We start from the raw sequence: 53,855 nt of genomic DNA on the forward strand, positions 1-53,855 counted from the left end.
AATCACAGTTACCCACGCATGGGAATCCCCCGCGATTCCCTCAAGGACGGAAATGCTCTAGGGTCGGGGGGTCGGTTCGGCCGTTGCGGTCCGGACCGGCGTCCGGCCAGCGGTCACGGCCGGGGCGAGACGGTCCGGACGGATGGACCGGGGAGCTTCCGGGCGATCGACCGGTTTCAGGTGGCCGGGCCTGTCAGAGCGCCCTCCCGGGCAGCCCCCGGGAAACCGCATCCGGAGAGACCACGATGCCGCGTGCCCTGCCGCCGCTGCTCCTGCGCCGCGAACCGCACCGGTCGCCGACGCGCGATCCGGCGGAGCGGGGCGACCTCCGCAGCGGCAGCGTCCCGCCGGGCTATGGCCGGCTCTGCGTCGCCACCTGGAACATCCATTCCTGCGTCGGCATGGACGCCCGCTTCGCGCCGGAGCGCACGGCCTGCGTCATCCGCGGGCTGGATGCCGATGTCGTCGGCTTGCAGGAGGTGGGCTGGCACCACCGCGGCGAAATGGGCGTGGACCAGTTCGCCTTCCTGGAGGCGGCGACCGGCTACCGGGCCCTGGCCGGCCCGACCAAGCACAACCGCGCCGCCCATTACGGCAATGCCCTGCTGACCCGCCGCCCCGTGGTGGAGGTCGTCCCCCTCGACCTCGCCATGCCGATGCGCGAGCCGCGCGGCGGGCTCTGCGCCGTGCTGGATGTGGACGGGGTGGAGGTGCAGGTGATCGTGGCCCATCTCGGGCTCGACCCGTGGGAACGCAACGCCCAGGTCACCCGCATCCTGTCCTTCCTGGATGCCCGGCCGCCGCGGCCGACCGTCTTCATGGGCGATCTGAACGAATGGCGCCCGAAGGCGCCGCGGCTGGCCCGGCTGTCGGAGCGGCTGCCCGACTGCGCCGCCCCGCGCAGCTTCCATGCCCGGCTGCCGACGCTGCGGCTGGACCGCATCTTCGTCTCCCCGACCCTGCACCTCGCCAGCTTCGAGGTGGTGCGCAGCGCCATGACCCGCCGCGCCTCCGACCATCTGCCGGTGCGGGCGCTGATCGGGGTGCCGCCGCGCGATGCCGGGTAGCCCGGCGGGCGGCGTCGCCCTGCGGTCGGGCCCTGCGAGTTCCGTTGACAGCGGGCGCGGCCAGCCTCACCTTCCGGCGTCATGATCCGCATCCATGCGACCTGCGTGAGCGTGTCCGGCGCGGGGGTCCTGATCCGCGGCCCCTCCGGCGCCGGCAAATCCGACCTCGCCCTGCGCCTGGTCGATGCCGGCGCGTTGCTCGTCGCCGACGACGTGGTGGAACTGGTGCGCGGCCCCGGCGGCGCCTGTTCCGGCCCTGACGGCGATGCCTCCGGCCGCCTGCTGGCCCGGGCGCCGGCCGCCCTGGCGGGGCTGCTGGAGGTGCGCGGTGTCGGCATCCTGCCCGTTCCCCATCTCGATGCGGTGACGCTGGCGCTGGTCGCGGATCTGCTGCCGCCGGGCCGGTCGGCGGAGCGTCTGCCGGAGCCGGCGACCGTGACCCTGGCGGGCGTCGCCCTGCCGCGCATCGCGCTGGCCCCGTTCGAGGTCTCGGCCGTGGCCAAGCTGCGCCTCGCCGCGGCCGCCGCCGCCGCCCGCGTGCCCGTCCTGCCGCCCGCCTTCGCCGCCCTGCCGGCGGACGGTGCGCCATGACCGACCGGCCCCTCTTGGCGGAGATGGATGCCGGCCCGGAAGCGGCGGCGCACCCCGCCGACGGCCGCCGCCCGGTGGTGGTGGTCACCGGCATGTCCGGCGGCGGCCTGTCCACGGCGCTGAAGGCGCTGGAGGATCTGGGCTACGAGGCGGTGGACAATCTCCGCCTGTCGCTGCTGACCGCCCTGGTGTTCCAGGCGCACGACCGGCCGCTGGCCATCGGCATCGACAGCCGCACCCGCGATTTCAGCGCCGACGCCCTGTTGCAGGAGCTGGACGCCCTGCGCGCCCATCCCGACCTCCGGGTCCGCCTGCTGTTCATGGAGGCGTCGGAGGAGGTGCTGCAACGGCGCTATACCGAGACGCGCCGGCCGCACCCTCTGGCCGTGGACCGGCCGGTGCCCGACGGCATCGCCCTGGAGCGCACGCTGCTGGTGCCGTTGCGTGAGGCGGCGGACGTGGTGATCGACACCTCGCAGCTCTCCATCCACGATGTGCGCCGCCTGCTGACCGGGCATTTCCGGCTGGACGGCGATCCCAGCCTGCATGTCTTCGTCACCAGCTTCGCCTACCGCCACGGCGTCCCGCGCGAGGCGGACCTGGTGTTCGACGTGCGCTTCCTGGACAACCCGCACTGGGACCCGGCCCTGCGGCCGCTGACCGGGCTGGACCGGCCGGTGGCCGAGCATGTCGGGCGCGACCCGGACTTCCCGGACTTCTTCCGGCACCTGACGACGCTGCTGGCGCCGCTGCTGCCCCGCTATGCCCGGGAGGGCAAGCACTACCTCACCATCGCCATCGGCTGCACCGGCGGCCGCCACCGTTCCGTCTTCACCGCCCACCGGCTGGCCGGCTGGCTGCGGGACCAGGGCTACAAGGTGGGCGAAGGCCACCGCGACCTGGACCGCCGCCACCCGGCGCCCGAACCCGCCCCGCCGTGGCGGGAGGTCGCCAGCAGGGAGACCCCCGAGGAGCACAGATGATCGGCTTGGTTCTCGTCACCCACGGCCGGCTGGCCGAGGAATTCATCGCGGCGCTGGAGCATGTCGTCGGCCCGCAGGAGAAGGTGCGCGCCGTCTGCATCGGGGCGGACGACGACATGGAGAAGCGGCGCGAGGAGATCCTCGCCAAGGTCGGGGAATGCGACAGCGGGCGCGGCGTCGTGGTGCTGACCGACATGTTCGGCGGCACCCCGTCCAACCTCGCCATCTCCATCCTGGACCGGGCCCGGGTCGAGGTCATCGCCGGCGTCAACCTGCCCATGCTCATCAAGCTGGCCAGCGTGCGCAAGACGGAGACCATGAAGAACACGGTGCAGGCGGCCCAGGATGCCGGGCGCAAGTACATCAATGTCGCCTCCTCCCTGCTGGCGGACGGCTGAGCCATGGATGTCGAACGCATCGGGGGCGGCGACGCCCTCACCGCCGTGCTGCTGATCCAGAACCGCCGCGGCCTGCACGCCCGCGCGGCGGCGAAGTTCGTCCGGCTGGCGGCCGAGTACGATGCCGAGGTCGAGGTGACCCGCGGCGACCAGACCGTGTCGGGCCAGTCGATCATGGGGCTGATGATGCTGGCCGCGGGGCTCGGCACCTCCGTCCACCTTGCCGCGCGCGGTCCCCAGGCCGCCGAGGCCCTGGCCGCGCTGGCCGATCTGGTCGGGCGCAAGTTCGATGAAGACTGACCGTCCGCCGCCCCCGCCGCAGGACCGTATCCTGCGCGGCCTCGGCGTGTCCGCGGGCATCGCCATCGGTCCGGCGCATCTCGTCGAGTCGGGCTCGCTCCAGGTGCCCGAATACCCCGTGCCGGCCGACGGCATCGAGGAGGAGGTGACGCGCTTCCAGGTGGCGGTGGAGAAGGCGCGCAAGCAGATCAGCAAGCTCAAGGCCAAGGCGTCGGTGCTGCCCGGTTCGGCGTCGGAGGATGTCGGCTTCCTGCTCGACGCGCATCTGGCGATGCTGACCGGCTCCCGCCTCATCCGCGGGGTGGAGCGGCGCATGCGCGACCTCTGCTGCAACGCCGAGGCGGCCGTGCAGGCGGAGATCGCCGCCATCGCCCAGACCTTCGCCGAAATGGACGACGCTTACCTGTCCGCCCGCGTCGCCGACGTGCGCGAGGTGGGCAAGCGGCTGCTGCGTATTCTGATGGACCGTAAGTACCAGGCCTTCGCCACCCTGCCGGAAGGCGCCGTCGTGCTGGCGGAGGAGCTGACCCCCGCCGACACCGCCCTGATGGACCCGCGCCGCATCGCCGGCTTCGCCACCCTGCTGGGCGGGGCCGAGGGGCACACGGCGATCATGGCCCGCTCGCTGGGCCTGCCGGCGGTACTGGGCGTGCCGGGCGTGCTGGCCGGGGTGCAGCCGGGCGACATGGTGGTGGTGGACGGCATCGCCGGCCGGGTCTGCCTGAACCCCTCGCCGGCCATGCTGGAGGAATACCGGCACCGGCGCGAGGCCCTGCTGGCCGAGCGGCGCCAGTTGAAGTCGCTGCGCCGGCTGCCGTCGGTCACCCGCGACGGCACCGACGTCACCCTGCTGGCGAACCTGGAACTGCCGCGCGAGGTGGAAACGGCGGTGGAGGCGGGGGCGGCCGGCGTGGGGCTGCTGCGCACCGAGTTCCTGTTCATGAACCGCGACGACCTGCCCGACGAGGAGGAGCAGACCGCCCTTCTGACCGACTTCCTGCGCCGCATGAACGGCCAGCCGGTCACCGCCCGTACCCTGGACGTGGGCGGGGAGAAGCTGGCGACGGCCCTGCGCCAGCCCCTGGGCGAGCCGGCCAACCCGGCGCTGGGGCTGCGCGCCATCCGCCTGGGCCTGCGCGAGCCGAAGCTGCTGGAGACGCAGCTCGCCGCCATGCTGCGGGCGGCGGCAGAGGGGCCGCTGCGCATCCTGCTGCCGATGATCTGTTCCCCGGCCGAGGTGCGGAAGGTGCGGGAGATCATGGCGACCGTGGCCCGCCGGCTGCGCCGGCGCGGCGTGCGGATCGCCAACCCCCTGCCCCGGCTGGGGGTGATGATCGAGGTGCCGGGGGCGGCGCTGTCGGCTGACGCGCTGGCCCCGCTCTGCGACTTCTTCGCCATCGGGACGAACGATCTGGTGCAGTACACGCTGGCCATCGACCGCGGCGACGAACAGGTGGCGCATCTCTACGACCCGCTGCATCCGGCCGTGCTGCGGCTGGTGCAGTTCACGGTGGAGGCCGCGACCCGCGCCGGCATCCCCGTCAGCGTCTGCGGCGAGATGGCGGGTGATCCGCGCTATACGGCGCTGCTGCTGGGGCTGGGGGTGCGCGAACTGTCCATGTCGCCGGGCAACCTGCCGCTGGTGAAGCGGCGGGTGCGCTCGCTCGATCTGGTGGAGGCGACCCGCCGCGCCCGGGTCATCATGGAACAGTCCGACAGCGGCCGTATCGCCGCCTTGCTGGACGATTTCAACGGGCTGGCCGCCTGAGAGCGGCCGGCCCGGGCCTTCAAGGACTGGCCTTCAAGGACTGCGCGTGTGGACAGGCTGCGCACGCGGACAGCGCAAGCGGACGCAGGCCCGCAACGGCTGCTCCTGCCGGTCTGTCCCGATGGTGATTCTGGAAGCAAATCCCCGCCGAAGGGGGAATGGTGGAGCCGAGGAGGATCGAACTCCCGACCTACGCATTGCGAACGCGTCGCTCTCCCAGCTGAGCTACGGCCCCACGCCGGGGCATCGCCTGGGGGTTCCCGCGGGCGGGAACTGCGATGCCCGTGAAGTGGGCGGGATAATGGTCATCCGCGGGGGCGCTGTCAAGTGTTCCCTGCGGCCCGTTGGCGGGCAGGCTGGACAGGGGCGCATGGCCGGATTAGGGTGCCGCCCGAACCGACCCGCCCTCCCCCCGACGACAACGGCCGGACGCCCCATGGAGCCTCTTCTCCTGACGATCTTCCAACTGCTGTTCGTGGTGCTGGGACTCTATGTCTGGGTCCTGATCATCTCGGCCGTGCTGAGCTGGCTGATCGCTTTCGACGTGATCAACACCCGCAACCGCTTCGTCTATACCCTGGCGGACATCTTCTACCGCCTGACGGAGCCGGTGCTGCGCCCGATCCGCAACGTGCTGCCCAACCTTGGCGGCATCGACATCTCCCCCATCGTCGTCATCCTGCTGATCTATTTCATCCGCAGTCTGATGGTGAATTACGGCCTGATCTACTGAGGCCGGCCGTGGCGGCGCCCTCCGCCGCGGCTCCCCGCGACGGCGCGGCCTTCGCCGAGGCCGCGCCCGGCGGGGTGCGTGTCGCCCTGCGGGTGACGCCGAAGGCGTCGCGCACGGCCGTCCAAGGCCCCATGGCGGGGCCGGAGGGCCGCACCCTGCTGAAGCTGGCGGTGACGGCCGTGCCGGAGGACGGCAAGGCGAACGCCGCCGTGATCGCGCTGCTGGCGAAGCACTGGCGGCTGCCGAAGAGCAGCATGTCCATCGTGTCGGGTGGCACGGACCGGACGAAAGTACTATTCATCGCGGGCGACGCGGCCGATCTGCTGGCCCGCATCGGCGGCCAGGGGGCCGGCGCGTCCTGACCGGCGCGTCCTGAGAGGAGCCGGGGCGGCTGTCGCCGTCCCGTAGCAGTTGGCCGGGACGGCTGGGCCGTCCCGCAGGCGGGGGAGACCAGCAATGACCGAAGCGCGCATCATCGACGGCAAGGCCTTCGCCGCGGACCTGCGGGGCCGCATCGGCGCCGCCGTGGAGCATCTGCGGACCGCCTATGCGCTGGTCCCCGGGCTGGCCGTGGTGCTGGTGGGCGAGAATCCGGCCAGCCAGCTCTACGTCAAGAACAAGGGCGAGCAGACCCGCGAGGCGGGGATGCACAGCGTCACCCACCGGCTGCCGGCGGACACGACGCAGGAGCAGCTCCTGCGGCTGATCGGCCAGCTCAACGCCGACCCCTCCATCCACGGCATCCTGGTGCAGCTTCCGCTGCCGCCGCAGATCGACCCCGCCGCCGTGCTGGCCGCGATCGACCCGGACAAGGACGTGGACGGTTTCCATGTCGTCAATGCCGGGCGTCTGGCGGTCGGGCTGCCGGGGCTGGTGCCCTGCACGCCGCTGGGCTGCCTGATGCTGCTGAAGGACGTGGTGGGCGATCTGCGCGGCCTGCACGCCGTGGTCGTCGGCCGCTCCAACATCGTCGGCAAGCCGATGGCCAATCTCCTGTTGCAGGCGAACGCCACCGTCACCGTCGCCCATTCCCACACCGTGGACCTGCCGGAGGTCTGCCGCGGGGCGGACATCCTGATCGCCGCCGTGGGCCGGCCGGAGATGATCCGCGGCTCCTGGATCAAGGAAGGGGCGATCGTCATCGACGTGGGCATCAACCGGGTGCCGGCGCGCGATCCGGCCGCGGCCGCCGCGGGCAAGACGCGCGTCGTCGGCGACGTGGCCTTCGAGGAGGCCAAGGGCATCGCCGGCGCCATCACCCCGGTGCCGGGCGGCGTCGGCCCCATGACCATCGCCTGCCTGCTGCTGAACACGCTGACGGCCGCCTGCCGGTCGAAGGGGATCTCCCCGCCGGACGATCTGACGCCCTGATCCGTTCCAACCGGGTCCCCGTGCGGGACCGCCCCCCTCCGGGACAGCCAGGGAGGCCGCGCGCGTGATCACCGCCTATGTCCGGGCCGACGACAGGCTGACGGCCGTCCCGCTGGAACCCGGCGCGCCGCTGCCGGCCGGCACCATCTGGCTGGACGTGCTGCGGCCGGCCGAGGTCGAGCGCGAGCAGATCTCCGCCCAGCTCGGCGTGGATCTGCCGACGCGGGAGGACATGAGCGAGATCGAGGCGTCCTCCCGGCTCTATCTGGAGGGCGAGGCCGCCTTCCTGACGACGCCCGTGATCTCCCGCGGGGACAGCGGCCATCCCGACCTGGGCCTGCTGACCTTCGTCCTGACCCGCGGCTGCATCATCACGGTGCGGCACACCGAACCGCTCTGGCTCGCCATCTTCGCCACCCGGGCGATGCGTCATCCGGGGCTGGTGACGGGGCCGATGGACGTGCTGCTGGGCCTGCTGGAGGCGGTGGTGGACCGCGCCGCCGACGTGCTGGAGCTGGTCGGCGGCCGGCTGGACGAGATCTCCCGCCAGATCTTCGCCGCCGCCAACCGGCAGCGGGCGGAGGAGGCGCCGGTCGCCCGCTCGGCACGCCGCCGGGCCGGGGCGCGGCGCGCCCGCAAGCGCGGCTCCGACGCGCTGAAATCCGCCATCACCGCCATCGGCTGGGCCGGCGACCTGACCCAGAAGGTGCGCGACAGCCTGGCCGGGCTGGAGCGGCTGGGCGTCTTCGTCGTCACCGTCGCCGGGACCCGGCTGGACAAGGACCAGAAGGTCCGGCTGAAGACCATCACCCGCGACATCCACTCGCTGGTGGAGCATGCGGCCTTCCAGGCGCACCAGACCGGCTTCCTGCTGGACGCCACGCTGGGCGTCATCAACATCGAGCAGACCAACATCATCAAGATCTTCTCGGTGGCCGCGGTGGCCTTCCTGCCGCCGACCCTGGTCGCCAGCATCTACGGCATGAACTTCGCCCACATGCCCGAGCTGGACCAGAGCTGGGGCTACCCGCTGGCCCTGGTCCTGATGGTGCTCAGCGCGATCCTGCCGCTTCTCTACTTCCGCCGCCGCGGCTGGCTGTGACCCGCATCCGGCCGACCTGACGGGCGCGCTTGACAGGCGGGCGGGGGCGCGCTTCCCCTCTGCCGGGCGGACCCGCGCCGTCCGTTCCGTCCCCCGAGGAGCCGCCATGAGCCTGGCCGTCGCCATCCAGATGGACCCCATCGAGTCCATCAACATCGACACCGACAGCACCTTCATGATGGCGCTGGAGGCGCAGCGCCGCGGGCACGCGCTCTGGCACTACCTGCCGCGCGATCTGGCGCTCCGGCACAACCGCCTGTTCGCCCGCGCCCGCCGGCTGGAGGTGCGGCGCGAGCGCGGCAACCACTTCACCCTGGGCGCGGCGGAGGATCTGGAGCTGGCCGGGATGGACGTGGTGCTGATGCGCCAGGACCCGCCCTTCGACATGGCCTACATCACGGCCACCCACCTGCTGGAGCACATCCATCCGAAGACGCTGGTGGTGAACGACCCGGCCGCCGTGCGCAACGCGCCGGAGAAGCTGTTCGTCACCCACTTCGCCGACCTGATGCCGCCGACGCTGATCACCTCCAGCAAGGAGGAGGTGCTGGCCTTCCGGCGCGAATACCGGGACATCATCGTGAAGCCGCTGTTCGGTAACGGCGGGGCGGGGGTCTTCCACCTGAAGCCCGGGGACGAGAATCTGGGCGCGCTGCTGGAGACCTTCACCCAGCTCTACCGCGAGCCGGTGATCGTGCAGAAGTACCTGCCGGAGATCCGCCAGGGCGACAAGCGCATCATCCTGGTGGACGGCGAGCCCGCCGGCGCCGTCAGCCGCATCCCCGCCGAGGGCGAGGCGCGGGCCAACTTCCATGCCGGCGGCAGCGCCGGCCGCACGGCGCTGACGGCGCGGGAGCGGGACATCTGCGCCGCCATCGGCCCGACGCTGCGCCGGCAGGGGCTGGTCTTCGTCGGCATCGACGTGATCGGCGACTGGCTGACGGAGATCAACGTCACCAGCCCCACCGGCATCCAGGAGATCAACCGGCTGGACGGCATCGCCATCGAGCGCGACCTCTGGGACGCGATCGAGCGGCGCTTCCACGACAGCCGCGTCACGCCGCCCACGGCCTGACCGCGGCGGCCCTGACCGCAGCGGGCCAGGCGGGTTCGGGTCGGGTTGGTGTAGGCAGGGCTGGTGCAGACGGTGCGGGGCGTTGTCGCGCCCGCCCGCGACGCCTATTGTTCTCCCCGGGGGCGCCCCGCCGGGCGGCCCCGCAGGAGAGTCCGCGCATGCAGCGCCCGTCAGACATCGTTCCTCCGGACCGCGGGGGGCCCGCCCGCCGCCCGCGGGTGGGGCTGCTGGTCACCTGCCTTGTCGATCTGTTCCGGCCCGCCGTCGGCTTCGCCGCCGTCACGCTGCTGGAGCGGGCCGGCTGCGAGGTGGTGGTGCCGCGGCAGACCTGCTGCGGCCAGCCGGCCTGGAGTTCGGGCGACCGTGCCGACGCCGCCGATCTGGCGCGCCGGTTGATCCCCCTGTTCGAGGACTGCGACCATGTCGTCGCCCCGTCCGGCTCCTGCGCCGGCATGGTCCGACGCGACTATCCCGAGCTGCTGGGCGACGATCCCGTCTGGGCGCCCCGCGCCCGCGCCCTGGCGGAGCGCACCTGGGAGCTGGTCTCCTTCCTGGTGGACGTGCTGGGTGTCGAGCGGGTGGAGGCGGAGGTGGCGGCGCGCGCCACCTACCACGACAGTTGCGCCGGCCTGCGCGAGCTGGGCATCCGCGAGCAGCCGCGCCGGCTGCTGGCGACGGTGGCCGGCCTGTCCCTGACCGAGCTTCCCGACGCCGAGGTCTGCTGCGGTTTCGGCGGCACCTTCGCCGTGAAGTACCCGGAGGTGTCGGGCAAGATGGTGTCGGACAAGGCGGCCGCCGCCACCGGCACCGGGGCCGACCTGCTGCTGGCGGGCGACATGGGGTGCCTGCTGAACATGGCCGGCCGGCTGAAGCGGCTGGGCAGCCCGGTGCAGGTCCGCCATGTCGCGGAGGTGCTGGCCGGCGACCTCTCCGCGCCCCCGATCGGTGAGGGACCAGCGGGCGAAGGCCCGCGCGAAAAGAGGCCCACGGGCGAAGGCCGGGGGCAGGATGATCCGCAGGCGGGGACGCGCCGATGAAATCGACCGCCCACGCCTTCCGGGAGAATTCGCGCCGGGCGCTGGCCGATCCGGGGCTGGCCCGTGCGCTGACCCGGTTCCGCGCCGGCTTTCCGCTGAAGCGGGCGCAGGCGGTGGCCGACCTGCCGGAGTTCGAGGCCCTGCGCGACGAGGGCAAGCGGATCAAGGACCACACGCTGGCGCATCTGGACCTCTATCTGGAGCGGTTCGAGGCGGCGGTGCAGGCGCGCGGCGGCCATGTCCACTGGGCCCGCACGCCGGAGGAGGCCCGCGCCGCCGTGCTGGGCATCTGCCAGGCCGCCGGCGCCCGTCTGGTCGCCAAGGGCAAGTCCATGGTCTCCGAGGAGATCGGGCTGAACGCCGCCCTGGAGGCCGAGGGGCTGGAGGTGGTGGAGACCGACCTGGGCGAGTACATCCTCCAGATCCGCAAGGAGGCGCCCAGCCACATCATCGCCCCCGCCCTGCATCTCTCCAAGGAACAGGTGGCGGAGGATTTCCGCCGCACCCACGCGCAGCTTCCGCCCGACCGTCCGCTGGACGCGCCGGCCGACATCCTGGCCGAGGCGCGCACCCTGCTGCGCGGCAAGTTCCTGGCCGCCGACGTGGGCATCACCGGCGCCAACTTCCTGGTGGCGGAGACGGGCAGCACCGTCATCGTCACCAACGAGGGCAACGGCGACCTGACCCAGACCCTGCCGCGGGTCCACATCGTGCTGACCGGCATCGAGAAGATGGTGCCGACGCTGGAGGACACGGCGACGCTGCTGCGGCTGCTGGCCCGCTCCGCCACCGGGCAGGAGTTCAGCACCTACACCACGTTCTCCACCGGCCCGCGCCGGGCGGAGGATGCGGACGGGCCGGAAGAATTCCATGTCGTGCTGGTGGACAACGGCCGCTCCGCCCTGCTGGGGACGGAGATGCAGGAGGTGCTGCGCTGCATCCGCTGCGGCGCCTGCATGAACCACTGCCCGGTCTATGCCGCCGTGGGCGGCCACGCCTATGGCTGGGTCTATCCCGGCCCGATCGGGGCGGTGCTCGACCCCGCGCTGCTGGGGCTGGAGGAGGCGGGGCACCTGCCCAACGCCTCCACCTTCTGCGGCCGTTGCGAGAGCGTCTGCCCGGTCCGCATCCCGCTGCCGCGGCTGATGCGGCTGTGGCGGGAGAAGGAATGGGAGCGGAAGCTGACCCCGGCGCCGGCCCGGCACGGGCTCGGCCTCTGGGCCTTCTTCGCCCGCCGGCCCCGGCTCTACGCCGCCGCGGCGGGCCTCGGGGTCAGGCTGCTGGCGCTGCTGGCCGGCCGGCGCGGGCGGCTGCGCCGGCTGCCGCTGGGCGGCAACTGGACCGCGGCGCGCGACTTCCCGGTCCCGGCCGGGCGCACCTTCCAGGACCTCTACGCGGAGCGGCGCCGTGGCGGCTGACCGGACCGGAGCGGAAAGCCCGGCGCGGGCGGCGATCCTGGGCGGCATCCGCCGGACCGCGGGCGCCCTGCGCGATGCGGAGGCGGCCCGCGCCGCGGTGGCGGAGCGGCTGGCCGCGCACCCGCGCAACCTGATCCCGGCGCGGACGGCGCTGCCGCCGGGGCCGCTCGTGGAACTGTTCATCGCCAAGGCCCGGTCGGTGGCGGCGACGGTGGAGCGGGTGGCGGCGGACGGCGTGCCGGACGCCGTGGCCGACTATCTGGCGGGGCGCAACCTGCCGGCCCGCGTGCGGGTGGCACCCGATCCCGCGCTCCGCGCCCTGGCCTGGGACCGCCGCCCGGCGCTGGAGGTGGGGTTCGGCCCCGCCCGCCCGGACGACGCCGCCAGCGTCACCCCCGCCCTGGCGGGGATCGCGGAGACGGGGACGCTGCTGACGGCGTCCGGCCCCGGCCACCCGACGGGCCTGACCTTCCTGCCCTCCACCCACATCGTCGTGCTGCCGGTGGAGCGCATCGTCGGCAGCTACGAGGCGGGCTGGGACCTGCTGCGCGCCGCCGGCGACATGCCGCGCACGGCCTGCCTGGTCACCGGCCCGTCGCGCACGGCGGACATCGAGCAGACGGCGCAGCTCCACGCGCACGGGCCGGGGCGGCTGCACATCATCCTGGTGGACGGGACCGCGGCCGCGCATGGCTAGGAAGGACCGGCTGCCGACCGACGCCGAGCGCGAGCTGTGGCGGACCGTGGTGCGCGACGCGCGCCCGCTGAAGCGGCGCCTCGCCACCGGCACGGCCCCCGTCGGGGCTGCGGCCAACGGGGTTGCGACCAACGGGGCCGGGGAGACCGGGGCGACCGATGCCGGAGCGGCGGACGCGGGGACGGCCCTCGACGGCATCCGGGCCGCGGCGCCCGCCGCCACCGCATCCCCGCGGGAGCGGCTGGCGGACCTGCTGAAGGGCGGCGGCCTGCCGGTGGCGAGCCGTGGCGCCGTCAGCGTCTCCCTCGCCCCGTCCGCCCTGGGCAACCGCGGCGGCATCGACAAGCGCACGGACGAGAAGGTGCGCCGCGGCCGGCTGCCGATCGACGGCCGGATCGACCTGCACGGCCTGACCCAGAGCGAGGCGCACGACGCGCTGGCGGGCTTCGTCCGCCGCGCCCACGGCAGCGGCCGCCGGCTGCTGCTGGTCATCACCGGCAAGGGCGGTCCCGGCTACGGCGAGGACGGCCGCGACCGCGGCGTGCTGCGCAGCGCCGTGCCGCGCTGGCTGAACGAGGCGTCGCTGCGGCCGCTGGTGCTGGCCGTCCACCATGCCCAGCCGCAGCATGGCGGCCAGGGCGCCTTCTACGTCTATCTCCGGCGCCGCCGGGAGTGAGCCCGGCTACTGCCGCGCCAGCAGCTCGGGCACCCGCAGCAGCACGAACTCCGTGTCGTCGGCGCGGTCCAGGGCGCGCCCGGCGGAGAAGGGGAAGTTGTTGTCGTTGACGATGAGGACGCTGTCCGGCCCGGCCGGCTCCACGCTCTCGATGGTGGCGAAGGGCAGCGGCAGCCGGGTGCCGCCGCGCGGGTCCGGAGCGGCGCCCTGGCGGGCCTTGCCGTCCGGATCGGTGATGGCGAGCAGGTCCACATAGGCCAGCTTGCGCACGGCCCCGCCGTCCATCGTGTCCTTGCGGCTGACGAGGTAGAGCCGCTTGAAGCGGGCCGGCCGCTCGAAGCAGGTGGGGGCGGGCGTGCTTTCCGGGCACGCCTGGGCGGCGTCGCCCTCGCCGCCGTCGCGCTCGATCACCAGCGCCCGGTCGGCGTCCAGCATCGTGACCTCGCCGATGGCGTTGGCGTCGGCCTCCAGCGGATAGAACAGCACCCGCCCGGTCCAGGCGCCCTCGCCGTCCTCGGCCTGGGTGTCGAACTCCAGCCAGCGCAGCCGCGGCCGGCCGTCGGCCCAGGTCTCGCGCTTGCCGTCCAGCACCAGCGCCCCTTCCAGCAAAGCGTAGAGGAAACGGCCGTCGGGGGAGGCGGCCAGCCCCTCGAACCCGCGCGAGCGCGCCACCTCGAACGGCACGGTGCCGTCCGGCATCCCCGGCGTCCGCACGGCCGGATGGTCGGGCGAGCGCACGACACGGCCGCCCACCACCGTCTCCCACAGGCCCAGCAGCCGCCCGTCCGGGGCGAAGTGCGCCAGCCAGGGGCCGAACTCGTCGCCCACCCAGAAGCCGTCCGGCGTGACGACGAGGCTTTCCGGGTCCAGGTCGGCGCCGGTCAGCAGGCGCGTCTCCGCCCCCTCCAGCGTGATCGGCCAGGGCATCCGCCGGTCGGGGTCGGAGAGGAAGACCGTCGTCTCCCGCGCCACCGTGCCGGCCTCCCAGTCCGGCCGCAGCCGGTGGATCGCCAGCAGCGCGTCGGCGGAGTTGGCCCGCGACCCGAAGCCGTTGTCCGCGAGCGCCCAGTAGCTGCCGTCGCCCGCCGCGCGCAGGCTGGAGACGCCCTGCACCGGCTGGCCGGGCATGGGCAGGGCGAAACCGGTGTCGCGGCCGCCCGGACCGGGACCGGTGAGACCGCGGACGCTGCCCGGCACCTCCGTCCGCCGGTTCTCCGGCCCGGTGAACTTGCCCGCGCTGGTGACCAGGGCGGGCGCGCCGGACGGCGGCGGCAGGGTCGCGTCGGCCGGCAGCACCGCCTGACCGGCCAGCGCGGCGGGCACCTTCTCCTGTGCCCGGGCGGCGGCGGGCAGCGAAGCGACGAGCAGGGCGGCAAGGGCTGCGGGCAGAAGGGGGCGCATGGGAACCGTCCCGGATGGCGGGGGAAGGGCGGGCATCACAGAATGATCGGACAACAGCGGCGGGAATGGGGCAATCCCTCCGTCGTGTTCCGGCGCTCCGCCGCCCCGCGGCCCTGCGTCGCCTCCCCGCCCGCCCGCTTCCGGGAGCCGCCCCGCGCCCGGTACCGCCGCCCCGTGCTATAGGAGGGCGCCCCGTGCTATAGGAGGCCGCGACGCACCGGTACGGGAGAAGGGTGAGCGGCATGGTCGGCACGATCTGGGGTCTGGCACTGGCGTCGGCGTTCCTGCTGGCGTCCCATTTCGGCATCGCCAGCACGAAGCTGCGGCCTGCCCTGGTCAAGGGCCTGGGGGAGAACGCCTATCTCGGCCTCTATTCGCTGGTCGCGGCGGTCGCCTTCGGCTGGCTGGTCTGGGCCTACGGGGCGGCGCCCTATGTCCCGCTGTGGGCGCCGGCCGGCTGGACCGCCTGGATCCCCGTGACGGTGATGCCGGTGGCGCTGCTGCTGATCGTCGGCGGCCTGACGGTGCCGAACCCGACCTCCGTGAAGCAGGAGAAGGCGCTGTTCGCGGAGGAGCCGGCCCGCGGCCTGCTGCGCATCACGCGGCACCCGTTTCTCTGGGGCGTGGGGCTGTGGGGCCTGTCGCACCTGCCGTCCAACGGCGATCTGGCCAGCCTGCTGTTCTTCGGGTCGCTGGCGGCGCTGGGGATCGTCGGGGCCACCCTGATCGACGCCCGCAAGCGCGCCCTGCGCACGCACGCCTGGGCCCGCTTCGAGGAGGCGACCAGCTTCGTGCCGTTCGCCGCTATCCTGGCCGGGCGCCAGAGCCTGGGCCGTGCCGCGGCGGAGTTCGGCATCCTGCGCCTGCTGGCGGTGACGGTGCTGTACGGGGCGCTGCTGCACCTGCACCCCTGGCTGTTCGGGGTGTACGCCATTCCCACCGGCTGAGCTGAGGCCGCGGGTCCCGCCGGCGCACCCGCAGGGTCCATGTCCGCGCAGACCCTGCGGATGCCGGCCGGTCAGACCGGCACGGAGCCTGCGGATTCCAGTCCGGGAGCCCGGGTGTCCTCCGGGGTCGGCACGAACCGGGCCACGACATGGCGCGCCATGCCCTTGGCCAGTTCCTCCTCGCCGAAGAAGACGGCGCCGAAGCCGTCCCGGTGGAGCATGCTCGATTCCTCCTCGCTGTGGGTCCGCAGGACGATCTCGATGCCTGGATTCAGCGTGCGCGCCGTCTCCGCCATCTGCCGCACGGTCAGCGGGTCGGGCGTGGCGACGACGAGCATCGCCGCCTCCGCGATGTGCGCCTGGATCAGCACCGACGGGTCGGCGGCATTGCCCGACACCGCCGCCATGCCTTTGGCCCGCAGCGCCTCGACCATCTCGCGGTTCTGCTCGGCCACCACGAAGGGGATGCCGCGCGCCTCCAGCTCGCCGGCGACGCGACGCCCGACCCGCCCGTAGCCGACAAGCACCACCTGGCCCTGGCGGTATCGGCGCTCGGTGCCGGACGGCAGCTCGGCATAGGGGTCGCTGCGCTGCTCCAGCCGGCGGGCCAGCGCCGAGCGGCCGACGATCCACCGGCGCACCGGTTCGACCGTGGCGAACACGAGCGGATTGAGCGCGATGGAGATCAGGGCCGCAGCCAGCACGAGGCTCATTCCCTCCGCCGGCAGCAGGCCCAGCGAGAGGCCGAGCCCGGCCAGGATGAAGGAGAACTCACCGATCTGCGCCAGACTGGCGGAGACGACCAGCGCCGTGTTCAGCGGATAGCGGAAAAGGACGACGATGAGGAAGGCCGCGAGCGACTTGCCGAAGATGACGATCGCCACGACCAGCAGGACATGCAGCGGCTGCTCCAGCAGGACCGTGGGCTCGAACAGCATGCCGACGGCGACGAAGAACAGCACCGAGAAGGCGTCGCGCAGGGGCAGGGACTCCGCCGCGGCGCGGTGGCTGAACTCGGATTCGCGCATCACCATGCCGGCGAAGAACGCCCCCAGGGCGAAGGAGACGCTGAACAGTTCGGACGCGCCATAGGCGATGCCGATGGCCGCGGCCACGACGGAGAGGGTGAAAAGCTCACGCGATCCGGTCCGCGAGACCTGCCACAGCAGCCAGGGCAGCAGGCGGCGGCCGACCAGCAGCATCAGGGCGATGAAGGCAGAGACCTGTAGCACCGTCAGGCTCAGCGTCATCCACAGCGGGGCCCCGTTCGCCGCCGGGACGACCGCGCCCGCTTCCGCCCCGCCCCCCAGGATGCCGGCCAGCGGGGGCAGCAGGACCAGCACCAGCACCGTCGCCAGATCCTCGACCACCAGCCAGCCCACGGCGATGCGGCCGTTCATGCTCTCCAGAACGCCCCGGGACTCCAGCGCCTTCAGCAGCACGACGGTGCTGGCGCAGGAGAGCGACAGGCCGAAGACGAGCCCGCTGCCCCACTCCCATCCCCATCCCATGGCCACCACCGTGCCCAGCACGGTCGCCAGCCCCATCTGCGCGACGGCGCCCGGTACGGCGATGCGCCGGACCTCCATCAGGTCGTCGAGCGAGAAATGCAGCCCGACGCCGAACATCAGCAGCATGACCCCGATCTCGGAGAGCTGGGCGGCAAGATGCACGTCGGCCACGAAGCCGGGCGTGCCGGGTCCGATCAGGATACCGGCGACCAGATAACCGACCAGCGCGGGCATCCGTATCCGTTCGGCCAGGAAGCCGAGCACGAGGGCGATGCCGAAACCGGCGGCAAGGGTGGTGATCAGCGGGATGTTGTGTTCCATCCGATCATCTTCGGTTGTGGGGCCGTGGGCGGACAGGTCGGAACCGGGGCGGAGCGCCGGGCGGCCGACGGATTCCGACGGCGCGCGGCTCTCGCCTCCCCGGGGAGGAACGACAGGGAAATACAGGAACATGGCCGGAACAGGGTTCCCCGCTCCGGAGCATGCAAACGAGTATCACCTGCCCGGCGCGCGGGCACAACCGGCATGGCGGGGCGGAGGATCGCAGGGCGGACCCCGGAAACGGAAACGCCCGCCGTGCGGCGGGCGTCCCGGAGATCGGACAAGGCGGGCGGTCAGGCCCGCAGGTTCAGGCCGCGGGCTCAGGCCCGCAGGCTCAGCCCATGTCCCTGGCGATGGCGCCCAGGCGCAGGCGCAGCGCGTTCAGCTTGATGAAGCCTTCCGCGTCCTTCTGGTTGTAGACGCTGTCCGCCTCGAACGTCACATAGTCCAGGCGGTAGAGGCTGTTCGGGCTCTGGCGGCCGACGACGCGGGCGCTGCCCTTGAACAGCTTCAGCCGGACGACGCCGTTCACCCGCGCCTGGGTGGAGTCGATCAGCGCCTGCAACGCCTCCCGCTCCGGGCTGAACCAGAAGCCGTTGTAGATCAGCTTGGCGTAGCGCGGCATCACCTCGTCCTTGAGGTGCATGGCCTCGCGGTCCAGCGTGATGCTCTCCATGCCGCGGTGGGCGACGGACAGCAGCGTGCCGCCCGGCGTCTCGTAGACGCCGCGGGACTTCATGCCGACGAAACGGTTCTCCACCAGATCCAGGCGGCCGATGCCGTGCTTGCCGCCCAGCCGGTTCAGCTCGGTCAGCAGCGCCGCGGGCGACAGACGCTGGCCGTTGACGGCGACCGGATCGCCCTTGGCGAACTCGATCTCGACATATTCCGGCTCGTCCGGCGCCTTCTCCGGCGCCACGGAGCGGGTGAACATGTCCTCGTCGGGCTCGACCCAGGGGTCCTCCAGCGCCTTGCCCTCATAGGAGATGTGCAGCAGGTTGGCGTCCGTGCTGTAGGGCGCCTCGCCGCGCTTGTCCTTGGCGATGGGGATCTGGTGCTTCTCGGCGAAGTCCAGCAGGGCGGTGCGGCTGTTGAGCTGCCATTCGCGCCAGGGCGCGATCACCCGCACGTCCGGCTTCAGGGCGTAGTAGCCCAGCTCGAAGCGGACCTGGTCGTTGCCCTTGCCGGTGGCGCCGTGCGCCACCGCGTCCGCGCCCACCAGATTGGCGATCTCGATCTGGCGCTTGGAGATCAGCGGCCGGGCGATCGAGGTGCCGAGCAGGTAGGTGCCCTCATAGAGCGTGTTCGCCCGGAACATCGGGAAGACGAAGTCCCGCACGAACTCCTCGCGCAGGTCGTCGATGAAGATGTTCTCCGGCTTGATGCCCAGCATCTGCGCTTTGGCGCGGGCGGGCTCCAGCTCCTCCCCCTGGCCGAGATCGGCGGTGAAGGTCACCACCTCGCATCGGTAGGTTTCCTGCAACCATTTCAGGATGACGGAGGTATCCAGGCCGCCGGAATAGGCGAGCACGACTTTCTTGACGCCGCTGGTCATTGCCGGGGGGTCCCGCTGGGTGGAAGAACGGGCGCGGACGTTAGACCCCGAGCGGCGGCCTGTCCAGACCGGCGCTACACCCTTCGCGCCGGAACCCGCGCGACGGGGCCCGCGCGACGGGGCCCGCGCGACGGGGCCGGCCGCGCGGGGTTGAGGCGGAGACCCGGCACCCGTAGCGTGCCTTGCCCGTGGCGTGCCTTTCATGCAGGGAGACCCGTTGCCATGACCCGACCCGGCGAGCCCCCCTCGTACCCGGCCCCTTCCGGCCTGACCCGGTCCGGCTGGCTGCTGATCGGCGTGCTGCTGACGCTGCTGGCGCTCGCCGTCGCCCTGGCGGTGCGGGCCTGGACGCAAGGGGCGGAACTGGCCGGGGAGGCGGGCGACATCCCCCTGGCCGGCGGGCTGGCCCTGCTGCTGGGCGTGGTCGGCACGCTGGCGCTGGGCGGCGGGCTGATGGCGCTGGTCTTCTTCAGCGCCCGCAGCGGCCATGACGACGCCGTCCAGGACGAGGCCCGGCTGGAGCGGCGCCGCCGCGGCGAGGGCGGGCACCCTGGCGGCGGCGACTACGCGCCGGGCGAGGACTGACCGCGCCAGACGCCGCGGCGCTGCATCACCTCCTTCAGCAGGGCGGGGCGGTCGGTCATGATGCCGTCCACGCCCAGATCCAGCAGGCGCTCCATCTCCGCCGGGTCGTCGATGGTCCAGACATGCACCGGCTGGCCGCGGGACCGGGCGGCGCGCAGGAAGGCGGGGGTGACAAGCTCCACCCCGTACTGCCGCACCGGGATCTGGTAGCAGCGCGGGGCCGTGGGGCCGACCGGCAGGCCCAGTCCCGACAGCCATGCCCGCGCCACCTCCGCCGGCCCGGCGGAGGTGCAGAGCCGCGGCCCGAAGCGGCGGCGCAGCCGCGCCAGCCGCGCCCCGGAGAAGGAACCGACGCAGACCCGGTCGAACGCCCCGTGCCGCTCCAGCGCATCCGCCAGCGCGTCGGCGGCGGCGTCGGTCTTGGGGTCGATGTTGAAGCGGACGCCGGGAAAGCTCTCCAGCAGCGCGTCGAACAGCGGGATGCCCTCGCCCGCGCCCAGGATGCGCGCACTGCGCAGCGCGGCCCAGTCATGCTCCGCGGGGCGGCCGGGCAGGCCGGTCAGGCGCTCCAGCGTGTCGTCGTGGAAGACCAGCAGCACCCCGTCGCGGGTGGCGTGGACATCCGTCTCGATATGGCGGTAGCCCAGCGCGACCGCGTGGGCGAAGGCGGCCAGCGTGTTCTCCGGCGCCTCCAGCCCGCCGCCGCGGTGCGCGAAGGCGACCGGGGCGGGCGCGTCCAGGTAGGGGTGCGCGGCCACCGGGTCCGCTCAGTCCCGGCCGGTGTCCTGCTCGCCGTCCCGGCCCGCATCCGGGGCCGCCGGAACCGCCTGCCGCGGCCAGCGGGTGAAGGCGACGATCCAGAGCCCCAGCGTCAGCACGTAGGGAAAGAAGCCCAGCAGCGCCCAGAGCGGATTGCGCCCGGTCTTGCCCAGCGCCACCCCGGCCATGCAGACCGTCCAGGTGGCCGCCAGGATCGGCACCAGATAGGCCGCCCATTCCGGCAGGGCCGTCAGGAACAGCATCTGCCCGCCATAGTCCTGCATGATCCCCTCCCTCAGCCGCGGCCGGCGGCGGCGCGGGCTTCCCGCTCCCGCCGCAGACGTTCGCGGGTGTGCAGCCGCTCCGGCCGCGGCGGCAGGGTCGGCCAGCGCACGACCGCCAGATAGGTGGCGAACACCGGCCAGCCCAGGATCGGCAGCGCCAGCACCGCCGCCCAGGCGCGCGGCAGCCCCGCCCGCGTCAGCAGCTTCAGCGCCGGCCAGAGCGCCAGCAGCGCCAGCACCGCATGCACCAGCAGCGCCCGTTCCAGGGTAGCCCCGACCGACTCCACCGCCATCCTCCGGTCCGTTCCAGCCCGCCCGCGCGGGCACCGGCCGGACATAGCATGCCGGGCGGCAGGGTCAACCGTTCAGGCGCCGTCCGGATCGCCGCGCCGCCCCCCCAGCCGGCCGTTCCCGGCCCGTCGTTCCCGCCGGACGGGTTGCGCTCCGTCGCCGGCAGCCCTGCGCCGGGCGGGCGCGACACCGGCCCCCCTGCGGCGGTTGGAGAGGGCTCCGACCCCGCCACGCGACACGGCGCGACAGCTTCTGCCGGAGTGTCGCATGGCCCGACCACGAAGGAGACGACCCATGGCGGACGAACTGCGCGGCAAGCGCGTGGCCGTGCTGGCCACCGACGGCTTCGAGCAGGTGGAACTGACCGAGCCGGTGAAGGCCCTGAAGGCGGCCGGTGCGGAGGTGCATGTGGTGGCGCCCAAGGAGGGCGAGATCCAGGGCTGGAACCACCACGACAAGGGCGACCGGGTGCCCGTGGACCGCGCCCTGGCCCAGGCGGACCCCGGCGACTATCAGGCGCTGCTGCTGCCCGGCGGCGTCATCAATCCCGACGCGCTGCGGCTGGAGCCGGACGCGATCGCCTTCGTCCAGGCCTTCGTCGCCGCCGGCAAGCCGATCGGCGCCATCTGCCATGGCCCCTGGACCCTGATCGACGCCGGCGGCGTGCGCGGCCGGCGCCTGACCTCCTGGCCCAGCCTGCGCACGGACCTGAAGAACGCCGGCGCCACCTGGGTGGACGAGGCGGTGGTCACCGACAACGGGCTGGTCACCAGCCGCAAGCCGGACGACCTGCCGGGCTTCTGCGCCAAGATCGTCGAGGAGTTCCGCGAGGGGCGGCATTCGGCCGCGGCCTGAGCGGCGCCCCGGCTGCGGCATGACCGGTTCCTGTGCGATAGGCATGGCGTGTCCGCACGGGAATGCTAGGCTCTGTCCATGGACGGTCACGACAACACGCTTCAGAAGCGATCCATCGCCTACCGCCCCGCGGCGGCCGATACGGAGTTCCTGTTCCGCGACAGCATGCGCGGCATCCGGTTCTTCCTGGAGTACGCCAAGGCGGAGGACTATCTGCGGGCGTGGGGTATCCGCAGCACCATCGTGGTGTTCGGCAGCGCCCGCGTCCGCCCCGGTCCCGATCCGGACGCGGGCACGGCCCCCATTCCCGGCGGGCACGGCCGGACCCTGACCAGCGACCGGGCGGCGCGCTGGTATCAGGAGGCGCGGCGCTTCGGCCATATCGCGTCGGAGCGCGGCGGCGCCCTGCACATGCATGACGGCGTGCGCGACAACGTGATCGCCACCGGCGGCGGTCCCGGCATCATGGAGGCCGCGAACCGCGGCGCCTGGGAGGCCGGCGCCCCCACCATCGGCTTCAACATCACCCTGCCGCACGAGCAGGAGCCGAACGCCTATTCCACCCCGGACCTGACCTTCAGCTTCCATTACTTCGCCATGCGCAAGATGCATCTGGCGATGCGGGCCAATGCCCTGGTCGTGTTCCCCGGCGGCTTCGGCACCTTCGACGAGCTGTTCGAGATCCTGACCCTGACCCAGACCGGCAAGGCCCGGCGCACGCCCATCGTGCTGTTCGACAAGGACTACTGGACCCGCCTGATCAATTTCCAGGTGATGGTCGAGGAGGGCATGATCGAGGCGTCCGACCTGGAGCTGTTCCACTTCGCCGACGATGCGGACGCCGCCTGGGAGGCGCTGATCGCCCAGGGCCTGCCGGTGCCCTGAGATGCCGGGCCTGCGACACCGTAGCTCTGGGGCGGGGGCGGCTGTGACGGATTTTTCCCGAACCTTAACGAATACGGTCGTATTCTGTGATGATCGCGGTCCCCACGGCCGCCGTCACGGACAAGACAGGAGCCGGCCGGCCGGTTCCCGGAGTTTCCCTTGGAGTCGGTCCCCGATCTGACGGTTCCCTTTCCGGTCGTCCCGGCGCAGCTCGTCGAGAGCCTGCCGGCGGCATTGTTCGTCTTCGCCCGCCATTCCGCCCGCCGGCACCGCTTCCTCTATGCCAGCCCCGGCTGGGAGGAGCTGTGCGGCATGCCCGCGGCCAGCGTACCCGGCCGGGCCCAGGTCAGCTACGAACTGGTCCACCCCGAGGACCGCGCCGCCCTGCGCGCCGCCATCGACGGGGCCCGGCCGCCCGGCCCCTGGCTGCATGAGACCCGCGTCCGCCGGGGCGACGGTGGCTGGCGCTGGCTGCGCATCCGGGCCCGGCCGCAGATCCAGCCGGACGGGGCCGTCCACTGGTACGGCCTCGTGGTGGACATCACGGCCGAGAAGCAGGCGCGGGACCGGCTGGCCGCGTCGGAGGCGCAGCTCCGCGGCTATTTCCAGAACGCGCCCGAGGCCCTGTTCACGGTGGAGGTCCATGAGGACGGCCGCTTCACCTTCGGCGACGTGAATCCCACGCATGAGCGCCTGACCGGGCTGCGGCAGGAGATGCTGGCCGGCCTCACCCCGGAGGAGGTGCTGCCGCCCGAGGTCGCCCGTGAGGTGCTGGCGCATTACCGTGCCTGCGTCGCGGGCGGTGAGGTGATGCGCTACGAGGAGAGCCTTCCGCTGCCCGCCGGGACACGGCTGTGGGAGACGGTGCTGGTGCCGATCCGCGACGGATCGGGCCGGATCGCGCGGCTGCTCGGCGGCTCCACCGACATCACCGCCCGCCGGCTGCACGAGGAGGGGCTGCGCACTGCCGCCCGCGAGGCGGAGGAGGCGAGCCGGGCCAAGAGCGAGTTCCTCTCCGGCACCAGCCACGAGCTGCGCACGCCGCTGAACGCCATCCTGGGCTTCACCGAGGCCCTGACCGCCGGCATCTACGGTCCCCTGGCCCCGAAGCAGGTCGAGGCGGTGACGGTGATCCGGGATGCCGGGGCGCACCTGCTGGAGCTGGTCAACGACCTGCTGGATCTGGCCCGCATCGAGGCGCGCCGGCTGCCCCTGGACCCCGAGGCGGTGGACGCCGCCCTGGTCGCGCGGGAGGTGACGGAGATGCTGGCCTTGCAGGCCGCGCAGAACGGCATCGCGCTGTCCTGCACGGCTGCCGCCGGCCTGCCGCCGGTCTGGGCCGATCCGCTGCGGCTGCGCCAGATCGTGACCAATCTGGTCGGCAACGCCGTCAAGTTCACCCTGCGCGGCGGGCAGGTCCGGCTGGAGCTGGAACCGGCGCCGGGCGGCGGCCTGCTGCTGCGGGTCAGCGACACCGGCATCGGCATCCGGGCCGAGGACATGGACCGGCTGATGCAGCCCTTCCAGGCCCTGCACGACCCCGCCGGTCGCCGCCCGAACGAGGGTCTGGGCCTGGGGCTGGCGCTGACCCGGGCGCTGGTCGAACAGCATGGCGGCACGATGCGGCTGGAAAGCCGGTACCGCGCCGGCACCACCGTCACCGTCACCCTGCCCGCGGCCCCGGCCGGAGCGCTCCCGGCCCGGGTCCCCCTGGCCCCTCCCGCGGCGCCCGCCGCGGCGTGAGCCGTCAGACCACCGTCTCCGGTTCCGCCTCCGTCTCCGGGGCCGTGCCCTCCTGCTGGCTGCGCCAGAGGGCGGCATAGAAGCCGCCGCGGGCCAGCAGCCCGGCATGGGTGCCGCGCTCCACGATGCGGCCCTGGTCCAGCACGATGATCTCGTCCGCGTCCACGATGGTGGAGAGGCGGTGCGCGATCACCAGCGTGGTGCGGCCCCGGCTGGCCTCCTTCAGCGCGGCCTGGATCTCCCGCTCGGTGTGGGTGTCCAGCGCCGAGGTGGCCTCGTCCAGGATCAGGATGGGCGGGTCCTTCAGCAGGGTGCGGGCGATGGCCACGCGCTGCTTCTCCCCGCCCGACAGCTTCAGGCCGCGCTCGCCCACCTGGGTCTCCCAGCCGTCCGGCAGGGTCTGCACGAAGCGCAGGATCTGGGCCGCCGCCGCCGCCCGTTCCAGCTCGGCCCGGTCGGCGCCGGGGCGGCCATAGGCGATGTTGTAGGCGATGGTGTCGTTGAACAGCACCGTGTCCTGCGGGACGATGCCGATGGCGGCGCGCAGGCTGTCCTGGGTGACCTCGCGGATGTCCTGGCCGTCGATGGTGATGCGACCGCCGGTGACGTCGTAGAAGCGGTAGAGCAGCCGCGACAGCGTGCTCTTGCCGGCCCCGGTCGGGCCGACCACGGCGACGGTGCGCCCGGCCGGCACGCTGAACCCGACCCCCTTCAGGATCGGCCGGCGCGGATCGTAGGCGAAATCCACCGCCTCGAAGCGCAGCTCGCCGCCCCGGGTGACCAGGGGCCGCGCGTCCGGGCGGTCGCGCACCTCCGCCGCCACGGTCAGCAGCTCGAACATCGTCTCCATGTCGTTCAGCGCCTCGCGCACGGCACGGTAGACGAAACCGAAGATGTTCAGTGGCTGGTAGAGTTGCAGCAGGTAGGTGTTGACCAGCACGAAGTCGCCGATGGTCAGCCGGCCCTCCACGATGCCGGCCGCGGCCAGCCACATGACGGTGACGACGCCGACGGCGATGATCACCCCCTGGCCCACATTCAGCAGCGACAGCGAGGTCTGCGTCCGCACCGCCGCGTCCTCGTAGACGTGCAGCGCCTTGTCGTAGCGCTCGGCCTCGAACCGCTCGTTGCCGAAATACTTGACCGTCTCGTAGTTCAGCAGGGTGTCGATGGCGCGGGCGTTGGCCTTGGTGTCGGCGTCCAGCATGCGGCGGCGCACCTGGGTCCGCCAGTTCGTCACCACCACCGTATAGACGACATAGCCCGCCACCGTGATGAAGGTCGCGGCGGCGAAGCGGATGTCGAACAGCCGCCACAGGATGGCCGTGACCAGCAGGATCTCGAACAGGGTGGGCAGGATGTTGAACAGCATCGTGCCCAGCAGGTGGTCGATGGCGCGGGTGCCGCGCTCGATCACCCGCGACAGCCCGCCGGTCTGGCGCTCCAGGTGGAAGCGCAGCGACAACCCGTGCAGATGGCGGAACACGGTCAGCGCCGCGGCGCGCATGGCGCGCTGGCTGACCCGCTCGAAGATGGCGTCGCGCAGCTCCCCGAAGCCCAGGTTCAGCACCCGCGCCAGCCCGTAGGCCAGGATGAAGCCCAGCGGGATCGCCAGCACCGGCGTGGCGGCCGCCTGCGCCGCCAGCCCGTCGGCCTTGCCCTCGCCCGCCAGCGCGTCCACCGCCCCCTTGTAGAGGACCGGCACCACCACGTTGGCGAGCTTGGCGAGCACCAGACAGGCCAGTGCCAGCACCACCCGGACCTTCATGGCCGGCTGGCCGTCTGGCCAGAGATAGGGCAGCAGGGTGCGCAGCGCGCCGCCGTCGCCCAGGCGCCGGTCCGGGCCGGGCGGCGCGGTCCGGGCAGGCGGGGAGGTGGAAGCGCTGCCGGGCGGGGTCATTCTCGGGTCCAGGGCTCGGGTCCAGGGCAACGGACGGGCGGGATGGAAGCTGCAAGCTAGGACGACGCCCCGCTCCGGCAAAGCCCCTTGTCCGGGCGCCCTGTTCCGGCCGGCCGGACGCAGACGGCGGGAACGGCCCCGGCGGTCCGGTGTTGACCCCGGACGCGCCCACGATTCCGGAGAAGACCATGCGCACCACCGCATTGCCGCCGGCCCGCCCGGTCCGCCCCGCCGCCCGCCGCCGCCTTTCCCCCGTCACCCTGCTGGCCCTGCCGGCGCTGGCCGTCGCCCTGGCCTGGAGCGGGCCGGCCCCGGCCCAGGGGACGGGCCAGGGGACAGGCCAGGGGGTGGACCGGACCATGACGGCCGTGCCGGGAACCGCAGCGGTCGGCACCTACCGGCTGGTCAGCGTGGACGGCCGGCCGGTCCCGCTGCACACGGGCGACTTCGTCTCCTGCCGGGAGGACGTGCTGTCCGGGGCCGTGCAGCTTTTCGCGGACGGCCGTTTCGTGCTGAAGACCCTGGCCCGGCAGTCCTGCGCCCCCGGGGAGGACATCCGCTACAACGAGATCGCCTGGGGCCGCTGGCGCGACCAGGGCGGCCGCGTCGTGCTGGACGGCATCCCGCCGGAGCCGATGCCCGCCGCCCTGGCGACGCGCGGCTACTGGACCGGCATTCCGCTGGACGCCGGGGGGCTGACCGGCCGGGTGGAGCCGGCGGCGCTGGAAGGCGGCCGTGTCGAGGGGCGCCGGCTGGTCGCCACCCTGCCGCAGGGCGAGGCCGTGTTCGAGGAAACCGACGGCGGCCCGCAGGCGGCGCCGGAAGAGAGCGGCCGCGGCTGAGCCGGCGGCCGAACCGTCAGCTCCGCAGCAGGTGCCGGATGGCGCGGGCCAGCATCTCGTAAGGGTCCTCGCCGCGGGCGCGGGCCGTCGCGTCCACCCGGGTGCGCAGCCGGTCGGCCAGCGCCGCCTTGCGCCGCTGGTCGTCCTCCGGCCCGGCCGGCTCCGGGGCCGCGGGCGCCGCCTGTGCCGGCGGTCTGGTCGGGGATCTGTCCGGGGGACTGCTCATGCCGGTCAGCATGATCCCGGCCGGAGCCCGAGTCCAGGGCGGCCGTTCCGGGCCGGCTGTCCGCGTCGCGGCGGTTCAGGCGGTGCCGCTCCCGGCGCGGTGGACGCGCCCCCGGTTCCGCGTCACAGTCCGGCCCGCGCCCCGCATGACGGGGCGGATGCCACGGGAGCTGTGCATGGAAGGGGTTGTGGAAGGAGCGGTCCAGGGGATGGCCGGCGGGATCGCCAGGGAATTCGCCTGGACCGGGCTGGTCACGTTGGCCGCGCTGTTCGTCTATTTCTGGTCCGCCCTGATGGTCGGCCGCGGCCGCGGCCTCTACAAGGTGCCGGCGCCGTCCATGGACGGCCCGCCGGAGTTCCTGCGCGCCGTGCGGGTGCAGATCAACACGCTGGAACAGATCGTCCTGTTCCTGCCGGCGCTGTGGCTGTTCGCGGCGGCCTGGGGCGACATGGCCGCCGCCCTAGTGGGCGTGTTCTGGCCGGTCGGCCGCATCCTCTACGCCCTGGCCTACTACCGCGATGCGAAGAAGCGGGGCCCCGGCTTCCTGATCGCCATGCTGCCGACGCTGCTGCTGCTGCTGGGGGCGCTGGCCGGCTTCGTCCGGGTCCTGCTGTAGGCCCCGGACCGGACCCTGCACCGGCCGCCCCCCCCTGGACCGGCCCCTGGACCCGCCCCTGGACCGGCCCCTGGACCGGAGCGTCAGCCGCCGAGGCCGGCGAGCAGGCGCTCCACCCAGGCGGGCACGACGCTGGTGGCGGGACCGTAGGCGCCTTCCGCGAACAGGCGGGCGCCGTGCGACGGCTCCAGATTCAGCTCCAGCGTCATCGCCCCGGCCGCGCGCGCCTCGGCCACGAAGCCCGCCGCCGGATAGACGTTGCCCGAGGTGCCGATGGAGACGAACAGGCCGCAATCCTCCAGCGCGGCCTGGATACGCTCCATCTCCAGGGGCATCTCTCCGAACCAGACGACATGCGGGCGCAGGCTGCCGGTGCTGCCGCAGGCGGGGCAGGGCTCGCCCGTCACCACGTCATGATCGCGCCGGGTGACCTGTCCGCAGGCGGTGCAGCGCACCTTCATCAGCTCACCATGCATGTGGATCAGGTTGCGGCTGCCGGCGCGCTCGTGCAGGTCGTCGATGTTCTGCGTCACCAGCAGCACGCCGCCCGGCCAGGCCGTCTCCAGCCGGGCCAGCGCGTGGTGGGCGGCGTTGGGCTGCACCTCCGGCTCCAGCAGGCTGCGGCGGCGGGCGTTGTAGAAGCCCTGCACCCGCTCGGGATCGCGCTCGAACCCTTCGGGCGTCGCCACGTCCTCGATCCGCACCCGGGCCCAGATGCCGTCGGCGTCGCGGAAGGTGTGCAGCCCGGACTCCCGGCTGATGCCGGCTCCGGTCAGGATCACGATGGGCTGGCGCGGGCTGAGGTCGAAGCTGGACATCGGGACTCCGGAAGCGTGCGGACGGAAATCGGTCATGGCCGCATAGAATACGGAACAGCGCGCCCGGCGTCATCGCGTACAGCCGCAGGGCGGTTTGCCGCCCCGCAGGCAACACAGGCGCGGGTCGGCTTCCCTCCCCGCAGGGGCGCCGCTATGGTGCCGCCGCCCCCCCGGAGCCGGCGCGGGGGCGGTGTGGCGCTGTGGTGCGAGGGAGGAACGGATGCGGCGGTTCTGGATGGTGCTGGCGATGCTGGCGGGGCTCGCGGCCTGTGACGGCGGGACCAAGAACAACCCCCTGATCGGCTCCTGGCGGATGGTGCCGGAGACGGGCAACCCGCTCTCCGAAGGGCTGGGCCTGCTGATGCAGGGCCAGACGGTCGAGTTCCGCGCCGACACCATGATCGCCGCCGGCACGGCCACCCGGGTCGGCTACGACGTGCAGGGGCAGGAGGTCGGCGACCGGATCATCGTCTTCCCCGAGGGCAGTTCCACGGGCGATGTCTATGTCGTGCTGGAGGGCGGACGCATCGCCAACGAGCTGCCGCTGGGCCAGCGCATCGTCTTCGAGCGGGTGCGATGAGCGCGCCCCAGGCACCGGCGACGCTGGGCGTCCTCTTCGTCTGCACCGGCAACATCTGCCGTTCGCCCACGGCGGAGGGGCTGTTCCGCCAGACCGTGGCGCGGGCCGGGCTGGCCGACCGGGTCCGCATCGACAGCGCCGGCACCCATGGCTACCACGTCGGCGAGCCGCCCGACCGCCGCTCCGTCGCTGCGGCGCGGGCGCGCGGGGTGGACCTGTCGGCCCTGCGGGCGCGGCGGGTGGAGGCGGCGGACTTCCACCGCTTCGACCTGCTGCTGGCGATGGACCGCGGGCACCTGTCGCATCTGGCCCGGATGGGGCCGCCGGGATCGTCGGGACGGCTGCACCTGTTCCTGGACTTCGCGCCGCCGCCGGCCCGTGGCCGTGACGTGCCCGACCCCTATTACGGCCATGCCGACCATTTCGAGGAGGTGCTGGACCTCGTCGCGGCCGGGGCCGAAGGTCTGCTGGCCGAGGTGCGCCGCCGCCTGGGCGCCTGTACGCCCGGGCCTGACGCTCCTTGAGCGCACACGGCCCGGCGGCCGGCCGCTCAGAGCTTGCGGCGGATCTTCAGGATGGGGGCAAGGCGGGCGATGCGCTCCTCCCCCACCGCCTCCATCATGGGCAGGCGGCGCGGATCGGCCGGGTCGTAGCGGGCCAGCCGCAGCACGCCGCCGACGACGCCCTCGAACCGGCGCAGGGCGCACAGGCCGTCGCTTCGCTCGGCGAACAGCAGGTCGCCCTCCACCAGTTCTCCGCCGACGCTGCCGTAGCAGATGAACCCGGAGCGCACGCCCTCCGGCGCCAGCGCATCGTCCGCCGCCATCACGGCGACGGGCGCCGTCGGCACGCCCGTCGGGGCCGGCAGCCGCGGCGCCAGGATCCGCGGGCGATACCAGCCCGGTTCCTCCGACGGCAGCAGCCCCAGCAGGGCAAGGCCGGGATCGGCCTCCGCCAGGCGGCGGTCCAGCCGCATCTCCCCGCTGCCGCTGGCCAGCCAGTCCAGGCTGACCGCGCGGTCGCGCGCCAGTCGCGCCAGCACCTCGAACGGCGGGGAGCTGCGGCCCTGGGCGTAGCGGGTGAGCTGGTCCGTGCTGATTCCCGCGACCGTCGCCGCCATGCGGCGGGTCGGGAACAGGTCGAGCAACTGGGCGATCCGCCGGGGCAGCCCGTCGAGCGCCTGCGGTGTTTCGAGAACGTCCATCAGGCCCTCCTGGACGCGGCGCCGATATGCGGCTTATGGTGCATTTCTGCGCGTAAGCCGGTGGCGGTGACGGACAGGCCGGCGGAACCGACGAATGACAATGGATTCTGCCCGATCTTTTGCGGCATGCTCATGAGCGACAGTCTTCATCAGACATTCAGGGTCGGAGTCTTTGGACACCGGGATGTTCGGGGTGGAGTTCCCCTTTCGGACCGACGGCGCTGTTCTCCCGCTGCCGTCGGCACAGCCTTTCCAACACGCCGCCACGGTTTTCTCCCGGGACGTGTATGTCTCTGGCGGGGAACCCCCGCCGGACCACTGGCAGGTCGGGCTGACAACGGATGCTAACATGGCGGTGCAGGCCGCCTCGGGTCCATAAGGATAGTCCTGGAACGGTTCCGACGCCCATGCCGCTGCCCCCGACCGCCGACCGACGGTTCGTCGAACTTCACACCTATTGGGAGAGTCGGCGGCGTGGCTGCTTTGCCCCGGCACGCCCGGACATCGACCCGATGGACATTCCCGGCCTGCTGCCGATGGTCGTCCTGCTGGACGTGGTGCCCGGCCCCGACGGCGCGGCGGCCGATTTCCGCTTCCGGCTGGTCGGCACCTGGATCGACCGGCTGTTCGGCCGGCCGCTGACCGGCACCCGGCTGTCCGAGGCGCAGGTGCGGGAGCTGGGCGGCCCGGCGCTGGAGGCCTGCCGCAGCGTCGTCGCCGGCCGCTGTCCCGTCTTCGCCCGGTTCCTCATGCGCCTGGGCCGGGCGGGCCAGGACGGGCGCGGCGGCGGGCAGGTCGAGGCGGTGGCGCTGCTGCTGCCGCTCTCGCGCGACGGGCGGACGGTGGACATGCTGATGGCCGGGTTGACGCAGCGCACCGACATTCCCGACGCACCGCCGCTGTCGGCGATGGGCGGCCTGCTGGCCGGGGTGGACGTCTCCCTCCAGCCCCTCTGACCCCCTCCGGCCGGCCGGTGCTGCCCGGCGCTACCCGACGCGCCCGGTCGGCGGGCTTGGTCGGCGGCGGCGGGGGGTGCTACGGTGGCCCGCGCCCGCCGGGGCGTCTCCCCTTTCCGCGAAGCCCGATCCGACCGCCGTGCCCGACCACGCCGATCCCGCCGTTTCCCCCGCCGGCTCCCCTGCGGCTGCTTCTGCCGTCACGCCGATGATGGCGCAGTATCTGGAGATCAAGCGCCAGCATGCGGACTGCCTGCTGTTCTACCGCATGGGGGACTTCTACGAGCTGTTCTTCGACGATGCGGTGCAGGCCGCGGCGGCGCTGGACATCACCCTGACCAAGCGCGGCCAGCACCTGGGCGAGGACATCGCCATGTGCGGCGTGCCGGTCCACAGCCACGAGCAGTACCTGTCCCGGCTGATCCGCGCCGGCTTCCGCGTCGCCATCTGCGAACAGACGGAGGACCCGGCGGAGGCGAAGAAACGCGGCTCCAAGTCCGTGGTGCGGCGGGAGGTGATCCGGGTGGTCACCCCCGGCACCATCACCGAGGACGGGCTGCTGGACGCCCGCGCCAACAACTACCTGGCCGCCCTGGCGGAGGCCGGCGGCGAGGTCGGGCTGGCCTGGCTCGACCTCTCCACCGGCGAGCTGACCGTGCAGCCCGTGGAGCGCACCGGCCTTGCCGCGGCCCTGGCGCGGCTGGCGCCGGGGGAGGTGCTGCTGCCCGAGCGGCTGTCCCAGGCGCCGGAGCTGTTCGAGCTGTGGGCGGAGTGGAAGCAGCGCCTGACGGTGCAGCCGAACCCCCGCTTCGACAGCGAGAACGGCCGCCAGCGCCTGCTGGCGCTCTACGGCGTCGGCACGCTGGACGCCTTCGGCGCCTTCGGCCGGGCCGAGGTCGCCGCCGCCGGCGCCCTGGTGGACTATGTCGAGCTGACCCAGAAGGGCCGGCTGCCCCGGCTGGACCGGCCGCGCCGGCTGGGGGCCGGGCAGGTCATGGAGATCGACCCGGCCACCCGCCGGAACCTGGAGCTGACCCGCACCCTGTCCGGGGAGCGCAAGGGCAGCCTGCTGGCCGCCATCGACCGCACCGTCTCCGGTGCGGGGGCGCGCCTGCTGGCCGCGTGGCTGGGCGCCCCCCTGACCGTGCCGGCGGAGATCGAGCGGCGGCTGGACATGGTCGCTTTCTTCGCCGGGGAGGAGTTCCTGCGCGCCGGGCTGCGCGGCCTGCTGCGCCAGACCCCGGATGTGGAGCGCTCGCTCTCCCGCCTGACGCTGGGCCGCGGCAGCCCGCGCGACCTTGCCGCCGTGCGCGAGGCGCTGGGCGGTGCGGCGGAGCTGCGCCGGCGCCTGCTGGCCGGCGGGCTGACACCGCTGCCGGCGGGGCTGGCCGAGGCGGCGGCCGGGCTGGACGGGCCGGGGCACGAGCCGCTGGCCCGCCGGCTGGCCGAGGCGCTGGGGCCGGAGCTGCCGCTGCTGGCCCGCGACGGCGGCTTCATCGCGCGCGGCTATTCCGCGGCGCTGGACGAGCTGGTCGGGCTGCGCGACGACAGCCGCCGGCACATCGCCGGCCTCCAGGCCCGCTACGCCGACCGCACCGGCATCGCCAGCCTGAAGATCCGGCACAACAACGTGCTGGGCTATTACATCGAGACCACCCCCACCCACGCCGACAAGCTGATGCAGGGGGCGAACCGGGAGACCTTCATCCACCGCCAGACCCTGGCCAACGCCGTGCGCTTCACGACGGTCGAGCTGTCGGAGCTGGAGCGCAAGGTGTCGGAGGCGGGCGAGCGCGCGCTCGCGCTGGAGCTGGAGCTGTTCGAGGAGCTGGTGCGGGCGGTCGCGGCCGAGGCCGACGCCATCGCCACGACCGCCCGCGCCCTGGCCACCCTGGACGTGGCGGCGGCGCTGGCCGAGCTGGCGGCGGCGCGCGGCTGGTGCCGGCCCGTGGTGGATGACGGGCTGGAGTTCCGCATCGAGGGCGGCCGCCATCCGGTGGTGGAGCAGGCGCTGGAGGAACAGGCCGCCGGCCCCTTCGTCGCCAATGACTGCGACCTGTCGCCGGAGCGCCGCCTCTGGCTGCTGACCGGCCCCAACATGGCCGGCAAGTCCACCTTCCTGCGCCAGAACGCGCTGATCGCCGTGCTGGCCCAGACGGGCAGCTTCGTGCCCGCCCGCAGCGCCCGCATCGGCGTGGTGGACAAGCTGTTCAGCCGCGTCGGCGCCGCCGACGATCTGGCCCGCGGCCGCTCCACCTTCATGGTGGAGATGGTGGAGACGGCCGCCATCCTGAACCAGGCGACCCCGCGCAGCCTCGTCATCCTGGACGAGATCGGCCGCGGCACCGCCACCTTCGACGGCCTCTCCATCGCCTGGGCCTGCGTCGAGCACCTGCACGGGGTGCGGCGCAGCCGTGGCATCTTCGCCACCCACTACCACGAACTGACCCTGCTGGCCTCGAAGCTGCCGGCGCTCTCCTGCCACACCATGCGGATCAAGGAGTGGCAGGGCGACGTCGTCTTCCTGCACGAGGTCGCGCCCGGCGCCGCCGACCGCAGCTACGGCATCCATGTCGCCCGGCTGGCCGGCCTGCCCGATGCCGTGGTGGCCCGCGCCGGGCAGGTGCTGGAGCTGCTGGAGAAGGGCGAGCAGGGCAGCGCCGTCGCCCGGCTGGCCGACGATCTGCCGCTGTTCGCCGCCCCCGTCCGCCGCGCGCCCGACCCGGCCCCCGCCGCCGCGCCGCCGCCCGCACCCTCGGCCGTGGAGACGGCGTTGCGGACCCTGAACCCCGACGAGCTGACGCCGCGGCAGGCGCTGGAGGAGCTGTACCGGCTGCGCGGCCTGCTGCGCGGCTGACCCGCCCTACCGCCAGCCCCCGCCGCCGTGCTATGCTTCGGCCGCGGAACGGTGTGGAGGCGAGGCCATGCGGACGGCACGGCGGCGGCACCTGCTGGACATCGACAGCTTCATCGCCTGGGAGGACGAGCAGCCGGAGAAGCACCAGCTCGTCGGCGGCGAGGTCCATGCCATGGTGGGGGGTGCGCTCGCACATGCGGCGATCACCCTGAACACGGCCGTGGCCTTGCGGAACCGGCTGCGGCGCCCCTGTCAGGTCTTCGTCTCGGACGTCAAGGTCCGGGTGGATGCGGCCGCGTCCGTCTACTACCCGGACGTTGTCGTCTCCTGCGCCGGGCAGGACATGCGCGGGACGGTGCTGCGCGACCCCGTGCTGATCGTCGAGGTCCTGTCGCCCGGCACCGCCGCCTTCGACCGCATGAAGAAGCGGGCGGACTACGCCACGCTGCCGAGCGTGCGCTACGTGCTGCTGGTCGAGACGGAGGAGCGGCTGGTCGAGCTGGACCGCCGCGAGGGCGAGGACTGGCTGCGCGAGACGGTGACCGGCGACGGCCGGCTGGACTTCCCCGACCTGGGCGTCAGCCTGGACCTGGACGAGATCTACGGCGGCTGAACCGCGAGGTCCGCCGATCCCGGCCGGGTTCAGGCGCGCTTCTCCTTGCTCCGGGCCGGCCGGTTCCGCATGATGCGGCACGTTATCCTGTAACGGTCGGATCATGCCTGTTCCCCTGGTCGAACCTGTCCCTCTGGTCGAGATCGACGGACTGCGCCATGTCGCGGGCGGGCGCACCGTGCTGGAGCTGCCGCGCTGGCGCCTGGAGGAGGGGCGGCACTGCCTCCTGCTCGGCCCCAGCGGCAGCGGCAAGACCACCCTGATGCACGCCATCGCCGGCCTGCTGCGGCCGACCGCCGGGCGGGTGCGGGTGGCCGGGCAGGACCTCGCCGCCCTGGACGACGCGGCACGCGACGTCTTCCGCGGCCGCACCATCGGCATCGTCTTCCAGACCCTGCACCTGGTCCCGGCGCTGGACATCGCCGGCAACCTGCGGCTGGCCCGCTGGCTGGTCGGGCTGGACACCGGGGAGGACACGGTGCGCGCGGCGCTGGAGCAGGTCGGGCTGGGCCACCGGCTGAAGGCGCGCCCGCACGAGCTGTCCCAGGGAGAGCGGCAGCGGGTGGCGGTGGCCCGTGCCGTCGTCAACCGGCCGCGCCTGATCCTGGCCGACGAGCCGACCAGCGCCCTGGACGATGCCAACTGCGCCGCCATGACGGAGCTGCTGCTGGAGCAGGCGGCGGCCTGCGGCGCCACGCTGGTGGTGGCGACCCACGATGCGCGCCTGAAGGAGCGGATCGCCCACCGCCTGGACCTGTCCGCCCCGCTGGAGGCCGCGGCATGACCCTCTTCAGCCTCAGCCTCGCCTATCTGCGCCAGCGCAGCCTGACCACGGTGCTGAACCTGCTGCTGCTGGCGCTGGGGGTGGCGACCATCGTCGTGCTGCTGCTGGTCAACCGCCAGATGGAGGGCCGGCTGGCGCGCGACGCCGCCGGCATCGACCTCGTGGTGGGCGCCAAGGGCAGCCCGCTGCAACTGATCCTCTCCGCCGTCTACCATGTGGACATCCCGACCGGGAACATCCCCCTGGCCGAGGCGGAGGCGCTGTCCGCCGACCCGCTGGTGAAGCAGACGATCCCGCTCGCCCTGGGCGACAACTTCATGGGCTACCGGATCATCGGCACCACCCCCGCCTATCCCGCCCATTACGGCGCCGCCCTGGCCGATGGCCGCCTGTTCGAGCTGTCCATGGAGGCGACCGTCGGCGCGGCGGTGGCGCGGGCGGCGAAGCTGCGCGTCGGCGACCTGATCGTCGGCAGCCACGGCGTCGGCGGGGAGGGGCACGCCCACGCCGACCATCCGTTCGAGGTGGTCGGCATCCTGGAGCCGACCGGCACCGTGCTGGACCGGCTGGTGCTGACCCCGGTGGAAAGCGTCTGGGACGTCCATGCCGCGCACGGCCACGATGCGGCGGCGTCCGGGCGCGGGCGCGAGGTCACGGCCGTGCTGGTGACCTATGCCTCGCCGCTGGCGGCGGCGCGGCTGCCGCGCCGGATCAACCAGGACACCGGCATGCAGGCGGCCTCCCCCGCCAGCGAGCTGGTGCGGCTGCTCTCGCTGGTCGGCGTCGGGCTGGACGCGATGCGGGCCTTCGGCGTCGTGCTGATCGTCTCGGCCGCGCTGGGGACCTTCGTCGCGCTCTACAACTCGTTGCAGCAGCGCCGCTACGATCTGGCGGTGATGCGCAGCCTGGGCGGCACCCGGCGCACGCTGGTGCTGCAACTGGTGACGGAGGCGATGACCGTCAGTCTGGCCGGCACGCTGCTGGGGCTGCTGCTCGGCCACGGCGCCGCCGTGGCGGCCGGGCACCTGTTCCCGCAGGCGCAGGACCTGGGCGTCACCGGCTTCGTCTTCCTGGCCGAGGAGCTGTGGCTGTTCGCCCTGGCCGCCGGCATCGCCCTGCTGGCGGCGGCGCTGCCGGCCGTGCAGGTCTATCGCGCGGACGTCTCCGCCGTGCTGGCGCGGGGCTGAGAATGCGGGTTATGCTGCGCCCCATGACGAAGACGCCCCCCGCCGCCCTCGCCCGCACCCTTCCCGTCGCGCTCTGCCTCGCCGTGCTGGCCGGCGCGCCGGCCGCACCGGCCTTCGCCTTCAAGGAGGTGAAGCAGGCGGCCCCGGCCGAACCGCAGGCGCCCGGTGCGGTGCCGCGCGCGACCCTGGGCTGGGACCTGATCGCCGACGTGCGGGAGGAGCAGTCGGTGGTGGACGGCCAGCTCCGCTACCGCGCCATCTTCGGTGAGGCGTTGCAGAAGCTGGACGGCGGCGACTTCACCATCGGCGGCTGGATCATCCCGCTGGAGCAGTCGGAGAAGTCGGCGCATTTCCTGCTGAGCGCGCTGTCGCCGACCTGCCCCTTCTGCCCGCCGCCCGGCCCCGCCGACCTGATCGAGGTGCGGACGACCGAGCCGGTGCAGTTCTCCTACGAGATGGTCACCCTCAAGGGCCGGCTGAAGCTGATGGGGGAGGACCCCAACGGCCTGTATTTCCGCCTGGAGGAGGCCAAGGCCTCGCCCACGGGCTGAGCGGGGAGGACCGAACCATGCCGCAGATGCCGCTTCCGGTCCGACTCCGGTCCGTCCTCACCGCCGCCGTGGCCGTTCCGGCCACCGCTCTTGTTCTGGGCGGGCTGCTGCCCGCAGGGCCGGCTGCGGCGCAGATGGTGCCGGAGGAGTATGGCTGCGGGCAGCTCTACGAATCCACGGACTGCGGCGTGGACGACTACCAGCGCGCCTACGAGGCGGTGCAGGACGAGAAGCGCCGCGCCGCCGCCCGCGCCGCCCAGGCGGCACTCGCCCAGGCCGCGCCGGCCGCCGATCCGGCGTCCGGGCAGGCGGCATCGGCTTCCGCTCCCGCTCCCGCTGCTCCGGCCTCCTCGGGCGCGGCCTCCTCGGGTACGGCCATGCCCGACGGCGGCGTCATGATGGCGCCCCCCGCGGCCCCCGCCGGCGCTGCCCAAGGCAGCCTGCCGACGGACCCGGCCAGCCTGCGCGCCGCTGCCCTGGCCGCCTGGAAGGCGCTGGCCAACCAGTCCGTCGCCGGGGTGCAGTGCTGCCACCCGGCCCCGGGCGGCGGCATGAACTGCCACTGACGCCGGGGGACGGCCACCTCCGGGGCGGCCGCCGGCGGGTCGGTTTCCGCGTGCAAGGACCCGCCGGGCGCCCGGCCTGGACCGCCGTCCGCCGTGACGGCGCCCGGCACAGGGCAGAGGGCGCCCCGATGCAGGTCTTGCACGAGGAATCCCCTTTCCGTTCCCGCCGGAAATGACTATAACGGCCTCAGCAATCCCATAACGAACCGGCCACCCAGCCTCGGGCGGCGGGCCGGATCTCTTTGCGGGTGGGCCATTGGCCCACCTTTTCGTTTCTTGGGCCCCCCTTTTCCTCGCCCGGCGCGGAAGGGCGGGGCCGGGTCGGATCGGACACGGATGGAAGCGGTCGAACGGATCGGTCGGATCATCGAGCCTTCGGTTGAGGCCATGGGGTACGAGCTGGTGCGGGTCCAGCTCTCCGGCGGGCAGCGGCCGACCCTTCAGATCATGGCGGAGCGTAGCGACGGCGCCGCCATGACGGTGGAGGACTGTGCCGACATCAGCCGCGCCGTCTCCGCCCTGCTGGACGTCGAGGACCCGCTGCCCGGCGCCTACACGCTGGAGGTCAGCTCTCCCGGCATCGACCGCCCCCTGACCCGGCTGAAGGATTTCGAACGGTTCGCCGGCTACGAGGCGCGGCTGGAGACGAAGGCGCCGGTGGACGGCCGCAAGCGTTTCCGCGGCTTCCTGGCCGGGATCGAGGACGATGCCGTGCGGCTGGCGCTGCCGGTGGAGAAGAAGGCGCGCAAGGGGGGCAAGGCCGCCCCCGCGGACGCTTCCCGTGATGGCGACGCGACCGCCCCCGGCGATGCCGAGGCGACGCTGGTGGTGATCCCCTTCGGCCTGGTGCTGAAGGCGAAGCTGGAACTGACCGACGAGCTGCTGAAGGCGGCCGCGGCGGAGCAGGGCGCCGCCCCCGGAACGGAGGGCGGGGCGATGGAGGTGGAGGAGGACGCCCGTCCGGCGCGCCGCCCCCACCAGCCCAAGCCGAAGAAGGCGAAGAAAAAGGGCCCCGGCCGCTTCTCCAAGGCGGGCGCGGGCGAGGATGTCGATGGCGCCGACGGGGGCCCCGCGGCCGGTCCCGGCGCACAGGACGAGTGAGGAAAGGCAGGGTTCGCTTCGATGGAACTGCTTCAAGTAGCCGACGCGGTTGCCCGCGAGAAGAACATCGACAAAGAGCATGTGCTCGAAGCGATGGAGGAGGCGATCAAGAAGGCCGGTCGCTCCAAGTACGGGCACGAGCACGACATCCGCGCCCGCATCGACCGCAAGACCGGCGAGATCCAGCTCACCCGCTACCTTGAGGTCGTCGAGACCGTCGAGAACGAGGCCTTGCAGATCGACCTCGCCAAGGCGAAGCGGAAGAACCCCGCCGCCAAGGTCGGTGACTTCATCGTCGATCCGCTGCCGCCCATCGATTTCGGCCGCATCGCCGCGCAGACCGCCAAGCAGGTGATCGTGCAGAAGGTCCGCGAGGCCGAGCGCGAGCGCCAGTTCAACGAGTACAAGGACCGCATGGGCGAGATCGTCAACGGTCTGGTCAAGCGCGTCGAGTACGGCAACGTCACCGTGGATCTGGGCCGCGCCGAGGGCGTGCTGCGCCGCGACGAGAGCCTGCCGCGCGAGCACTTCAAGACCGGCGACCGGGTCCGCGCCTACATCTACGACGTCCGGCGCGAACAGCGCGGGCCGCAGATCTTCCTGTCGCGCACGCATCCGATGTTCATGGCCGGCCTGTTCAAGCAGGAAGTGCCGGAGATCTACGACGGCATCATCGAGATCAAGGCCGTGGCCCGCGATCCCGGCAGCCGTGCCAAGATCGCCGTCATCTCCAAGGACAGCTCGATCGACCCCGTGGGCGCCTGCGTCGGCATGCGCGGCAGCCGCGTCCAGGCCGTGGTGGGCGAGTTGCAGGGCGAGAAGATCGACATCATCCCCTGGAACCGCGATCCGGCCACCTTCGTCGTCAACGCGCTGGCCCCCGCCGAGGTGGCCAAGGTCGTGCTGGACGAGGAGAACGGCAAGATCGAGGTCGTGGTCCCCGACGACCAGCTCAGCCTGGCCATCGGCCGGCGCGGTCAGAATGTCCGTCTGGCCTCGATGCTGACCGGCTGGGACATCGACATCATGACCGAGAAGGAGGAGAGCGACCGGCGGCAGGAGGAATTCCGCACCCGCTCGCAGCTCTTCATGGAAGCCCTGGACGTGGACGACGTCATCGCCCATCTGCTGGTGGCCGAGGGCTTCACGTCGGTCGAGGAGATCGCCTTCGTCGACCTGGACGAGCTGACGGCGATCGACGCCTTCGACGAGGACGTCGCCGCCGAGTTGCAGAACCGGGCGCAGGCCTTCCTCGAAGAGCAGAACGCCAAGCTGGAGGAAAAGCGTCGCGCCCTGGGCGTGGACGACGATGTCGCGGCCATGGAGGCCCTGACCCCTGCCATGCTGGTCAAGCTCGGCGAGAACGGCGTGAAGACGCTGGACGATCTGGCCGACCTCGCCGGCGACGAGCTGTCCGAGATCGTCGGCAAGGATGCCCTGAGCGTGGACGACGCCAACGCCGTCATCATGGCCGCGCGTGCCCACTGGTTCGCCGATGGCGAGGCCGGTGCCGCCGGTCAGGCTGCCGGCGAAACCCCGGCCCAGCCGCAGGGCTGAGCCGGGCAGAGACCGGAAACAGGAGGACCCGTTCCCGATGCACCCGACCACCGATCCGACCCGCCGGGGCCATGGCCCCCTGACGGTCGCCGCGGGCCCCGCCCCGGCGCCGCAGGGTGCGTGCGCCGACGTGTCCGGAGCCGGGACGGGCGATGGGGAGATCACCGACTGGCCCGGGGCGGACGAGCCCGAGGTGCTGGGCGGGAAGAAGGGGCCCCTGCGGCGTTGCGTCGCCAGTTCCGCGGTGGCCTCCCGGGATCAGATGGTGAGGTTCGTCATAGCACCGGACGGCATCCTGGTGCCGGATGTGGAGGAATCCCTCCCGGGACGCGGGCTGTGGTTGACGGCGGACCCCGCCATGTTCGAAAAGGCGGTCGCCAGGAACCTCTTCGCCAAGGCGGCGCGTCGCGCCGTCCGGGTGGAGAAGGATCTGGCGCCCCGCACGGTGGCGCTGCTGCGCCGCCGCTGTCTGGCCCTGATCGGGCTGGCCTGCCGCGGCGGTGGTGCGGTGGCCGGGTTCGAGAAGGTGCAGGCCGCCCTGCGGTCGGGCCGGTTCGGCAAGTCAGCCGTTCCGGGCCTCTGGCTGGAGGCGGCCGACGGGGCCGCGGACGGCCGGGCCAAGCTGGCACCGCTGGCCGCGGCGGCCGGCGTGCCCCTGGTGGCGGTGCTGGACCGGCGCGAGCTGGGGCTGGCGCTGGGGCGTGAGGAGGCGGTGCACGCGGTTCTGGCCCGTGGGCCGCTGACCGCGCAGGTGCTGCGGGAATTCGGGCGGCTGTCGGCTCTGGCCGGTCTGCCGCCGGTGAGTGTGGCGCCCGCAAGGGCCGCGCCGGCAGGGTCGCCGGACGGCCGGACGGGGGCCGCGGGTGAAGCGGGATTGCGTGACACGAGTTTGCCTGATGCGGACACGAGTACACCGGACCGCATCGAGGGATCAACGACGAGACGGTCGGATACCGAATGACTGACACGAACGACCAGAACCGCGACAAGAAAACTCTGAGCCTGTCCGGTAAAGGCGGCACGCTGGGGCTGAAGAAGCCCGCCGCCGCCGCCGCTGCCGGCGCCGGCGCTGCCGCCAGCGCGGCCGATACCGTGCGCCAGAGCTTCTCCCACGGTCGGCAGAAGACCGTCGCGGTCGAGGTCAAGCAGCGCAAGCGCACCTTCGAGAAGGCGGCCGTCCCCGGCATCGCCGACGGCGGCGCCGCCGCCCGTCGCGCGGCCGAGGGTGTCACCGGGCGCCAGCAGGGGGGCCGGTCCGGCGCGCCGCGCGGCCTGAGCGAGGCCGAGCGCGAGCAGCGCCTGCGTGTCCTGCGCGAAGCCAAGGCGGAGGAACAGCGCCGCGCCCTGACCGAGGCGGAGGAGCGCGCGCTCGCCGAGCAGGTGGCTGCCGAGGCCGCTGCCGCCGCCGCCGCCGCTGCGGCGGCCGAGGCTGCCGCCGTCGTGGCCGCGGAAGCCGCCGCCGCCGCGGAGCCGCTGGACGACGAGACGCTGCGCCGCCGCGAGATGGAGGAGCTGCGCCGCATCCAGGACCAGGAGAAGGCCCTGGCCGCGGAAGCCGAGCGCAAGCGCCTGGAGGAAGAAACCCGGCGCAAGGAGGAGGAGGCGCGCAAGGCGGAGGATACCCGCAAGCGCACCGACACCACCGCCCGTCCCGGCACCGCCACCACCGCCCGCCCGGGGGCCGAGGCCCCCGCCGTCCGCACCGCGACCGGCCTGCCCGGCCGCAAGGACGACGAGGAGGAGGAGGCGCCCCGCCGCCGCGGCAGCAGCAGCGGTCCCGGCAAGGGGGCGCCCAAGGTCCCCGTGCCGCCCGTCAAGGCCAAGGGCGGGGAGAAGCGCCGCACCGGCAAGCTCACCGTCAGCCAGGCGCTCGTCGAGGACGAGGGGGGCCGCGGCCGCAGTCTGGCCGCCGCCCGCCGCGCCCGGGAGCGCGAACGCCAGCGCCAGTTCGGCCGACAGGAAACCCAGAAAGTGACCCGCGACGTCACCATCCCCGAGGTCATCACCGTCCAGGAGCTGGCCAACCGTATGGCCGAGCGCGGGGCGGACGTGATCAAGACGCTCATGAAGATGGGCGTCATGGCGACCATCACCCAGACCATCGACGCCGACACGGCCGAGCTGGTCGTCACCGAGCTGGGCCACCGGCCGCACCGCGTCTCGGAGGCCGATGTCGAGCTGGGCGTGATCGGCGACCAGGACCGGACCGAGGACCTGCGGCCGCGGCCGCCCGTGGTCACCGTCATGGGCCATGTCGACCACGGCAAGACCTCACTGCTGGACGCCCTGCGCCACACCGACGTGGCCGGCCGCGAGGCCGGTGGCATCACGCAGCACATCGGCGCCTATCAGGTGCAGCTCCCGTCGGGCTCGAAGATCACCTTCATCGACACGCCGGGCCACGCCGCCTTCACGGAGATGCGCGCCCGTGGCGCCACCGTGACCGACGTGGTGGTGCTGGTGGTGGCGGCCGACGACGGCGTCATGCCGCAGACGGTCGAGGCCATCCGGCACGCCAAGGCGGCCAAGGTTCCGATCATCGTCGCCATCAACAAGTGCGACCTGCCCCAGGCCAAGGCCGACCGTGTCCGCAATGAGCTGTTGCAGCACGATCTGGTGGTCGAGGACATGGGCGGTGAGGTGCTGGACGTCGAGGTCTCGGCCAAGACCGGCAAGGGCCTGGACCGGCTGGAGGAGGCGATCCTGCTCCAGGCCGAGATCCTGGAGCTGAAGGCGAACCCCGAGCGGCCGGCCGAGGGCACCATCGTCGAGGCCAAGCTGGACAAGGGCCGCGGCCCCGTCGGCACCGTGCTGATCCGGCGCGGCACCCTGCGGGTCGGCGACATCGTCGTCGCCGGCAGCGAGTGGGGCCGTGTCCGCGCCCTGGTCAACGACCGCGGCCAGGCCGTGGACGAGGCCGGCCCCGCCACCCCGGTGGAGGTGCTGGGCCTGACCGGCGTGCCGCTGGCGGGCGACGACCTCGCCGTGGTCGGCACCGAGGCCCGGGCCCGCGAGATCACCGAGTACCGCCAGCGCAAGAAGCGGGAGGCCCAGGCCGCCCAGCAGGCGCGCGGGTCGCTGGAGCAGATGTTCAGCAAGATCCAGGCGGGCGAGGCGAAGGAACTGCCGGTCGTCATCAAGGGCGACGTGCAGGGCTCGGTGGAGGCCATCGCGGGGGCGCTGGAGAAGGCCGCCGGCGACAACTCCGAGGTCAAGGTCCGCGTGCTGTTCAGCGGCGTCGGCGCCATCACGGAAAGCGACGTGACGCTGGCCAACGCCTCCGACGGCCTGATCATCGGCTTCAACGTCCGCGCCAACCCGCAGGCCCGCGAGATGGCCAAGCGCGACGGCGTGGAGATCCGCTACTACTCGATCATCTACAACATCATCGACGACGTGAAGCAGATGCTCACGGGGATGCTGGCGCCGACGCTGCGGGAGAAGTTCCTCGGCAACGCCCAGATCCAGGAGGTGTTCAACATCACGAAGGTCGGCAAGGTCGCCGGCTGCCGCGTGGTGGAGGGCATCGTCAAGCGCGGCGCCAAGGTCCGCCTGCTGCGCGACAACGTCGTGATCCACGAAGGCACCCTGAAGACGCTGAAGCGCTTCAAGGACGAGGTGAAGGAGGTCCGCGAGGGCTTCGAGTGCGGCATGGCGTTCGAGAACTACGACGACATCCGCGCCGGGGACCTGATCGAGGCCTTCGAGATGGAGGAAGTCGCCCGCGCCCTCTGAGGCGGCTTCCCTCCCCGGTCCCCACCGGTCCCGCCCCGCCGCTTTTCCCGGCGGGGCCGGGGGCGGCACCCGGGCCGGCAGACACCCGGACCTGTGGCACCCGGATTGGCGGATACCCCGGCCGGCGCTATGCTCGACAGCAGGCGCCGGCCGTTTTCTTTGCGGGAGGGGGCAATGCCCGGCCATTTCGAACTGACGCGCAGCGTGGACGGCCTGCGGATCCTGGCCGACCGGCTGGCCCGCGGGGAGGAACTCGACCTCACCGTGGACGGCCGCCTCGTCGGGCGCGCCGTTCCCGCTCTTCCGGACGGGGAGGCGCAGCAGGTCCGGGAGGGGGTCGCCGCCCGGCGCCGCTCGATCATCGGGGCCTGCAAGGGGCGGGCCTGGGTCGCGGATGACGCCTTCGACCCCGATCCCGATCTGGTGGCCCTGTTCCATGCAGACGCCCTGTTGCCGGGCGAAGACCCGGGCGGGCGGCCTTGAGGATTCTGGCCGACACCCACGCCTTGGTCTGGCTCGTCCTCGACGATGCCCGCCTTCCGCCTTCCGTCCATCAGGCCATCGGCGATCCGGCCAACGATTTCTTCTTCAGCGTGGCATCGGTCTGGGAGGCTGAGATCAAGCGCGCGCGGCAGAAGCTCGATCTGCCCCCGGATATATGGGAAATGCTGGAAGACCGCGGCTTCGAGCCATTGTCGATCAACCGCGGGCATTGCCGCATCGCCGCTGCCTTGCCTGACCACCACCGGGACCCTTTCGACCGGATGCTGGTCGCCCAGGCAAGGGAGGAAGGTCTGACCCTTATGAGTGCGGACCGGATGCTGGAAAACTATCAGGTTCCGCTGATCTGGTAGCGATGCGTGCGGTGGCAGAAGATACCTGCCCCGTCATCCGTGGAGCCTTCCCCGTGCCGAGATCGCGTCCGCCATGCTGACCGGAGATCCCGTCATCGCCGTCTGGGAAGCGGCGCCTGCCACCCCGGCCGTGGCGCGGGTGTCGCCGGACGGCTGCCGCGACCTGATCCTGCGCCACGATCCCGGCGGGCGGCCGTTCTGGTTCGTCTCGGCGCTGGAGGACCGCACCTGCGCGGTGGCGCTGGTGCCGGGCAGCCGCTTCCACGGGTTCCGGATGCGGCCCGGCCTGGGCCTGGATGCGGGTCGCCTGCTGCGCGCGCTGGCGGGGCGGGAGCCGGAGCCCGACCGGGTGCTGGCCCTGCTTGCCGATCATGCGCGCGCCTGCGCGCGGGTGGAGGAGGCGCTGGCCGCGCTCGCGGCGGGGCCGGGCAGCGTCGCCGCGGCGGCGGCCGGGCTGGGCGTCACGCCGCGCACCCTGCAACGGCTGCTGCTGCCCGCCACCGGCCGGGCGCCCGGCTGGTGGCTGATGCTGGCCCGGCTGCGGCGGGCGGCGCGGGCCGTGGCCGCCGGCACGCCGCCGGCCGACGCCGCGGCCGGGCACGGCTATGCCGATCAGGCGCACCTGACGCGGGAGGTCCGCCGCTGGCTGGGCACGACCCCGCGCGCCCTGCGCGGCGATGCCGACCTGGCCGGCCAGCTTGCCCAGCCGGGCTACGGCTGAACCCGCCCTCCCTCAGCCCGTCACGGCGGTGCAGAGTTCGACCAGGAAGCCGTCGCGGTCGCTGACATAGGCCGTCGTCTGGCCCCAGGGCATCCGCTCCGGCGGCTGCACCGCCGTGGCCCCGGCGGCCAGCGCCCGGGCATAGGCCCCGGCCACGTCGTCCGTCTCGAAGGCGATCTCGAAGGCCGGGGCGTCGGGCCGAGGCCGCGCGGGGTTCTTGCCCAGCGAGGCCATCAGCGCCCGCGAGGAGAAGGACAGCGTCGTCGCTCCGGTGTCCAGCTCGCCATAGTCGCCGCTCTCGTGCAGCATCCGGGTTTCGACGCCGAAGGCGTCGCGGTAGAACGCCAGCGTCGCCGCCACGTCCTCGACATACAGGATGGTGTAACGCAGCTTCATCGCCGCCTCCTCTGGTGTGTCCGGGCGCCGAGGGTAGGCCGCGGCGGCGGTGCGGTCTTGAAGATATGCGACAACAGGCACGGCGGCCGGCGCGGCGGGCATCGCCGATGCGTGGTGACGGCGCTTCCCCTTTGGCGTTGAATGGGGGTAGGAAAGCGCCCCACTGGCGGCCCGCGGTCCCATCCCGCGGCCGGTCGAGGCGACCAGAAGGAAGCATACCCATGTCCCGAGGCAGAGGCTCCACCAAGCCGGGCCATACCGGCCCCAGCCAGCGCCAGCTCCGCGTCGGCGAGGAAATCCGCCATGCCCTGGCCGACATCCTGCGCCGCGGCGATTTCCGCGATCCCGGTTTGCAGGACGTCAACGTCACCGTGACCGAGGTCCGGGTCAGCCCGGATCTGAAGAACGCGACGGCCTTCGTCATGCCGCTGGGCGGCGGCCATCCGGAGGTGATCGCCGCGCTGAACCATGCCGCCCCCTTCTTCCGGGCCCAGATCGCCCATGCCGTGCGGTTGCAGCACGCGCCGCGCATCGGCTTCCAGGAGGACACCTCCTTCGCCTATGCCGACCGCATCGACCGTCTGCTGCACGATCCGGCCGTGGCCCGCGACATCACCCGCGACCTCGACGCCGAGGGCGTGCCGCTGGAACGCGGCGGTGCCGAGAACGATGAAGACGGCGGGGAGGCCGACGGCGATCTGGACGCCCGCGACGTCCCCGACCTGGACGGCGGGGACCGGGAGGGCCGTCGTGGCGCGTAAGCGGAAGGGCCAGCCCATCCATGGCTGGCTGGTGCTGGACAAGCCCGGCGGCATGACCAGCACCCAGGCCATGGCCAAGGTGCGCTGGCTGTTGCAGGCGGAGAAGGCGGGCCATGGCGGCACGCTGGACCCGATCGCCACCGGCGTGCTGCCGATCGCGCTGGGCGAGGCGACGAAGACCGTGCAGTACGCCATGGACGGGGAGAAGACCTACCGCTTCGTCCTGCGCTTCGGGGCCGCCACTGACACCGACGACCGCGCCGGCAGCGTCATCGCCACCTCCGACCTGCGCCCGACGGACGAGGAGATCGAGGCGGCGCTGCCCCGCTTCACCGGCCTGATCACCCAGGTGCCGCCGCAGTATTCCGCCATCAAGGTGGACGGCGAGCGCGCCTACGATCTGGCACGCGAGGGCGAGACGGTGGAGCTGCGCCCGCGCGAGGTGCGGGTGGACGGCTTCCACCTGACCGAACGGCCCGACGCCGACACCGCCGTGTTCGAGGTGGAGTGCGGCAAGGGCACCTACATGCGCAGCCTTGCCCGCGACCTTGCCCGCGCCCTGGGCACGGTGGGCCATGTCCATGAGCTGCGCCGGCTGCGCGTCGGCCGCTTCACGCTGGCGGAGGCCGTCACCCTGGAGAGCCTGGAGCAACTGGTCCAGGACGGCGCCGCCGCGGGGGCGATCCAGCCGGTGGAGATGGCGCTGGACACGCTGCCGGCCATCGCGCTCAACGATGCCGAGGCGCAGCGCCTGCGCCAGGGCCAGCCGGTGCTGCTGCTGCGCCGGCAGGACACCGAGCGGCTGCGCCGGATCGGCGAGGCCCTGGGTCCGGAGGAGGGCGGGGCGGCGGCGCTGGCCACCGCCTTCGGCCGGCCGGTCGCCCTGGTCCGGGTGGAGGGGGCCACCATCCATCCGGTGCGCGTGCTGAACCTGTGACGGCGGGCGGAGGGGCGCCTCTGCGCGCCTCCGGCCCGTCCGTTCCTCCTGCCTTTTCCGTGAATCCGCTTGACTCATCCCGGCGGGCAGGGCACTTGTCGCCGGTCATCGCCGTACCGCTGCGACCGTGCTGGACGACATCCCGGCACGGCCGTGCGTTGCGGCTTGTCGCATTCCGCCCCCCTTGGTTGCCCAGAGCCGCCGTCCGGGGCGGATCAATCCTTCTGACTGGAGACGACGATGTCGATCACCCCCGAGCGCAAGCAGGCGCTCATCGAGGAATACAAGACCAAGGACGGCGACACCGGGTCGCCCGAGGTGCAGGTTGCGATCCTGACGGAGCGCATCGTGAACCTGACCGAGCACCTGAAGACCCACGCGAAGGATTTCCACTCGCGCCGTGGCCTGCTGGTCATGGTCGGCCAGCGCCGTGGTCTGCTGGACTACCTGAAGCGCAAGAACCAGGGCCGGTACGACACCCTGATCCAGCGCCTGGGCCTGCGTCGCTGACGCAGCCAGCGACCGGACCAGACCCAGCGGTGACGCCAGCCGACGCCCATCCCCCCTTCGCCTCGGCCCGTCCGTGCCCGGCACGGCCGTGGCCCCCGGGCGGTGGGGGCGTTCCGGCGGGCGGCGTCGCCCCGGGTCCCTCCGGATCGGTGACAGACCTGATTATTGGAAGCGGCCGGTCGGGAAGGTTCCCGGCGGGCCGCTTTCCGTTTGCGCAGGTCCTCTCTGCGCAGAGCGATTTTCCCGTCCCGGGTGTATTCTTCCCGGGGACGTTCATGCGGGGCTAGCCGATAGGGCCCCGGCCCGCCGCCCAATCCGGGGCGTGTCCGGGTTTCGGATGGAAGGAAGACGACGATGTTCAAGGTTTTCCGCAAGGAAATGATGTGGGGCGGGCGGAAGCTCGTCCTGGAGACGGGCAAGGTCGCCCGTCAGGCCGACGGGGCCGTGTGGGCCAGCTACGGCGACACGGTGGTTCTGGCCACCGCGGTGGCCGCCAAGGCCCCGAAGCCGGGCGTGGACTTCTTCCCGCTGACGGTCAACTACCAGGAGAAGGCCTTCGCTGCGGGCAAGATCCCCGGCGGCTTCTTCAAGCGCGAGGGGCGCCCGACGGAGAAGGAGGTGCTGACCTCCCGCCTGATCGACCGGCCGATCCGTCCGCTGTTCGCGGACGGCTACCGCAACGAGACCCAGGTCATCGTCACCGTCCTGTCCCACGACCTTGAGAACGATCCCGACATCGTCGCCATGGTCGCCACCTCCGCCGCGCTGACCATCTCGGGCATCCCGTTCCTGGGGCCGATCGGCGCCGCGCGCGTCGGCTACAAGGACGGCCAGTTCATCCTGAACCCGACGCTGGAGCAGGTCGAAGCCAGCGATCTCGACCTCGTCGTCGCCGGCACCACCGAAGGCGTGCTGATGGTGGAGTCCGAGGCGAAGGAGCTGCCCGAGGACGTGATGCTGGGGGCCGTGATGTTCGGCCACCGCGAGTTCCAGCCGGTCATCGACCTCATCATCGACCTCGCCGAGATGGCGGCCAAGGACCCGATGGCGATCCCGGCGCCGGCCTACGACAAGGACGCGGTGAAGACCCGCATGGCCGCCCTGATCGGCCAGGACGTCCGCCAGGCCTACACCCTGACCGTGAAGCAGGAGCGCTACGCCGCCATCGGCGCCGCCAAGCTGAAGGCGCTGGAGACGCTGGTCGCCGAGGGCACCGCGCCCGAGGCCGTGTCCAGCGTCTTCAAGGAGCTGGAGAGCGACATCCTGCGCGGCAGCGTGATCGAGACCGGCAAGCGCATCGACGGCCGCACCACGGTGGACATCCGTCCCATCGTCTCGCAGGTCGGCGTGCTGCCCCGCGCCCACGGCTCGTCCCTGTTCACCCGCGGTGAGACGCAGGCCCTGGTGGTCGCCACGCTGGGCACGAACCAGGACGAGCAGATCGTCGACGCGCTGGAAGGCGAGTACCGTGAGAGCTTCATGCTCCACTACAACTTCCCGCCCTACAGCGTGGGCGAGGCCGGCCGCATGGGCAGCCCGGGCCGGCGCGAGATCGGCCACGGCAAGCTGGCCTGGCGCGCCGTCCGGCCGCTGCTGCCGACGAAGGAGGCCTTCCCCTACACGATCCGCGTCGTGTCGGAGATCACCGAGTCGAACGGCTCCTCCTCCATGGCCACGGTCTGCGGCAGCTCGCTGTCGATGATGGATGCCGGCGTGCCGCTGCCGCGGCCGGTGGCGGGCATCGCCATGGGCCTGATCAAGGAAGGCGAGAAGTTCGCCGTGCTGTCCGACATCCTCGGTGACGAGGACCATCTGGGCGACATGGACTTCAAGGTCGCCGGCACGGAGAAGGGCGTCACCGCGCTCCAGATGGACATCAAGATCACCTCGATCACCGAGGAGATCATGAAGATCGCCCTGGCCCAGGCCAAGGACGGCCGCGTCCACATCCTGAGCGAGATGAACAAGGCGCTGAACACGGCGCGCGAGGCGGTCAACCAGAACGCGCCGCGCATCACCGTGATCAACATCCCGAAGGACAAGATCCGCGACGTGATCGGCTCCGGCGGCAAGGTGATCCGCGAGATCGTCGAGCAGACCGGCGCCAAGATCGACATCGAGGACGACGGCACCGTCAAGGTCGCCGCCGTGGACGGCAAGGCGTCCGAGGCCGCGATCAAGTGGATCAAGGGCATCGTCGCCGAGCCCGAGGTGGGCGAGATCTACGAGGGCAAGGTCGTCAAGATCATGGACTTCGGCGCCTTCGTGAACTTCCTCGGCAGCCGGGACGGCCTCGTCCACATCTCCGAGCTGAAGAACGAGCGCGTCGCCAAGGTCACCGACGTCGTGAAGCAGGGCGACGCCGTGAAGGTGAAGGTCCTGGGCTTCGACGACCGCGGCAAGGTGAAGCTGTCCATGAAGGTCGTCGATCAGACGACCGGCGAGGACCTGTCCAAGAAGGAAGAGGCCGAGGGCTGATCCCCTCTCCCCTCCGTCCGACCGACGTGAAGAAGCCGCCGGGGCCATCCTCGGCGGCTTTTTCGTGACCGCGCCTTGTTGGAGCAGGCGGGCTGATGTACACATGAACGTACAGAGGAGGCGGCCATGCCTGACGCTCATCGGCTCCATGACCACGACGCTGGCGACCACGGCGACCACGACGATGGCCGCCGCGCTGAACCCCGCAGCGTCGGCGCGCGCCATGTCAGCGCGACGGAGTTCCGGCAGAATCTGGCCCGTCATCTCGATCAGGTCCGCGACAGCCGTGCGCCCCTTGTGGTGACCCGCCAGGGGGAGGAGGGCGTCGTCGTTCTGGCGGAGGGCGAATGGGCGGCCCTCCAGGAAACCCTCCACGTCCTGGGCACACCGGCCAACGCGCGGCGGCTCCTGGACGCCATCGCCGAGTTCGAGGCGGGTAAGGGTGTCGAGCGCGACCTGATCGAGCCGTGAACCGGCGGGCCCCCGGACCATGCGCATCAGCTTCAGCAGCGCGGCCTGGGCGGATTACCTGCACTGGCAGGAGCAGGACCGGGCCATCCTGGCACGGGTGAACGCGCTGATCCGGGAGTGTACGCGCACCCCCTTCGTCGGTCTCGGCAAGCCCGAACCGCTGCGCGGTTCCCTGGCGGGCTGGTGGTCACGGCGCATCACCGGGGAACACCGGCTCGTCTATCGCGTGGCCGGACAGCCGCCAGATCAGGTGCTGGAGATCGCGGCCTGCCGGCGGCATTACAGATAGGGGCGGCGGACCTGAGGGCGGCACGGCACGCTTCCGCCCGGTGACCGCCCGCCGGTCCGTCTCCGCGCCCTGCGTCCCGCCGCCGCAGTCGGACCCGCCTGCCGGAATCACCGGGAAATCAGCGACTTGCGTTAAGGGGCCGGAGACCCCGTTCAAGGGCATGAGCCCTGCGCGCCACGCCGGGACCGGCATGCCGCGGCTGCAACCCTTCTGTGATAATCCGCACAGTGAAGCCCGGGACAGGCGCCTATAGCTGAGATCGTTCCTGGCCGACGACGTCCCTGACAAGTGTGGCGCCGGCGGGATCAAAGAAAAGCCGATCAAAGAACGGCATCGGGATGCGCGGCAACGCGCCACGGCTTTTTGCGTCCCGAATACAGCTTTATGAGGAGAGAAGTCATGTCCCGTATTACTGCTGCTCTGTTCGGCGCTACCGCCCTGGTCGCCCTTTCGTCGGCGCCGGCCCTCGCCCAGAGCCCGTTTGACGGCGGCTATGTCGGTGCGGCTCTCGGCTATGCCTGGATGAAGCCCAACGGCACGACCACCTTCTCCAACGCCACCACGCAGAAGGTGGACCGGACCAACGACGGCGTCACGGGCGCGGTCTTCCTCGGCTACGGCAAGACCATCGACACCCTCTATCTCGGCATCGAGGGTGAGATCGGGATCAGCGACCAGGAGAAGACCTCGACCCTCGCCGGCAACTCCTACAACTTCGACGCCGGCACCAGCCTGGGCATCGCCCTGCGCGCCGGTCTGCTCGCCACCCCGGACACGCTGGTCTACGGCCGCATCGGCTGGCAGCGCACGGACCTCGACGTCTCCGGCCGGCTCGGCTCCGTCGCCGGCACGCCGACCATGGACGAGAACGAGCACCTGAACGGCTGGCGTATCGGTGGCGGTGTCGAGCACGCCCTGACCGAGAACGTGCTGGCCCGGCTTGAGTACAACTACACCGATTACGAGAGCTACAAGGTCTCCTACGGCCAGGGTGGTGCGCGCACGAACGCCGAGCCGCACGAAAGCGCGGTCCGCGTCGGCGTCGCCTACCGGTTCTGACCCCATCGCCTCCCGGTTCCACCCCCCCTCCCCCCCAGGAACCGGTGGCGGCAAAGGGCCCGGTGCATCGCACCGGGCCCTTTCTGTTGTGCGCGGCCCTGCGGCGGCCGGAGACGTCCCGCGGCACGCGGGCGGCTGTCCGGTCCCGGCGCGAATGGCCCTGGACGGCTTCCTGCGATGGGATTACAGGGGTCCGACCCCGACCCCCTGAGCAAGGGGCGCCCGGGAAGAGGGGCGCAACAGGAGAGATGACCACCATGACCCGACTGCTCACCGCCGGCGCCGTCGCTGCCGCGGCCCTGCTGGCCGCCCCGGCCGCCATGGCCGAAAGCGTCTTCGACGGCCCCTATGTCGGTGCCTTCTTCGCCTATGCCGACCTGGACGTGGATGCCCGGGCCACCGTCGGCACCGTGACCACCACCGGCGACGGCAGCGGCGACGGCTGGACCTTCGGCGCCTATGCCGGTTACGGCATGAGCCTGGGTCCCGTCTATGCCGGGCTGGAGGCCGAGTACGGCCTGAACGGCTCCTCCATCGGCGTGCGCGCGGGCAACATCCGCACCAGCTTCGACGCGCAGGACAGCTACGGCGTCTCTGCCCGCGTCGGCACGGTGGTGATGGACCGCATCCTGGTCTATGGCCGCTTCGGCCGGCAGTGGACCCAGTTCGACGTGAAGAACACGCTCGGCACCGTCTCCATCGCAACCGACGACCGGCTGGACGGCTGGCGCTACGGCGGCGGCGTGGAATACGCCCTGGCCGGCCCGGGCAAGGGCGACAACATGCTGGTCCGCCTGGAGTACAGCTACTTCGACTATGACGATCTGGCGACCACGGCCCAGCTCGCCACGACGGCCGCGCAGGTGGACGAGAGCCAGATCCGCGTCGGCTTCGCCTACCGCTTCTGAGCAGCGACCGTCCCGCGGGACGGCG

At 72.4% G+C, this 53,855-nt stretch carries 57 protein-coding genes and 1 tRNA gene; 46 read left to right on the forward strand and 12 right to left on the reverse strand.

Features of this window, described 5'->3' with window-relative positions:
* Nucleotides 1-245 precede the first annotated feature (245 nt).
* The 6 genes from ACFQPS_RS16915 (at nt 246) to ptsP (ending at nt 5,107) form a co-directional block, all read left to right on the forward strand.
* The gene (locus ACFQPS_RS16915) at nt 246-1,067 is read left to right on the forward strand and encodes an endonuclease/exonuclease/phosphatase family protein (protein ID WP_377360394.1); all 822 of its coding nucleotides are present in this window, start codon (nt 246-248) and stop codon (nt 1,065-1,067) included.
* Nucleotides 1,068-1,148: 81 nt separating this feature from the next.
* On the forward strand, nt 1,149-1,658 hold the full coding sequence (locus ACFQPS_RS16920) for an HPr kinase/phosphorylase (protein ID WP_377360395.1): 510 nt from the start codon (nt 1,149-1,151) through the stop codon (nt 1,656-1,658).
* On the forward strand, nt 1,655-2,641 hold the full coding sequence (gene rapZ, locus ACFQPS_RS16925; RefSeq protein WP_377360396.1) for an RNase adapter RapZ: 987 nt from the start codon (nt 1,655-1,657) through the stop codon (nt 2,639-2,641). Before ACFQPS_RS16920 ends, rapZ begins: the two co-directional genes overlap by 4 nt.
* Nucleotides 2,638-3,039, forward strand: a complete 402-nt coding sequence (locus tag ACFQPS_RS16930; protein WP_012568019.1) for a PTS sugar transporter subunit IIA — start codon at nt 2,638-2,640, stop codon at nt 3,037-3,039. The genes rapZ and ACFQPS_RS16930 overlap by 4 nt, the downstream gene beginning before the upstream one ends.
* Before the next feature lie 3 nt (nt 3,040-3,042).
* Entirely contained in the window at nt 3,043-3,339 is a 297-nt protein-coding gene (locus tag ACFQPS_RS16935) for an HPr family phosphocarrier protein (protein WP_012568020.1), read from the forward strand.
* Nucleotides 3,329-5,107 (forward strand): phosphoenolpyruvate--protein phosphotransferase, encoded by a 1,779-nt coding sequence (ptsP, locus tag ACFQPS_RS16940; protein ID WP_377360397.1) that lies wholly within the window; start codon nt 3,329-3,331, stop codon nt 5,105-5,107. The genes ACFQPS_RS16935 and ptsP overlap by 11 nt, the downstream gene beginning before the upstream one ends.
* Before the next feature lie 159 nt (nt 5,108-5,266).
* Here the strand turns inward: ptsP and ACFQPS_RS16945 are convergent.
* A tRNA-Ala gene (locus tag ACFQPS_RS16945) sits at nt 5,267-5,342 on the reverse strand.
* Nucleotides 5,343-5,543: 201 nt separating this feature from the next.
* Here ACFQPS_RS16945 and ACFQPS_RS16950 point away from each other — a divergent pair.
* The 9 genes from ACFQPS_RS16950 to ACFQPS_RS16990 all read left to right on the forward strand — a co-directional run bounded on the left by ACFQPS_RS16950 (nt 5,544) and on the right by ACFQPS_RS16990 (nt 13,216).
* Complete coding sequence (locus ACFQPS_RS16950; protein WP_012568022.1) at nt 5,544-5,840, forward strand: YggT family protein; 297 nt, start codon at nt 5,544-5,546, stop codon at nt 5,838-5,840.
* Between the two features lie 8 nt (nt 5,841-5,848).
* Nucleotides 5,849-6,202, forward strand: coding sequence for a DUF167 domain-containing protein (locus ACFQPS_RS16955; RefSeq protein ID WP_377360398.1), 354 nt, complete (start codon nt 5,849-5,851; stop codon nt 6,200-6,202).
* Between the two features lie 94 nt (nt 6,203-6,296).
* A complete protein-coding gene (gene folD / locus ACFQPS_RS16960; protein ID WP_377360399.1) occupies nt 6,297-7,211 on the forward strand; it encodes a bifunctional methylenetetrahydrofolate dehydrogenase/methenyltetrahydrofolate cyclohydrolase FolD in 915 nt (304 codons plus the stop codon).
* Between the two features lie 64 nt (nt 7,212-7,275).
* Nucleotides 7,276-8,313 (forward strand): magnesium transporter CorA family protein, encoded by a 1,038-nt coding sequence (locus ACFQPS_RS16965; protein ID WP_377360400.1) that lies wholly within the window; start codon nt 7,276-7,278, stop codon nt 8,311-8,313.
* A 106-nt stretch (nt 8,314-8,419) separates the two neighbouring features.
* Nucleotides 8,420-9,388 (forward strand): glutathione synthase, encoded by a 969-nt coding sequence (gene gshB / locus ACFQPS_RS16970; RefSeq protein ID WP_377360401.1) that lies wholly within the window; start codon nt 8,420-8,422, stop codon nt 9,386-9,388.
* Between the two features lie 158 nt (nt 9,389-9,546).
* On the forward strand, nt 9,547-10,425 hold the full coding sequence (locus tag ACFQPS_RS16975) for a (Fe-S)-binding protein (RefSeq protein ID WP_377360402.1): 879 nt from the start codon (nt 9,547-9,549) through the stop codon (nt 10,423-10,425).
* Nucleotides 10,422-11,843, forward strand: a complete 1,422-nt coding sequence (locus tag ACFQPS_RS16980) for a LutB/LldF family L-lactate oxidation iron-sulfur protein (protein ID WP_377360403.1) — start codon at nt 10,422-10,424, stop codon at nt 11,841-11,843. The genes ACFQPS_RS16975 and ACFQPS_RS16980 overlap by 4 nt, the downstream gene beginning before the upstream one ends.
* Nucleotides 11,833-12,540 (forward strand): LutC/YkgG family protein, encoded by a 708-nt coding sequence (locus ACFQPS_RS16985; RefSeq protein WP_377360404.1) that lies wholly within the window; start codon nt 11,833-11,835, stop codon nt 12,538-12,540. Before ACFQPS_RS16980 ends, ACFQPS_RS16985 begins: the two co-directional genes overlap by 11 nt.
* Nucleotides 12,533-13,216, forward strand: coding sequence for a Smr/MutS family protein (locus ACFQPS_RS16990; protein ID WP_377360405.1), 684 nt, complete (start codon nt 12,533-12,535; stop codon nt 13,214-13,216). Before ACFQPS_RS16985 ends, ACFQPS_RS16990 begins: the two co-directional genes overlap by 8 nt.
* Before the next feature lie 6 nt (nt 13,217-13,222).
* On the opposite strand, the gene ACFQPS_RS16995 is transcribed toward ACFQPS_RS16990, so the two are convergent.
* A complete protein-coding gene (locus ACFQPS_RS16995; protein WP_377360406.1) occupies nt 13,223-14,617 on the reverse strand; it encodes an esterase-like activity of phytase family protein in 1,395 nt (464 codons plus the stop codon).
* A 242-nt stretch (nt 14,618-14,859) separates the two neighbouring features.
* On the opposite strand from ACFQPS_RS16995, the gene ACFQPS_RS17000 reads away from it, so the two are divergent.
* The gene (locus ACFQPS_RS17000; protein WP_377360407.1) at nt 14,860-15,564 is read left to right on the forward strand and encodes an NnrU family protein; all 705 of its coding nucleotides are present in this window, start codon (nt 14,860-14,862) and stop codon (nt 15,562-15,564) included.
* A 71-nt stretch (nt 15,565-15,635) separates the two neighbouring features.
* On the opposite strand, the gene ACFQPS_RS17005 is transcribed toward ACFQPS_RS17000, so the two are convergent.
* Both ACFQPS_RS17005 and ACFQPS_RS17010 read right to left on the reverse strand, forming a co-directional pair.
* Nucleotides 15,636-17,396 carry a cation:proton antiporter domain-containing protein gene (locus ACFQPS_RS17005; protein ID WP_377360408.1) on the reverse strand — a complete coding sequence of 587 codons (1,761 nt, stop codon included), beginning with the start codon at nt 17,394-17,396 and terminating at the stop codon, nt 15,636-15,638.
* Between the two features lie 334 nt (nt 17,397-17,730).
* Complete coding sequence (locus tag ACFQPS_RS17010) at nt 17,731-18,951, reverse strand: argininosuccinate synthase (protein WP_377360409.1); 1,221 nt, start codon at nt 18,949-18,951, stop codon at nt 17,731-17,733.
* Between the two features lie 222 nt (nt 18,952-19,173).
* Here ACFQPS_RS17010 and ACFQPS_RS17015 point away from each other — a divergent pair, with 222 nt between their 5' ends.
* The gene (locus tag ACFQPS_RS17015) at nt 19,174-19,536 is read left to right on the forward strand and encodes a hypothetical protein (protein ID WP_377360410.1); all 363 of its coding nucleotides are present in this window, start codon (nt 19,174-19,176) and stop codon (nt 19,534-19,536) included.
* Here ACFQPS_RS17015 and ACFQPS_RS17020 read toward each other — a convergent pair.
* Genes ACFQPS_RS17020 through ACFQPS_RS17030 form a run of 3 tightly spaced genes read right to left on the reverse strand, consistent with a single transcriptional unit; the run spans nt 19,515 to nt 20,872 of the window.
* Nucleotides 19,515-20,294 (reverse strand): glycerophosphodiester phosphodiesterase family protein, encoded by a 780-nt coding sequence (locus tag ACFQPS_RS17020; RefSeq protein ID WP_377360411.1) that lies wholly within the window; start codon nt 20,292-20,294, stop codon nt 19,515-19,517. The genes ACFQPS_RS17015 and ACFQPS_RS17020 overlap by 22 nt on opposite strands.
* A 9-nt stretch (nt 20,295-20,303) precedes the next feature.
* On the reverse strand, nt 20,304-20,579 hold the full coding sequence (locus ACFQPS_RS17025) for a hypothetical protein (RefSeq protein ID WP_377360412.1): 276 nt from the start codon (nt 20,577-20,579) through the stop codon (nt 20,304-20,306).
* 11 nt (nt 20,580-20,590) lie between these two features.
* Nucleotides 20,591-20,872 (reverse strand): hypothetical protein, encoded by a 282-nt coding sequence (locus tag ACFQPS_RS17030; protein ID WP_377360413.1) that lies wholly within the window; start codon nt 20,870-20,872, stop codon nt 20,591-20,593.
* A gap of 292 nt (nt 20,873-21,164) precedes the next feature.
* Between ACFQPS_RS17030 and ACFQPS_RS17035 the strand changes: the two genes are divergently transcribed.
* The 3 genes from ACFQPS_RS17035 to ACFQPS_RS17045 all read left to right on the forward strand — a co-directional run bounded on the left by ACFQPS_RS17035 (nt 21,165) and on the right by ACFQPS_RS17045 (nt 24,353).
* The gene (locus tag ACFQPS_RS17035; protein ID WP_377360414.1) at nt 21,165-21,725 is read left to right on the forward strand and encodes a type 1 glutamine amidotransferase domain-containing protein; all 561 of its coding nucleotides are present in this window, start codon (nt 21,165-21,167) and stop codon (nt 21,723-21,725) included.
* 78 nt (nt 21,726-21,803) lie between these two features.
* Entirely contained in the window at nt 21,804-22,610 is an 807-nt protein-coding gene (locus ACFQPS_RS17040; RefSeq protein WP_377360415.1) for an LOG family protein, read from the forward strand.
* A gap of 159 nt (nt 22,611-22,769) precedes the next feature.
* A complete protein-coding gene (locus ACFQPS_RS17045; protein ID WP_377360416.1) occupies nt 22,770-24,353 on the forward strand; it encodes a PAS domain-containing sensor histidine kinase in 1,584 nt (527 codons plus the stop codon).
* Between the two features lie 4 nt (nt 24,354-24,357).
* Here the strand turns inward: ACFQPS_RS17045 and ACFQPS_RS17050 are convergent, their stop codons facing one another.
* Nucleotides 24,358-26,253 (reverse strand): ABCB family ABC transporter ATP-binding protein/permease, encoded by a 1,896-nt coding sequence (locus ACFQPS_RS17050; RefSeq protein WP_377360417.1) that lies wholly within the window; start codon nt 26,251-26,253, stop codon nt 24,358-24,360.
* 188 nt (nt 26,254-26,441) lie between these two features.
* Between ACFQPS_RS17050 and ACFQPS_RS17055 the strand changes: the two genes are divergently transcribed.
* Complete coding sequence (locus tag ACFQPS_RS17055) at nt 26,442-27,095, forward strand: hypothetical protein (protein ID WP_377360418.1); 654 nt, start codon at nt 26,442-26,444, stop codon at nt 27,093-27,095.
* 16 nt (nt 27,096-27,111) lie between these two features.
* On the opposite strand, the gene ACFQPS_RS17060 is transcribed toward ACFQPS_RS17055, so the two are convergent.
* On the reverse strand, nt 27,112-27,321 hold the full coding sequence (locus ACFQPS_RS17060) for a hypothetical protein (RefSeq protein ID WP_377360419.1): 210 nt from the start codon (nt 27,319-27,321) through the stop codon (nt 27,112-27,114).
* Nucleotides 27,322-27,496: 175 nt separating this feature from the next.
* Between ACFQPS_RS17060 and ACFQPS_RS17065 the strand changes: the two genes are divergently transcribed.
* Entirely contained in the window at nt 27,497-27,937 is a 441-nt protein-coding gene (locus ACFQPS_RS17065) for an MAPEG family protein (RefSeq protein WP_377360420.1), read from the forward strand.
* An 83-nt stretch (nt 27,938-28,020) separates the two neighbouring features.
* On the opposite strand, the gene cobB is transcribed toward ACFQPS_RS17065, so the two are convergent.
* The gene (gene cobB / locus ACFQPS_RS17070) at nt 28,021-28,755 is read right to left on the reverse strand and encodes a Sir2 family NAD+-dependent deacetylase (RefSeq protein ID WP_377360421.1); all 735 of its coding nucleotides are present in this window, start codon (nt 28,753-28,755) and stop codon (nt 28,021-28,023) included.
* Between the two features lie 220 nt (nt 28,756-28,975).
* Here cobB and ACFQPS_RS17075 point away from each other — a divergent pair, with 220 nt between their 5' ends.
* Together ACFQPS_RS17075 and ACFQPS_RS17080 are read left to right on the forward strand one after the other, a co-directional pair.
* Nucleotides 28,976-29,335 (forward strand): hypothetical protein, encoded by a 360-nt coding sequence (locus tag ACFQPS_RS17075; RefSeq protein WP_377360422.1) that lies wholly within the window; start codon nt 28,976-28,978, stop codon nt 29,333-29,335.
* Nucleotides 29,332-29,859, forward strand: coding sequence for a low molecular weight protein-tyrosine-phosphatase (locus ACFQPS_RS17080; RefSeq protein ID WP_377360423.1), 528 nt, complete (start codon nt 29,332-29,334; stop codon nt 29,857-29,859). The genes ACFQPS_RS17075 and ACFQPS_RS17080 overlap by 4 nt, the downstream gene beginning before the upstream one ends.
* Nucleotides 29,860-29,885: 26 nt before the next feature.
* Here the strand turns inward: ACFQPS_RS17080 and ACFQPS_RS17085 are convergent, their stop codons facing one another.
* A complete protein-coding gene (locus tag ACFQPS_RS17085) occupies nt 29,886-30,539 on the reverse strand; it encodes a helix-turn-helix domain-containing protein (RefSeq protein WP_377360424.1) in 654 nt (217 codons plus the stop codon).
* Nucleotides 30,540-30,946: 407 nt separating this feature from the next.
* Here ACFQPS_RS17085 and ACFQPS_RS17090 point away from each other — a divergent pair, with 407 nt between their 5' ends.
* From ACFQPS_RS17090 to ACFQPS_RS17155, 14 genes are all read left to right on the forward strand, one after another.
* A complete protein-coding gene (locus tag ACFQPS_RS17090) occupies nt 30,947-31,495 on the forward strand; it encodes a PAS domain-containing protein (protein ID WP_377360425.1) in 549 nt (182 codons plus the stop codon).
* Nucleotides 31,496-31,703: 208 nt separating this feature from the next.
* Nucleotides 31,704-34,352, forward strand: a complete 2,649-nt coding sequence (gene mutS, locus ACFQPS_RS17095) for a DNA mismatch repair protein MutS (protein WP_377360450.1) — start codon at nt 31,704-31,706, stop codon at nt 34,350-34,352.
* 67 nt (nt 34,353-34,419) lie between these two features.
* Nucleotides 34,420-34,965, forward strand: a complete 546-nt coding sequence (locus ACFQPS_RS17100) for a Uma2 family endonuclease (RefSeq protein WP_377360426.1) — start codon at nt 34,420-34,422, stop codon at nt 34,963-34,965.
* 103 nt (nt 34,966-35,068) lie between these two features.
* Nucleotides 35,069-35,749, forward strand: a complete 681-nt coding sequence (locus tag ACFQPS_RS17105; protein WP_377360427.1) for an ABC transporter ATP-binding protein — start codon at nt 35,069-35,071, stop codon at nt 35,747-35,749.
* The gene (locus ACFQPS_RS17110; protein ID WP_377360428.1) at nt 35,746-36,936 is read left to right on the forward strand and encodes an ABC transporter permease; all 1,191 of its coding nucleotides are present in this window, start codon (nt 35,746-35,748) and stop codon (nt 36,934-36,936) included. Before ACFQPS_RS17105 ends, ACFQPS_RS17110 begins: the two co-directional genes overlap by 4 nt.
* A gap of 23 nt (nt 36,937-36,959) precedes the next feature.
* Nucleotides 36,960-37,487 (forward strand): DUF3299 domain-containing protein, encoded by a 528-nt coding sequence (locus ACFQPS_RS17115; RefSeq protein WP_377360429.1) that lies wholly within the window; start codon nt 36,960-36,962, stop codon nt 37,485-37,487.
* A gap of 17 nt (nt 37,488-37,504) precedes the next feature.
* Complete coding sequence (locus ACFQPS_RS17120) at nt 37,505-38,053, forward strand: hypothetical protein (RefSeq protein ID WP_377360430.1); 549 nt, start codon at nt 37,505-37,507, stop codon at nt 38,051-38,053.
* Nucleotides 38,054-38,389: 336 nt separating this feature from the next.
* The gene (gene rimP, locus ACFQPS_RS17125; protein ID WP_377360431.1) at nt 38,390-39,154 is read left to right on the forward strand and encodes a ribosome maturation factor RimP; all 765 of its coding nucleotides are present in this window, start codon (nt 38,390-38,392) and stop codon (nt 39,152-39,154) included.
* 21 nt (nt 39,155-39,175) lie between these two features.
* On the forward strand, nt 39,176-40,711 hold the full coding sequence (nusA, locus tag ACFQPS_RS17130; protein WP_377360432.1) for a transcription termination factor NusA: 1,536 nt from the start codon (nt 39,176-39,178) through the stop codon (nt 40,709-40,711).
* Nucleotides 40,712-40,748: 37 nt separating this feature from the next.
* Nucleotides 40,749-41,672, forward strand: a complete 924-nt coding sequence (locus tag ACFQPS_RS17135; protein ID WP_377360433.1) for an RNA-binding protein — start codon at nt 40,749-40,751, stop codon at nt 41,670-41,672.
* Nucleotides 41,669-44,446 carry a translation initiation factor IF-2 gene (infB, locus tag ACFQPS_RS17140; RefSeq protein ID WP_377360434.1) on the forward strand — a complete coding sequence of 926 codons (2,778 nt, stop codon included), beginning with the start codon at nt 41,669-41,671 and terminating at the stop codon, nt 44,444-44,446. The genes ACFQPS_RS17135 and infB overlap by 4 nt, the downstream gene beginning before the upstream one ends.
* Nucleotides 44,447-44,620: 174 nt before the next feature.
* Nucleotides 44,621-44,929, forward strand: coding sequence for a hypothetical protein (locus ACFQPS_RS17145; protein ID WP_377360435.1), 309 nt, complete (start codon nt 44,621-44,623; stop codon nt 44,927-44,929).
* A complete protein-coding gene (locus ACFQPS_RS17150; RefSeq protein WP_377360436.1) occupies nt 44,926-45,300 on the forward strand; it encodes a type II toxin-antitoxin system VapC family toxin in 375 nt (124 codons plus the stop codon). Before ACFQPS_RS17145 ends, ACFQPS_RS17150 begins: the two co-directional genes overlap by 4 nt.
* A 73-nt stretch (nt 45,301-45,373) precedes the next feature.
* Nucleotides 45,374-46,021, forward strand: a complete 648-nt coding sequence (locus tag ACFQPS_RS17155) for a helix-turn-helix domain-containing protein (protein ID WP_377360437.1) — start codon at nt 45,374-45,376, stop codon at nt 46,019-46,021.
* A 12-nt stretch (nt 46,022-46,033) separates the two neighbouring features.
* Here the strand turns inward: ACFQPS_RS17155 and ACFQPS_RS17160 are convergent, their stop codons facing one another.
* Nucleotides 46,034-46,417, reverse strand: a complete 384-nt coding sequence (locus ACFQPS_RS17160) for a VOC family protein (RefSeq protein WP_377360438.1) — start codon at nt 46,415-46,417, stop codon at nt 46,034-46,036.
* A gap of 221 nt (nt 46,418-46,638) precedes the next feature.
* On the opposite strand from ACFQPS_RS17160, the gene rbfA reads away from it, so the two are divergent.
* The 8 genes from rbfA (at nt 46,639) to ACFQPS_RS17200 (ending at nt 53,830) form a co-directional block, all read left to right on the forward strand.
* Nucleotides 46,639-47,178, forward strand: a complete 540-nt coding sequence (gene rbfA / locus ACFQPS_RS17165; RefSeq protein ID WP_377360439.1) for a 30S ribosome-binding factor RbfA — start codon at nt 46,639-46,641, stop codon at nt 47,176-47,178.
* Nucleotides 47,168-48,115: a tRNA pseudouridine(55) synthase TruB gene (gene truB, locus ACFQPS_RS17170; RefSeq protein WP_377360440.1), complete on the forward strand. Its 948-nt coding sequence runs from the start codon at nt 47,168-47,170 to the stop codon at nt 48,113-48,115. The genes rbfA and truB overlap by 11 nt, the downstream gene beginning before the upstream one ends.
* Nucleotides 48,116-48,355: 240 nt before the next feature.
* Nucleotides 48,356-48,625, forward strand: coding sequence for a 30S ribosomal protein S15 (gene rpsO / locus ACFQPS_RS17175; RefSeq protein ID WP_012568065.1), 270 nt, complete (start codon nt 48,356-48,358; stop codon nt 48,623-48,625).
* A gap of 354 nt (nt 48,626-48,979) precedes the next feature.
* Nucleotides 48,980-51,103, forward strand: a complete 2,124-nt coding sequence (gene pnp, locus ACFQPS_RS17180; protein ID WP_377360441.1) for a polyribonucleotide nucleotidyltransferase — start codon at nt 48,980-48,982, stop codon at nt 51,101-51,103.
* A 126-nt stretch (nt 51,104-51,229) separates the two neighbouring features.
* A complete protein-coding gene (locus ACFQPS_RS17185) occupies nt 51,230-51,574 on the forward strand; it encodes a type II toxin-antitoxin system Phd/YefM family antitoxin (RefSeq protein WP_377360442.1) in 345 nt (114 codons plus the stop codon).
* 19 nt (nt 51,575-51,593) lie between these two features.
* Complete coding sequence (locus ACFQPS_RS17190; RefSeq protein WP_377360443.1) at nt 51,594-51,863, forward strand: Txe/YoeB family addiction module toxin; 270 nt, start codon at nt 51,594-51,596, stop codon at nt 51,861-51,863.
* Between the two features lie 399 nt (nt 51,864-52,262).
* A complete protein-coding gene (locus ACFQPS_RS17195; protein ID WP_377360444.1) occupies nt 52,263-52,922 on the forward strand; it encodes an outer membrane protein in 660 nt (219 codons plus the stop codon).
* A gap of 257 nt (nt 52,923-53,179) precedes the next feature.
* Nucleotides 53,180-53,830: an outer membrane protein gene (locus ACFQPS_RS17200; protein WP_377360445.1), complete on the forward strand. Its 651-nt coding sequence runs from the start codon at nt 53,180-53,182 to the stop codon at nt 53,828-53,830.
* Nucleotides 53,831-53,855 lie beyond the last annotated feature (25 nt).

Origin of the sequence: Rhodocista pekingensis (genome assembly GCF_042665545.1) — a bacterium.
Lineage (GTDB): Bacteria > Pseudomonadota > Alphaproteobacteria > Azospirillales > Azospirillaceae > Rhodocista > Rhodocista pekingensis.

What these genes read in the sequence shown, in the direction of transcription:
- ACFQPS_RS16915 (WP_377360394.1), top strand. Translation starts at nt 246, where the DNA reads ATGCCGCGTGCCCTGCCGCCGCTGCTCCTGCGCCGCGAACCGCACCGG.
- ACFQPS_RS17120 (WP_377360430.1), top strand. Translation starts at nt 37,505, where the DNA reads ATGCCGCAGATGCCGCTTCCGGTCCGACTCCGGTCCGTCCTCACCGCC.
- ACFQPS_RS16930 (WP_012568019.1), top strand. Translation starts at nt 2,638, where the DNA reads ATGATCGGCTTGGTTCTCGTCACCCACGGCCGGCTGGCCGAGGAATTC.
- ACFQPS_RS17085 (WP_377360424.1), bottom strand. Translation starts at nt 30,539, where the DNA reads ATGGACGTTCTCGAAACACCGCAGGCGCTCGACGGGCTGCCCCGGCGG.
- ACFQPS_RS17160 (WP_377360438.1), bottom strand. Translation starts at nt 46,417, where the DNA reads ATGAAGCTGCGTTACACCATCCTGTATGTCGAGGACGTGGCGGCGACG.
- ACFQPS_RS17005 (WP_377360408.1), bottom strand. Translation starts at nt 17,396, where the DNA reads ATGGAACACAACATCCCGCTGATCACCACCCTTGCCGCCGGTTTCGGC.
- ACFQPS_RS16950 (WP_012568022.1), top strand. Translation starts at nt 5,544, where the DNA reads ATGGAGCCTCTTCTCCTGACGATCTTCCAACTGCTGTTCGTGGTGCTG.
- ACFQPS_RS17025 (WP_377360412.1), bottom strand. Translation starts at nt 20,579, where the DNA reads ATGCAGGACTATGGCGGGCAGATGCTGTTCCTGACGGCCCTGCCGGAA.
- ACFQPS_RS17010 (WP_377360409.1), bottom strand. Translation starts at nt 18,951, where the DNA reads ATGACCAGCGGCGTCAAGAAAGTCGTGCTCGCCTATTCCGGCGGCCTG.
- nusA (WP_377360432.1), top strand. Translation starts at nt 39,176, where the DNA reads ATGGAACTGCTTCAAGTAGCCGACGCGGTTGCCCGCGAGAAGAACATC.
- ACFQPS_RS17200 (WP_377360445.1), top strand. Translation starts at nt 53,180, where the DNA reads ATGACCCGACTGCTCACCGCCGGCGCCGTCGCTGCCGCGGCCCTGCTG.
- pnp (WP_377360441.1), top strand. Translation starts at nt 48,980, where the DNA reads ATGTTCAAGGTTTTCCGCAAGGAAATGATGTGGGGCGGGCGGAAGCTC.
- ACFQPS_RS17035 (WP_377360414.1), top strand. Translation starts at nt 21,165, where the DNA reads ATGGCGGACGAACTGCGCGGCAAGCGCGTGGCCGTGCTGGCCACCGAC.
- gshB (WP_377360401.1), top strand. Translation starts at nt 8,420, where the DNA reads ATGAGCCTGGCCGTCGCCATCCAGATGGACCCCATCGAGTCCATCAAC.
- infB (WP_377360434.1), top strand. Translation starts at nt 41,669, where the DNA reads ATGACTGACACGAACGACCAGAACCGCGACAAGAAAACTCTGAGCCTG.
- ACFQPS_RS16980 (WP_377360403.1), top strand. Translation starts at nt 10,422, where the DNA reads ATGAAATCGACCGCCCACGCCTTCCGGGAGAATTCGCGCCGGGCGCTG.
- ACFQPS_RS17145 (WP_377360435.1), top strand. Translation starts at nt 44,621, where the DNA reads ATGCCCGGCCATTTCGAACTGACGCGCAGCGTGGACGGCCTGCGGATC.
- ACFQPS_RS17015 (WP_377360410.1), top strand. Translation starts at nt 19,174, where the DNA reads ATGACCCGACCCGGCGAGCCCCCCTCGTACCCGGCCCCTTCCGGCCTG.
- rapZ (WP_377360396.1), top strand. Translation starts at nt 1,655, where the DNA reads ATGACCGACCGGCCCCTCTTGGCGGAGATGGATGCCGGCCCGGAAGCG.
- ACFQPS_RS17100 (WP_377360426.1), top strand. Translation starts at nt 34,420, where the DNA reads ATGCGGACGGCACGGCGGCGGCACCTGCTGGACATCGACAGCTTCATC.
- ACFQPS_RS16920 (WP_377360395.1), top strand. Translation starts at nt 1,149, where the DNA reads ATGATCCGCATCCATGCGACCTGCGTGAGCGTGTCCGGCGCGGGGGTC.
- ACFQPS_RS17080 (WP_377360423.1), top strand. Translation starts at nt 29,332, where the DNA reads ATGAGCGCGCCCCAGGCACCGGCGACGCTGGGCGTCCTCTTCGTCTGC.
- ACFQPS_RS17060 (WP_377360419.1), bottom strand. Translation starts at nt 27,321, where the DNA reads ATGAGCAGTCCCCCGGACAGATCCCCGACCAGACCGCCGGCACAGGCG.
- ACFQPS_RS16995 (WP_377360406.1), bottom strand. Translation starts at nt 14,617, where the DNA reads ATGCGCCCCCTTCTGCCCGCAGCCCTTGCCGCCCTGCTCGTCGCTTCG.
- ACFQPS_RS17050 (WP_377360417.1), bottom strand. Translation starts at nt 26,253, where the DNA reads ATGACCCCGCCCGGCAGCGCTTCCACCTCCCCGCCTGCCCGGACCGCG.
- ACFQPS_RS17135 (WP_377360433.1), top strand. Translation starts at nt 40,749, where the DNA reads ATGCACCCGACCACCGATCCGACCCGCCGGGGCCATGGCCCCCTGACG.
- ACFQPS_RS16975 (WP_377360402.1), top strand. Translation starts at nt 9,547, where the DNA reads ATGCAGCGCCCGTCAGACATCGTTCCTCCGGACCGCGGGGGGCCCGCC.
- ACFQPS_RS17065 (WP_377360420.1), top strand. Translation starts at nt 27,497, where the DNA reads ATGGAAGGGGTTGTGGAAGGAGCGGTCCAGGGGATGGCCGGCGGGATC.
- ACFQPS_RS17190 (WP_377360443.1), top strand. Translation starts at nt 51,594, where the DNA reads ATGCGCATCAGCTTCAGCAGCGCGGCCTGGGCGGATTACCTGCACTGG.
- folD (WP_377360399.1), top strand. Translation starts at nt 6,297, where the DNA reads ATGACCGAAGCGCGCATCATCGACGGCAAGGCCTTCGCCGCGGACCTG.
- ACFQPS_RS17055 (WP_377360418.1), top strand. Translation starts at nt 26,442, where the DNA reads ATGCGCACCACCGCATTGCCGCCGGCCCGCCCGGTCCGCCCCGCCGCC.
- ACFQPS_RS17115 (WP_377360429.1), top strand. Translation starts at nt 36,960, where the DNA reads ATGACGAAGACGCCCCCCGCCGCCCTCGCCCGCACCCTTCCCGTCGCG.
- ACFQPS_RS17185 (WP_377360442.1), top strand. Translation starts at nt 51,230, where the DNA reads ATGCCTGACGCTCATCGGCTCCATGACCACGACGCTGGCGACCACGGC.
- ACFQPS_RS17000 (WP_377360407.1), top strand. Translation starts at nt 14,860, where the DNA reads ATGGTCGGCACGATCTGGGGTCTGGCACTGGCGTCGGCGTTCCTGCTG.
- ACFQPS_RS17110 (WP_377360428.1), top strand. Translation starts at nt 35,746, where the DNA reads ATGACCCTCTTCAGCCTCAGCCTCGCCTATCTGCGCCAGCGCAGCCTG.
- ACFQPS_RS16990 (WP_377360405.1), top strand. Translation starts at nt 12,533, where the DNA reads ATGGCTAGGAAGGACCGGCTGCCGACCGACGCCGAGCGCGAGCTGTGG.
- ACFQPS_RS17105 (WP_377360427.1), top strand. Translation starts at nt 35,069, where the DNA reads ATGCCTGTTCCCCTGGTCGAACCTGTCCCTCTGGTCGAGATCGACGGA.
- cobB (WP_377360421.1), bottom strand. Translation starts at nt 28,755, where the DNA reads ATGTCCAGCTTCGACCTCAGCCCGCGCCAGCCCATCGTGATCCTGACC.
- ACFQPS_RS17030 (WP_377360413.1), bottom strand. Translation starts at nt 20,872, where the DNA reads ATGGCGGTGGAGTCGGTCGGGGCTACCCTGGAACGGGCGCTGCTGGTG.
- rpsO (WP_012568065.1), top strand. Translation starts at nt 48,356, where the DNA reads ATGTCGATCACCCCCGAGCGCAAGCAGGCGCTCATCGAGGAATACAAG.
- ACFQPS_RS16935 (WP_012568020.1), top strand. Translation starts at nt 3,043, where the DNA reads ATGGATGTCGAACGCATCGGGGGCGGCGACGCCCTCACCGCCGTGCTG.
- ACFQPS_RS17075 (WP_377360422.1), top strand. Translation starts at nt 28,976, where the DNA reads ATGCGGCGGTTCTGGATGGTGCTGGCGATGCTGGCGGGGCTCGCGGCC.
- ACFQPS_RS17090 (WP_377360425.1), top strand. Translation starts at nt 30,947, where the DNA reads ATGCCGCTGCCCCCGACCGCCGACCGACGGTTCGTCGAACTTCACACC.
- ptsP (WP_377360397.1), top strand. Translation starts at nt 3,329, where the DNA reads ATGAAGACTGACCGTCCGCCGCCCCCGCCGCAGGACCGTATCCTGCGC.
- rbfA (WP_377360439.1), top strand. Translation starts at nt 46,639, where the DNA reads ATGTCCCGAGGCAGAGGCTCCACCAAGCCGGGCCATACCGGCCCCAGC.
- ACFQPS_RS17195 (WP_377360444.1), top strand. Translation starts at nt 52,263, where the DNA reads ATGTCCCGTATTACTGCTGCTCTGTTCGGCGCTACCGCCCTGGTCGCC.
- rimP (WP_377360431.1), top strand. Translation starts at nt 38,390, where the DNA reads ATGGAAGCGGTCGAACGGATCGGTCGGATCATCGAGCCTTCGGTTGAG.
- ACFQPS_RS17040 (WP_377360415.1), top strand. Translation starts at nt 21,804, where the DNA reads ATGGACGGTCACGACAACACGCTTCAGAAGCGATCCATCGCCTACCGC.
- ACFQPS_RS17155 (WP_377360437.1), top strand. Translation starts at nt 45,374, where the DNA reads ATGCTGACCGGAGATCCCGTCATCGCCGTCTGGGAAGCGGCGCCTGCC.
- mutS (WP_377360450.1), top strand. Translation starts at nt 31,704, where the DNA reads ATGATGGCGCAGTATCTGGAGATCAAGCGCCAGCATGCGGACTGCCTG.